This is a genomic window from Arthrobacter sp. 01T428 (genome assembly GCF_056398685.1).
Genome location: NZ_JBFTPW010000015.1, coordinates 1 through 54,817, shown reverse-complemented (window position 1 = coordinate 54,817; position 54,817 = coordinate 1). Strand labels below are relative to the sequence as shown.

The 54,817-nt window shown below is 64.1% G+C and carries 57 protein-coding genes and 1 pseudogene; 28 read left to right on the top strand and 30 right to left on the bottom strand.

Going from position 1 to position 54,817, the window contains the following annotated elements; genetic code table 11:
- Positions 1 to 263: 263 nt before the first annotated feature.
- The gene (gene gdhA, locus AC1DJB_RS16225; protein WP_441433114.1) at positions 264 to 1,601 is read left to right on the top strand and encodes an NADP-specific glutamate dehydrogenase; all 1,338 of its coding nucleotides are present in this window, start codon (positions 264 to 266) and stop codon (positions 1,599 to 1,601) included.
- Positions 1,602 to 1,642: 41 nt separating this feature from the next.
- Here the strand turns inward: gdhA and AC1DJB_RS16220 are convergent, their stop codons facing one another.
- Positions 1,643 to 2,947: an alpha-hydroxy acid oxidase gene (locus AC1DJB_RS16220; RefSeq protein ID WP_476910577.1), complete on the bottom strand. Its 1,305-nt coding sequence runs from the start codon at positions 2,945 to 2,947 to the stop codon at positions 1,643 to 1,645.
- 79 nt (positions 2,948 to 3,026) lie between these two features.
- Between AC1DJB_RS16220 and AC1DJB_RS16215 the strand changes: the two genes are divergently transcribed.
- The gene (locus AC1DJB_RS16215; RefSeq protein ID WP_307054566.1) at positions 3,027 to 3,731 is read left to right on the top strand and encodes a FadR/GntR family transcriptional regulator; all 705 of its coding nucleotides are present in this window, start codon (positions 3,027 to 3,029) and stop codon (positions 3,729 to 3,731) included.
- On the opposite strand, the gene AC1DJB_RS16210 is transcribed toward AC1DJB_RS16215, so the two are convergent.
- On the bottom strand, positions 3,721 to 4,734 hold the full coding sequence (locus tag AC1DJB_RS16210; protein WP_284990089.1) for a LacI family DNA-binding transcriptional regulator: 1,014 nt from the start codon (positions 4,732 to 4,734) through the stop codon (positions 3,721 to 3,723). The two genes, AC1DJB_RS16215 and AC1DJB_RS16210, sit on opposite strands and share 11 nt — an antisense overlap.
- 324 nt (positions 4,735 to 5,058) lie before the next feature.
- Between AC1DJB_RS16210 and AC1DJB_RS16205 the strand changes: the two genes are divergently transcribed.
- From AC1DJB_RS16205 to AC1DJB_RS16195, 3 genes are all read left to right on the top strand, one after another.
- Positions 5,059 to 6,201 (top strand): 3-deoxy-7-phosphoheptulonate synthase, encoded by a 1,143-nt coding sequence (locus AC1DJB_RS16205; protein WP_284990088.1) that lies wholly within the window; start codon positions 5,059 to 5,061, stop codon positions 6,199 to 6,201.
- Positions 6,202 to 6,359: 158 nt separating this feature from the next.
- The gene (locus tag AC1DJB_RS16200) at positions 6,360 to 6,572 is read left to right on the top strand and encodes a helix-turn-helix domain-containing protein (protein WP_059389516.1); all 213 of its coding nucleotides are present in this window, start codon (positions 6,360 to 6,362) and stop codon (positions 6,570 to 6,572) included.
- Between the two features lie 173 nt (positions 6,573 to 6,745).
- On the top strand, positions 6,746 to 6,844 hold the full coding sequence (locus tag AC1DJB_RS16195; RefSeq protein ID WP_003792170.1) for a 30S ribosomal protein bS22: 99 nt from the start codon (positions 6,746 to 6,748) through the stop codon (positions 6,842 to 6,844).
- A 237-nt stretch (positions 6,845 to 7,081) separates the two neighbouring features.
- On the opposite strand, the gene AC1DJB_RS16190 is transcribed toward AC1DJB_RS16195, so the two are convergent.
- On the bottom strand, positions 7,082 to 7,900 hold the full coding sequence (locus tag AC1DJB_RS16190; protein ID WP_284990086.1) for an HAD family hydrolase: 819 nt from the start codon (positions 7,898 to 7,900) through the stop codon (positions 7,082 to 7,084).
- A 77-nt stretch (positions 7,901 to 7,977) separates the two neighbouring features.
- Between AC1DJB_RS16190 and AC1DJB_RS16185 the strand changes: the two genes are divergently transcribed.
- On the top strand, positions 7,978 to 8,232 hold the full coding sequence (locus tag AC1DJB_RS16185) for a glutaredoxin family protein (protein WP_059389517.1): 255 nt from the start codon (positions 7,978 to 7,980) through the stop codon (positions 8,230 to 8,232).
- A gap of 51 nt (positions 8,233 to 8,283) precedes the next feature.
- Positions 8,284 to 8,991: a redox-sensing transcriptional repressor Rex gene (locus AC1DJB_RS16180; protein ID WP_059389518.1), complete on the top strand. Its 708-nt coding sequence runs from the start codon at positions 8,284 to 8,286 to the stop codon at positions 8,989 to 8,991.
- Between the two features lie 46 nt (positions 8,992 to 9,037).
- On the opposite strand, the gene AC1DJB_RS16175 is transcribed toward AC1DJB_RS16180, so the two are convergent.
- From AC1DJB_RS16175 to AC1DJB_RS16165, 3 genes are all read right to left on the bottom strand, one after another.
- A complete protein-coding gene (locus AC1DJB_RS16175; protein ID WP_332602656.1) occupies positions 9,038 to 9,847 on the bottom strand; it encodes a hypothetical protein in 810 nt (269 codons plus the stop codon).
- 243 nt (positions 9,848 to 10,090) lie between these two features.
- Positions 10,091 to 10,765 (bottom strand): hypothetical protein, encoded by a 675-nt coding sequence (locus tag AC1DJB_RS16170; protein WP_441433112.1) that lies wholly within the window; start codon positions 10,763 to 10,765, stop codon positions 10,091 to 10,093.
- 199 nt (positions 10,766 to 10,964) lie between these two features.
- Positions 10,965 to 11,513 carry a YceI family protein gene (locus AC1DJB_RS16165; RefSeq protein ID WP_284990081.1) on the bottom strand — a complete coding sequence of 183 codons (549 nt, stop codon included), beginning with the start codon at positions 11,511 to 11,513 and terminating at the stop codon, positions 10,965 to 10,967.
- Between the two features lie 203 nt (positions 11,514 to 11,716).
- On the opposite strand from AC1DJB_RS16165, the gene AC1DJB_RS16160 reads away from it, so the two are divergent.
- The 5 genes from AC1DJB_RS16160 to ccsB are packed head-to-tail and all read left to right on the top strand — an operon-like array spanning position 11,717 to position 16,605.
- Positions 11,717 to 12,379, top strand: a complete 663-nt coding sequence (locus AC1DJB_RS16160; protein ID WP_332602657.1) for a histidine phosphatase family protein — start codon at positions 11,717 to 11,719, stop codon at positions 12,377 to 12,379.
- A gap of 2 nt (positions 12,380 to 12,381) precedes the next feature.
- Positions 12,382 to 13,032 carry a TlpA family protein disulfide reductase gene (locus AC1DJB_RS16155; RefSeq protein ID WP_113990710.1) on the top strand — a complete coding sequence of 217 codons (651 nt, stop codon included), beginning with the start codon at positions 12,382 to 12,384 and terminating at the stop codon, positions 13,030 to 13,032.
- Positions 13,033 to 13,046: 14 nt separating this feature from the next.
- Positions 13,047 to 13,802, top strand: a complete 756-nt coding sequence (locus AC1DJB_RS16150; RefSeq protein WP_059389523.1) for a cytochrome c biogenesis CcdA family protein — start codon at positions 13,047 to 13,049, stop codon at positions 13,800 to 13,802.
- Positions 13,802 to 15,541 carry a cytochrome c biogenesis protein ResB gene (gene resB, locus AC1DJB_RS16145; RefSeq protein WP_441433111.1) on the top strand — a complete coding sequence of 580 codons (1,740 nt, stop codon included), beginning with the start codon at positions 13,802 to 13,804 and terminating at the stop codon, positions 15,539 to 15,541. Before AC1DJB_RS16150 ends, resB begins: the two co-directional genes overlap by 1 nt.
- Complete coding sequence (gene ccsB, locus AC1DJB_RS16140) at positions 15,541 to 16,605, top strand: c-type cytochrome biogenesis protein CcsB (protein WP_332602659.1); 1,065 nt, start codon at positions 15,541 to 15,543, stop codon at positions 16,603 to 16,605. The genes resB and ccsB overlap by 1 nt, the downstream gene beginning before the upstream one ends.
- A gap of 152 nt (positions 16,606 to 16,757) precedes the next feature.
- On the opposite strand, the gene AC1DJB_RS16135 is transcribed toward ccsB, so the two are convergent.
- Positions 16,758 to 17,135, bottom strand: a complete 378-nt coding sequence (locus tag AC1DJB_RS16135) for a PLD nuclease N-terminal domain-containing protein (RefSeq protein ID WP_059389527.1) — start codon at positions 17,133 to 17,135, stop codon at positions 16,758 to 16,760.
- 81 nt (positions 17,136 to 17,216) lie between these two features.
- On the opposite strand from AC1DJB_RS16135, the gene AC1DJB_RS16130 reads away from it, so the two are divergent.
- Positions 17,217 to 17,525, top strand: a complete 309-nt coding sequence (locus AC1DJB_RS16130; protein WP_059389528.1) for a DUF4229 domain-containing protein — start codon at positions 17,217 to 17,219, stop codon at positions 17,523 to 17,525.
- A gap of 196 nt (positions 17,526 to 17,721) precedes the next feature.
- On the opposite strand, the gene AC1DJB_RS16125 is transcribed toward AC1DJB_RS16130, so the two are convergent.
- The 5 genes from AC1DJB_RS16125 to AC1DJB_RS16105 all read right to left on the bottom strand — a co-directional run bounded on the left by AC1DJB_RS16125 (position 17,722) and on the right by AC1DJB_RS16105 (position 22,016).
- Complete coding sequence (locus tag AC1DJB_RS16125; protein ID WP_441433110.1) at positions 17,722 to 18,603, bottom strand: 1,4-dihydroxy-2-naphthoate polyprenyltransferase; 882 nt, start codon at positions 18,601 to 18,603, stop codon at positions 17,722 to 17,724.
- A gap of 61 nt (positions 18,604 to 18,664) precedes the next feature.
- Entirely contained in the window at positions 18,665 to 19,798 is a 1,134-nt protein-coding gene (locus tag AC1DJB_RS16120) for an AMP-binding protein (RefSeq protein WP_476910576.1), read from the bottom strand.
- 9 nt (positions 19,799 to 19,807) lie between these two features.
- Positions 19,808 to 20,761 carry a 1,4-dihydroxy-2-naphthoyl-CoA synthase gene (locus AC1DJB_RS16115; protein WP_059389529.1) on the bottom strand — a complete coding sequence of 318 codons (954 nt, stop codon included), beginning with the start codon at positions 20,759 to 20,761 and terminating at the stop codon, positions 19,808 to 19,810.
- Between the two features lie 21 nt (positions 20,762 to 20,782).
- Positions 20,783 to 21,220, bottom strand: coding sequence for a VOC family protein (locus AC1DJB_RS16110; protein ID WP_059389530.1), 438 nt, complete (start codon positions 21,218 to 21,220; stop codon positions 20,783 to 20,785).
- A 67-nt stretch (positions 21,221 to 21,287) separates the two neighbouring features.
- A complete protein-coding gene (locus tag AC1DJB_RS16105; RefSeq protein WP_441433108.1) occupies positions 21,288 to 22,016 on the bottom strand; it encodes a CPBP family intramembrane glutamic endopeptidase in 729 nt (242 codons plus the stop codon).
- Positions 22,017 to 22,217: 201 nt separating this feature from the next.
- Between AC1DJB_RS16105 and AC1DJB_RS16100 the strand changes: the two genes are divergently transcribed.
- Complete coding sequence (locus tag AC1DJB_RS16100; protein ID WP_284990072.1) at positions 22,218 to 23,696, top strand: amino acid permease; 1,479 nt, start codon at positions 22,218 to 22,220, stop codon at positions 23,694 to 23,696.
- Positions 23,697 to 23,758: 62 nt separating this feature from the next.
- Here AC1DJB_RS16100 and AC1DJB_RS16095 read toward each other — a convergent pair whose 3' ends face one another.
- Entirely contained in the window at positions 23,759 to 24,484 is a 726-nt protein-coding gene (locus AC1DJB_RS16095) for a dienelactone hydrolase family protein (RefSeq protein ID WP_441433107.1), read from the bottom strand.
- 73 nt (positions 24,485 to 24,557) lie between these two features.
- Between AC1DJB_RS16095 and AC1DJB_RS16090 the strand changes: the two genes are divergently transcribed.
- The 5 genes from AC1DJB_RS16090 to AC1DJB_RS16070 all read left to right on the top strand — a co-directional run bounded on the left by AC1DJB_RS16090 (position 24,558) and on the right by AC1DJB_RS16070 (position 28,695).
- Positions 24,558 to 25,016: an SRPBCC family protein gene (locus AC1DJB_RS16090; protein WP_059389532.1), complete on the top strand. Its 459-nt coding sequence runs from the start codon at positions 24,558 to 24,560 to the stop codon at positions 25,014 to 25,016.
- Positions 25,016 to 25,675 (top strand): pentapeptide repeat-containing protein, encoded by a 660-nt coding sequence (locus tag AC1DJB_RS16085; RefSeq protein WP_284990070.1) that lies wholly within the window; start codon positions 25,016 to 25,018, stop codon positions 25,673 to 25,675. Before AC1DJB_RS16090 ends, AC1DJB_RS16085 begins: the two co-directional genes overlap by 1 nt.
- A 130-nt stretch (positions 25,676 to 25,805) precedes the next feature.
- Positions 25,806 to 27,029 carry a thiolase family protein gene (locus tag AC1DJB_RS16080; protein WP_059389534.1) on the top strand — a complete coding sequence of 408 codons (1,224 nt, stop codon included), beginning with the start codon at positions 25,806 to 25,808 and terminating at the stop codon, positions 27,027 to 27,029.
- A complete protein-coding gene (locus AC1DJB_RS16075) occupies positions 27,029 to 27,829 on the top strand; it encodes an enoyl-CoA hydratase/isomerase family protein (RefSeq protein WP_306959175.1) in 801 nt (266 codons plus the stop codon). The genes AC1DJB_RS16080 and AC1DJB_RS16075 overlap by 1 nt, the downstream gene beginning before the upstream one ends.
- 2 nt (positions 27,830 to 27,831) lie before the next feature.
- Positions 27,832 to 28,695, top strand: coding sequence for a 3-hydroxyacyl-CoA dehydrogenase family protein (locus AC1DJB_RS16070; protein ID WP_441433106.1), 864 nt, complete (start codon positions 27,832 to 27,834; stop codon positions 28,693 to 28,695).
- A gap of 90 nt (positions 28,696 to 28,785) precedes the next feature.
- On the opposite strand, the gene AC1DJB_RS16065 is transcribed toward AC1DJB_RS16070, so the two are convergent.
- Positions 28,786 to 29,730 (bottom strand): endonuclease domain-containing protein, encoded by a 945-nt coding sequence (locus AC1DJB_RS16065; RefSeq protein WP_441433105.1) that lies wholly within the window; start codon positions 29,728 to 29,730, stop codon positions 28,786 to 28,788.
- A gap of 146 nt (positions 29,731 to 29,876) precedes the next feature.
- Between AC1DJB_RS16065 and AC1DJB_RS16060 the strand changes: the two genes are divergently transcribed.
- Complete coding sequence (locus tag AC1DJB_RS16060) at positions 29,877 to 30,470, top strand: GNAT family N-acetyltransferase (protein ID WP_441433104.1); 594 nt, start codon at positions 29,877 to 29,879, stop codon at positions 30,468 to 30,470.
- A gap of 49 nt (positions 30,471 to 30,519) precedes the next feature.
- On the opposite strand, the gene AC1DJB_RS16055 is transcribed toward AC1DJB_RS16060, so the two are convergent.
- From AC1DJB_RS16055 to AC1DJB_RS16025, 7 genes are all read right to left on the bottom strand, one after another.
- Entirely contained in the window at positions 30,520 to 31,365 is an 846-nt protein-coding gene (locus AC1DJB_RS16055; protein ID WP_441433103.1) for an SGNH/GDSL hydrolase family protein, read from the bottom strand.
- A gap of 192 nt (positions 31,366 to 31,557) precedes the next feature.
- Positions 31,558 to 32,691: a Gfo/Idh/MocA family protein gene (locus AC1DJB_RS16050; RefSeq protein WP_441433102.1), complete on the bottom strand. Its 1,134-nt coding sequence runs from the start codon at positions 32,689 to 32,691 to the stop codon at positions 31,558 to 31,560.
- Positions 32,688 to 33,455: a ThuA domain-containing protein gene (locus tag AC1DJB_RS16045; RefSeq protein ID WP_307054594.1), complete on the bottom strand. Its 768-nt coding sequence runs from the start codon at positions 33,453 to 33,455 to the stop codon at positions 32,688 to 32,690. Before AC1DJB_RS16045 ends, AC1DJB_RS16050 begins: the two co-directional genes overlap by 4 nt.
- Before the next feature lie 101 nt (positions 33,456 to 33,556).
- Entirely contained in the window at positions 33,557 to 34,309 is a 753-nt protein-coding gene (locus AC1DJB_RS16040; protein ID WP_441433143.1) for a carbohydrate ABC transporter permease, read from the bottom strand.
- Between the two features lie 175 nt (positions 34,310 to 34,484).
- Positions 34,485 to 35,519: a carbohydrate ABC transporter permease gene (locus AC1DJB_RS16035; protein ID WP_441433101.1), complete on the bottom strand. Its 1,035-nt coding sequence runs from the start codon at positions 35,517 to 35,519 to the stop codon at positions 34,485 to 34,487.
- A gap of 10 nt (positions 35,520 to 35,529) precedes the next feature.
- Positions 35,530 to 36,765 carry a sugar ABC transporter substrate-binding protein gene (locus AC1DJB_RS16030; protein WP_441433100.1) on the bottom strand — a complete coding sequence of 412 codons (1,236 nt, stop codon included), beginning with the start codon at positions 36,763 to 36,765 and terminating at the stop codon, positions 35,530 to 35,532.
- Between the two features lie 159 nt (positions 36,766 to 36,924).
- Entirely contained in the window at positions 36,925 to 37,938 is a 1,014-nt protein-coding gene (locus AC1DJB_RS16025) for a LacI family DNA-binding transcriptional regulator (protein ID WP_059389543.1), read from the bottom strand.
- A gap of 261 nt (positions 37,939 to 38,199) precedes the next feature.
- Here AC1DJB_RS16025 and AC1DJB_RS16020 point away from each other — a divergent pair, with 261 nt between their 5' ends.
- Positions 38,200 to 38,925: a tyrosine-protein phosphatase gene (locus tag AC1DJB_RS16020; protein WP_441433099.1), complete on the top strand. Its 726-nt coding sequence runs from the start codon at positions 38,200 to 38,202 to the stop codon at positions 38,923 to 38,925.
- A gap of 146 nt (positions 38,926 to 39,071) precedes the next feature.
- Positions 39,072 to 41,174, top strand: coding sequence for a phenylacetic acid degradation bifunctional protein PaaZ (gene paaZ / locus AC1DJB_RS16015; RefSeq protein WP_441433098.1), 2,103 nt, complete (start codon positions 39,072 to 39,074; stop codon positions 41,172 to 41,174).
- 180 nt (positions 41,175 to 41,354) lie between these two features.
- On the opposite strand, the gene AC1DJB_RS16010 is transcribed toward paaZ, so the two are convergent.
- Positions 41,355 to 41,675: a GYD domain-containing protein gene (locus AC1DJB_RS16010; RefSeq protein WP_284753769.1), complete on the bottom strand. Its 321-nt coding sequence runs from the start codon at positions 41,673 to 41,675 to the stop codon at positions 41,355 to 41,357.
- A gap of 210 nt (positions 41,676 to 41,885) precedes the next feature.
- Between AC1DJB_RS16010 and AC1DJB_RS16005 the strand changes: the two genes are divergently transcribed.
- On the top strand, positions 41,886 to 42,293 hold the full coding sequence (locus AC1DJB_RS16005; protein WP_059389546.1) for a VOC family protein: 408 nt from the start codon (positions 41,886 to 41,888) through the stop codon (positions 42,291 to 42,293).
- Positions 42,294 to 42,472: 179 nt separating this feature from the next.
- Here AC1DJB_RS16005 and AC1DJB_RS16000 read toward each other — a convergent pair whose 3' ends face one another.
- Genes AC1DJB_RS16000 through AC1DJB_RS15990 form a run of 3 tightly spaced genes read right to left on the bottom strand, consistent with a single transcriptional unit; the run spans position 42,473 to position 44,971 of the window.
- Complete coding sequence (locus tag AC1DJB_RS16000) at positions 42,473 to 43,075, bottom strand: TetR/AcrR family transcriptional regulator (RefSeq protein ID WP_078107744.1); 603 nt, start codon at positions 43,073 to 43,075, stop codon at positions 42,473 to 42,475.
- Between the two features lie 53 nt (positions 43,076 to 43,128).
- A complete protein-coding gene (gene paaK, locus AC1DJB_RS15995; protein ID WP_306959145.1) occupies positions 43,129 to 44,481 on the bottom strand; it encodes a phenylacetate--CoA ligase PaaK in 1,353 nt (450 codons plus the stop codon).
- A 7-nt stretch (positions 44,482 to 44,488) separates the two neighbouring features.
- Positions 44,489 to 44,971, bottom strand: a complete 483-nt coding sequence (locus tag AC1DJB_RS15990) for a hotdog fold thioesterase (RefSeq protein WP_059389548.1) — start codon at positions 44,969 to 44,971, stop codon at positions 44,489 to 44,491.
- Positions 44,972 to 45,101: 130 nt separating this feature from the next.
- Here AC1DJB_RS15990 and AC1DJB_RS15985 point away from each other — a divergent pair, with 130 nt between their 5' ends.
- Positions 45,102 to 45,656: a GNAT family N-acetyltransferase gene (locus AC1DJB_RS15985; RefSeq protein WP_059389549.1), complete on the top strand. Its 555-nt coding sequence runs from the start codon at positions 45,102 to 45,104 to the stop codon at positions 45,654 to 45,656.
- 28 nt (positions 45,657 to 45,684) lie between these two features.
- On the opposite strand, the gene AC1DJB_RS15980 is transcribed toward AC1DJB_RS15985, so the two are convergent.
- Positions 45,685 to 46,578 (bottom strand): DMT family transporter, encoded by an 894-nt coding sequence (locus AC1DJB_RS15980; RefSeq protein WP_441433097.1) that lies wholly within the window; start codon positions 46,576 to 46,578, stop codon positions 45,685 to 45,687.
- Positions 46,579 to 46,779: 201 nt separating this feature from the next.
- On the opposite strand from AC1DJB_RS15980, the gene AC1DJB_RS15975 reads away from it, so the two are divergent.
- The 3 genes from AC1DJB_RS15975 to AC1DJB_RS15965 all read left to right on the top strand — a co-directional run bounded on the left by AC1DJB_RS15975 (position 46,780) and on the right by AC1DJB_RS15965 (position 48,658).
- Positions 46,780 to 47,430, top strand: a complete 651-nt coding sequence (locus AC1DJB_RS15975; RefSeq protein ID WP_441433096.1) for a TetR/AcrR family transcriptional regulator — start codon at positions 46,780 to 46,782, stop codon at positions 47,428 to 47,430.
- A gap of 171 nt (positions 47,431 to 47,601) precedes the next feature.
- Positions 47,602 to 48,402 (top strand): response regulator transcription factor, encoded by an 801-nt coding sequence (locus AC1DJB_RS15970; protein WP_284990050.1) that lies wholly within the window; start codon positions 47,602 to 47,604, stop codon positions 48,400 to 48,402.
- A gap of 82 nt (positions 48,403 to 48,484) precedes the next feature.
- Positions 48,485 to 48,658, top strand: coding sequence for a hypothetical protein (locus tag AC1DJB_RS15965; RefSeq protein WP_172465637.1), 174 nt, complete (start codon positions 48,485 to 48,487; stop codon positions 48,656 to 48,658).
- A gap of 260 nt (positions 48,659 to 48,918) precedes the next feature.
- Here the strand turns inward: AC1DJB_RS15965 and AC1DJB_RS15960 are convergent, their stop codons facing one another.
- Both AC1DJB_RS15960 and AC1DJB_RS15955 read right to left on the bottom strand, forming a co-directional pair.
- Positions 48,919 to 50,550, bottom strand: coding sequence for a sensor histidine kinase (locus tag AC1DJB_RS15960; RefSeq protein WP_441433095.1), 1,632 nt, complete (start codon positions 50,548 to 50,550; stop codon positions 48,919 to 48,921).
- 55 nt (positions 50,551 to 50,605) lie between these two features.
- Complete coding sequence (locus tag AC1DJB_RS15955; RefSeq protein WP_441433094.1) at positions 50,606 to 52,816, bottom strand: S9 family peptidase; 2,211 nt, start codon at positions 52,814 to 52,816, stop codon at positions 50,606 to 50,608.
- Positions 52,817 to 53,155: 339 nt separating this feature from the next.
- Here AC1DJB_RS15955 and AC1DJB_RS15950 point away from each other — a divergent pair, with 339 nt between their 5' ends.
- Positions 53,156 to 53,374, top strand: coding sequence for a hypothetical protein (locus tag AC1DJB_RS15950; protein WP_332602679.1), 219 nt, complete (start codon positions 53,156 to 53,158; stop codon positions 53,372 to 53,374).
- Positions 53,375 to 53,410: 36 nt separating this feature from the next.
- Here the strand turns inward: AC1DJB_RS15950 and AC1DJB_RS15945 are convergent, their stop codons facing one another.
- Entirely contained in the window at positions 53,411 to 54,394 is a 984-nt protein-coding gene (locus tag AC1DJB_RS15945; RefSeq protein ID WP_441433093.1) for a signal peptidase I, read from the bottom strand.
- Positions 54,395 to 54,478: 84 nt separating this feature from the next.
- Positions 54,479 to 54,817: pseudogene (locus tag AC1DJB_RS15940) on the bottom strand (TasA family protein); the annotation flags it as partial.

Here is a 54,817-nt window from a genome sequence, read left to right as displayed (position 1 = left end):
TCATGGGCCGGGCCGGAGGCCCGCTGGCGCAGCCCTTCGGATCTAGTGTCGCCTTTCTGAAGTTGTGGGACGGCTGGCTTCGCGAGGATCTGTTCCTGGGTCATTGGTCCTTTTCGACAGCAAAAGATGCCGACTTCGGCGGGAAATTGGTCGACGTGCTGCTTGGTCGTAATCGGTTCGGATGGAGATTGGCGCGCGTCTGATGCGAGCATGGCGGGGTCGTTTCAGATCCGCCGTTCGGCGCAGAAGTTGTAGGGAGTCACATGGATTCGAGGCTGGAAGCAGTCCGGGACACCGTCTTGGCGCGGAACCCGGGCGAGCTGGAATTTCACCAAGCCGTCACCGAGGTCTTCGAAAGCCTTGGCCCGGTACATGACCGGCACCCGGAATTCCTCGAGGGCGCCGTCCTTGAGCGCCTGTGCGAACCGGAGCGCCAAATCATCTTCCGCGTCCCGTGGACCGACGACGCCGGACGTGTTCACGTCAACCGCGGTTTCCGCGTCGAGTTCAATTCAGCCTTGGGCCCCTACAAGGGTGGACTGCGCTTCCACCCCTCGGTCTACCTGGGCATCGTCAAGTTCCTCGGCTTCGAGCAGATCTTCAAGAATGCCCTGACAGGCATGCCGATCGGTGGCGGCAAGGGCGGCTCGGATTTCGATCCCCGTGGCCGCTCCGATGCCGAAATCATGCGCTTTTGCCAGTCATTCATGACCGAGTTGTACCGCCACATCGGTGAATACACGGACGTTCCTGCCGGCGACATCGGTGTGGGAGGCCGCGAGATCGGCTACCTGTTCGGCCAGTACAAACGCATCACCAACCGCTATGAGTCCGGTGTGCTGACTGGCAAGGGTATGTCGTGGGGCGGCTCCCTGGTCCGTCCGGAAGCCACTGGTTTCGGCACGGTTATCTTTGCCCAGGAGATGCTCAAGACCCGGGGCCAGTCCTTCGACGGCCAACGCGTCGTGGTCTCCGGTTCGGGAAACGTAGCCATCTACGCGATCGCGAAGGCCCAGGCCCTTGGCGCCACGGTGGTTGCCTGTTCCGATTCCGCGGGCTATGTGGTTGACGAGGCCGGCATCGATGTCGCGCTGCTTCGCCAGATCAAGGAAGTCGAGCGGGGCCGGCTCACTGAATACGCGGAGCGACGCCGGGGCGCCAGTTATGTGGCCGGTGGCTCGGTCTGGGATGTCAACGGTACCGTTGCCCTGCCGTGCGCGACTCAAAACGAGCTCGACGGCGACGCAGCGGCCAAGCTCGTCAGCAACGGCCTGCTGGCAGTCGCCGAAGGCGCCAACATGCCCTCCACCCGTGAAGCCGTTGCCGTTTTCCAGGACGCAGGCATCCTGTTTGCCCCGGGCAAGGCGGCCAACGCCGGTGGCGTAGCAACGTCGGCCTTGGAGATGCAGCAGAACGCCAGCCGCGATTCCTGGTCCTTCGAACACACGGAAGCCCGCCTGACGGAAATCATGGTGGGCATCCACGATCGCTGTGCCGCAACCGCGGAGGAATATGGCGCCCCGGGCAACTATGTCCTGGGTGCCAACATCGGCGGCTTCGTGAAGGTCGCCGACGCCATGCTGGCGCAAGGCCTGATCTAGCGCGCCGCGCCCACCGGACCCACCCTGCCAACCCGCCGGACCTAGTGCTGCAGCAGACGCACGTGGTCCGGGGTGAGTTCTGAAATCTTCGTCACTCCGAGCAGGGCCATGGTGCGGGCCATGTCCTTTTCCAGGATCCGGATGGTGCGGTCCACGCCTGCGCGCCCGCCTGCCATGAGCCCGTACAGGTAGGCGCGGCCGATCAACGTGAAGTCGGCACCGAGGGCCAGGGCCGCCACGATGTCGGCGCCGCTCATGATGCCCGTGTCCAGGATGACGGCCGCGTCGCTGTTGTCCGCCTTCAGCGCCGCGGAGACCTCCGGAACGAGGTGCAGCGGAATCGGTGCCCGGTCCAGTTGGCGCCCGCCGTGGTTGGAGATCACGACGCCGTCCGCGCCGTGGTCCACCACCTTGCGGGCATCGTCCACCGTCTGGATGCCCTTGACCACCAGCTTGCCCTTCCAGGTTTCGCGGAGCCAGTCGAGATCGTCGAAGGTCAGGGTGGGGTCGAACATGGAGTTGATGAGGTCGGCCACGGTTCCGGTGTAGCGGGAGAGCGAGGCGAAGGTTAGCGGCTCGTGCGTGAGGAAGTTGAACCACCATGCGGGCCTGTACGAAGCATCCAGGACGGTCTTTACGGTGAGCGCCGGCGGAATCGTCATGCCGTTGCGGACGTCCCGCAGCCGGGCACCGGCGACGGCGGTGTCCACCGTGACCATCAGGGTGTCGTTTCCGGCCTTGGCGGCGCGCTCGATCAATTCCAGGGAACGGTCGCGGTCCGTCCAGAGGTAGAGCTGGAACCAGTTGCGGCCGTTCGGAGCCGCAGCGGCCACGTCCTCGATGGACGCCGTGCCCATCGTGGACAGCGTGTATGGAATGCCCGCCGCTTCGGCTGCCTGCGAGCCCGCGTACTCACCCTCGGACTGCATCATGCGGGTAAATCCCGTGGGTGCGATGCCGAACGGAAGCCGGGATTCCTTGCCCAGGATCCCGGTCCTGAGGTCGATGTTGGAGACGTCGCGCAGGATCCCCGGCCGGAACTCGATGTCCCGGAAAGCCTGACGGGCCCGGCGAAGGGTGATCTCCGCCTCCGCTGCACCGTCCGTGTAGTCGAACGGCGCCTGGGGAGTGCGCCGCTTGGCCATGTCCCGCAGTTCCCAGATGGTGGATGCTCGGCGCAGCTTCGCCGCGTTGCTGAACTCGGGCTTCTTGAACTTCATGAGCGGCGCCAGGTCTGAGTACTTGGGAACCCGCCGCTTGAGTGCAGCAGGACGCCCGACGGCGGAGGATACGTTCGCGGGCACCTCAAGGGAAGGGGCGTTGCTTGGCTGGACGGTCTGCGTCATGATGCTGTCTCCCGTGGACTTGTGTGGTTAGACCACACTCTATGCCATGTGGTCCAACCACATCAACTACTATTTATCCATGCGAACGCACGAGCTCGTCCTGAGTTGGATCGAAAAGCAATTGTCCGACGGGCATTTGGTGCTTGGTGGACGGCTCCCCGCCGAGCGGGCGCTGGCCGAACAGTTGGAAGTTTCACGGACCTCGGTCCGCGAAGCAATCCGGATCCTGGAAGCCATGGGCTTGGTGCGGGCAGGCGTCGGCTCCGGCAAGGACGCCGGGACAGTGGTTATCGCGGAACCGGCCACGGCACTCGGGTCAGCGCTCCGCCTCCACGTGGCCACACAGCATTTGCCCGTCGCCGACATCGTGGAAACACGGGTCCTGCTCGAATCATGGGCGGTGTCCCGCGCCAGGGCCGACGCCCCCGAACTCAACGAAGCAGCGAGGCTCGTGGACGAGATGGACCTGAGTGCCGCCGTCGACGACTTCCTCGCACTGGACGTCGCCTTCCACCTGGCGCTGGCGGAAGCCGCAGGAAATGCCGTGGTGAGCACCATCATGGGCTCGCTCCGTGAAGCGATCGAGGGTTACGCCGCGGCGCTCACGGCGAACCTGCCGGATTGGGATCGCACCGCCGGTCGCCTGCGGTCCGAGCACCGCGCCATTTTGGCGGCAGTGAACGACGGCGACGGCGGCCGGGCGGCGACGCTCGTGGCCGCGCACATCGAGGGGTACTACCGGGAAGCCGGGCTGGGGAAGGCCCCTGAGGAAACTAGGCCTTGACGGGTCCGGTGCTTCCCCTGAGCTCAATCCGCGGCGGGAAGTAGTTCGTGGGGGAGGCGGCGTCGTTGGTCTGGATCTGCTCCCGCATGCGGCGCCACGCAAGGTCCCCGAGGTCGGAAATCGGTACAGCCGCAGTGGTTAGCGGAGGCATGGTGTACCGGGCGAACGGCATGTCATCGAAACCCGTGAGGGACAAGTCCTCCGGCACGCGGATCCCGCGCTCGCTGAGTCCGCTCAAGAGGCCCATCGCCGCGACGTCGTTGAAGACAAGGATGCCGGTGGCGCCGCAGGCGGCGACGGCATCGCTCGACTCGAATCCGGCGTCGAACGTGTTCCCTCCGGGAATGAACTGCAGTTCGACATCCGGGAATTCGGCCGTAAACTTCTCGAGCCCACGGAGGCGCTGCACGTTGGACGCACTGCGGTCCGGTCCGGTCAGGTAGGCCAGTTTGCGGTGGCCCAATTCCACCAAGTGGGCGGCAAGCTCCTGGATGCCTTGGCCGTAGTCCACTACGAGGCTGGGAGTCGGCACCGACTCGGTGGTGCGGTTGATGAGGACCAGGGGATAGAGCGTGGGGGCGAGCTCTTCCAGGTCGGCGTCGCTCATGCGGGGGGCGCAAAGAACGACGCCGTCGCATCGCCTCCGGGCTTCCCCGGCGAGGATCGCTTCTTCGCTGGAAACTTCGGACGAGTCGGCGATCAACACGCGGTAGCCGTCGCGGGCGGCGGCAATACTCAGCCCGCGAAGGATGGCCTGGAAGGTGGGGTTGGACAGGTCCGGCACCACGATTCCGATAGTGTCCGTTTTCCCCAGGGCCAGGCTTCGGCCTACCGGGTTCGGTTTGTACTTCAGCTCGGAAGCGGCTGCGCGCACGCGGGCGGCAATGTCCGCGTCCACGGTTGTGTTTCCGTTCATGACGCGGGAAACCGTGGCATGCGAAACGCCGGCCATGGATGCCACATCTGCGATGCCCACCCGCCGGGTGTTCCTTCTGCCTGGCATGCTTTCCTTCCTGGAGCTGATGCCGCCCGGTTCCAATGCTGCGGCGACGTGTGTTCTGAGGTGAAGTTTATAGTGAGTGAGGAAACGGTTTCCCTTGATGTCGTTGCATTTCGATTTGCGGGAATCCGGAGCCTGCCGCTATGGTTTCGCTATGACTAACCGTTGGTATGCGTATTTTTCGTTGGCTCTGGAGGGGCCCGCGTCTAACTGACACGCATCCAACTTTCCTTCAGAGCCAACAGGGCAGAGATCATTCTCTGCCCTTCGCCATTTCCAGGCGGGCTCTGAGTAGGGTCCGCTCCTCTCCGGAACAGGACCCCTTTCATGACCAGCATCGCCGCAGAGCCCACCACACTAAATGCCGACGTCGAAAATCCCGGCGCGCAGTCGACGTCGAACCTGCGCGTCAGCCGCTTCGAGCCGCTCCCCACGCCGCAGGAAATCAGCGCGGAACTGCCGCTGGACGCTAAGGCCTCCGCCGTCGTCGAGCGCGGACGCGACGGAGTCCGCGCCATCATGGACGGCGTGGACGATCGCCTCCTGGTGATCGTGGGACCGTGCTCCATCCACGATCCGAAGGCCGGCCTGGAATACGCGCGCAGGCTGGTCAGCCAGGCGGAGAAGCACAAGGAAGACCTGCTCATCGTCATGCGGGCCTACTTCGAGAAGCCGCGCACCACGGTCGGCTGGAAGGGCCTCATCAACGATCCCCACTTGGACGGCAGCCACGACATCGCGGCCGGACTCCGTGCCGCCCGTGGATTCCTCCAGCAAGTCACGGCCCTGGGCCTGCCGACGGCCACCGAGTTCCTGGAACCCATCAGCCCGCAATACATGGCCGACCTCGTGGCATGGGGCGCCATCGGTGCGCGGACCACCGAGAGCCAGATCCACCGCCAGCTCGCCTCCGGACTGTCCATGCCGATCGGTTTCAAGAACGGGACCGACGGCGACCTCCAAGTCGCGATCGATGCCTGCGGCGCCTCTGCGGCACCCCAGGCGTTCCTGGGGATCGACGGCGAGGGCCGCGCCGCCCTCGTGGCGACCTCGGGCAACCCGGACACCCATGTGATCCTGCGCGGCGGCCGCAAGGGACCGAACTACGCCGCGGACCAGGTTGCCGCTGCCTCGGAGAAGCTCTCGGCAAAGGGCTTGAACCCGCGGCTCATCGTTGACGCGAGCCATGCCAACAGCGGCAAGAGCCACCACCGCCAGGCCGAAGTCGCCTTGGAGATCGGCGCGCAGTTGGAAGATGACGTTGCTTCGCCGATCGCCGGCGTCATGCTGGAGAGCTTCCTTGTCGGTGGGGCGCAGAACCTGGATGTGGAGCGGCAGTCGGCCGGCGAACAAGAGCTGGTGTACGGCCAGAGCGTCACCGACGCCTGCATGGAATGGGACGTCACGGTGTCCGTCCTGAACCAGTTGGCGGCCTCGGCCCGAAAGCGTCGGATAGCTGCTTCCAACTAAGTGAAACCTAGTCTCCACTTGGACGAAAGACTTTCACTTTGGTACCAGCAGCCTCTAGAGTATCTAGCACATGGTTGTTTGATGGCTCAGCATCGGCACACCAGGTAATGAATGCTGGGGTTCGCCGCTAACCGCTGAGAGCAAAGGAATATGGAGAAATGTCCGCAGAGACTAACTTCTCGAACGCGCGTTTCATGACAGTGGCTGAAGTTGCCGAAGTCCTCCGGGTTTCCAAAATGACCGTGTACCGTCTGGTCCACTCGGGAGAATTGCCGGCCGTCCGATTTGGACGATCATTCCGGGTCCCCGAAGATGCCGTGAGCCAGTACCTCAAGGGCGCGGTCGTCGACGGACACTCAGAGACGGCCTGAGCCCGGCTTGGTCCCCTCAAGGGCCAGCGGTCATTGGGTGCCCCCGATAAGCGGTACCCTGTTAAGGAACGTTTTACGTCATTGTAAGAATCTGTCAGTTGTAAAGTCTGTTGCTCAGTTCAAGGACCTCACCCAGCAGACAGAATCTCAATCTAGTTTGGTAAGGAACTTACGTGGGTTCAGTTATTAAGAAGCGCCGCAAGCGTATGGCCAAGAAGAAGCACCGCAAACTGCTTCGCAAGACCCGCCACCAGCGTCGCAATAAGAAGTAGAGATACTTCCTACAGCGTGAATGCCCGTTGCCTCTCAAGGCGGCGGGCATTTTTGCGTCCGTCCCCGGTGACGCTCGCTCACCTATGAGCGCTTTTCCCCGGACCCTCGCTCACGTATGTCGGCCGTTTCGACAACGCTCGCTCCCGTATGTGGGCACATGCCGGAACTGCGGTCGTCACATCATGTGAGCGAGGGTTGCCGGGGAGGCGGGTATATGTGAGCGAGGGTTGCTGGGGTTAGGCCCTCGGGCTGCGGAACTTCGAGAAACCCCGCCACAAGCCGTAGACGGCGCCTCCGACGGTCGCGGCCTTGAGGCCGAGCGTGGCTGCCCGGCGGCCGGAACGGAAGTCGTAAACAGGCCAGTTGTTCTCCCGCGCGTGGCGGCGAAGCCCGGCGTCGGGATTGATGCACACGGGGTGGCCCACCAACGTGAGCAGCGGGATATCGTTATGCGAATCGCTGTACGCCCAGCAGCGCTTCAGGTCCAGGCCTTCTTCGTCCGCTACGCGCTGCACGGCCACGGCCTTGGCTGGCCCGTGGAGGATCTCGCCCACCAACCGGCCGGTGTAAGCGCCATCTTCAACCTCACCCACGGTACCCAGGGCGCCGGTCAGGCCGAGCCGCGTGGAAATGACGGTGGCAACTTCGATGGGCGTGGCGGTGACGAGCCAGACCTTCCGGCCAACACGCAGGTGCTGTTCCGCCAGGGCCTTGGTACCGGGCCAGATCCGCGACTCGATCATCTCGTCGTAGACCTCTTCGCCCAGCTCCTTGATATCGGACACCTTGATGCCGGCCGCGAGGATCAGCGCGGAATCCCGGACGGAATGGACGTCCTCCATCTTTTCGCCCCGGAGCACGAACTTGAACTGCTTCCAGGCAAAGCCCGCGGCTTGGGAGAGCGTGAAGGCCCTGCGTTCATACATCTTCCGGGCAACGTGGAAGAGGCTGGCACCCTTCATGAGGGTGTTGTCGACGTCGAAGAATGCGGCTTCGCCGTGTTGCTGCGTTGCAGCCGGCGCGGTGGCCACAACGGCGTTCTTCTCGACGGGCATGCCTCGAGTCTAGTCAATCGTCCGGCCCCCTGCCGTTCGCGACTGCCGTGACGACGCTGAAGCGATACCGTTGAACCATGCCAAATCCCGACGTCGTACTCCTCACCAAAGCTGACTGCCACCTTTGCGCCGCGGCGCGGGACGCCGTCGAACGCGTGACCTCAAGCCTTGGGCTCACGTGGACCGAACAGTCAATCGACACTGACCCGGCACTGCGCGAGCGCTACGCCGAGGAGATCCCGGTGGTATTCGTGGACGGAATCCAGCGGGATTTCTGGAAAATCGATGAGGCACGATTGGTGCGGGTCCTGAAGAAGGCCATCGCCGCCTGAACATGCGTGCAGAGCTTTGTTGGCAATAGAGTGGGAAAACAAAGCGACGCAATGGAGAAGAACGTGACTGCGCTGGAACCGTCCGCCGAGGCTGTACCCGGGGACAAGGAGTCTGCCGCGAAGCAGATACCGCCCGCGGCTGTGGCCCGGATGACGCTTTACCTGCGCGCTCTGAACTCCCTGCTCGGTGAAGGCGTGGAACGGGTTTCCTCCGAGGCGTTGGCTGAGGCGTCCGGAGTCAGTTCGTCCACCTTGCGCAAAGACCTCTCCTACGTCGGCTCCTACGGAACGCGTGGCGTCGGGTACGAGGTCCAATACCTGAGCCGGCACATCGCGGCGGCGCTCGGCCTGACCCACGACTGGAAAGTGGCCATTGTGGGCGCCGGCAACCTGGGCAAGGCCTTGGCACGATACGGCGGCTTCGAGTCGCGCGGTTTCGACGTGGTGGCGATCCTCGATGCCGATCCCATGATTATCGGGAACGAGGTCGGCTGGCTGCGGGTCAGCGACGCCGCCAATCTTGAAACGGTCCTTCAGCGGACCGGAACCAACATGGTTGTCCTGGCCCTCCCGGCCGCGGTGGCACAAGGCGTCTGCGACCGCGTGATTAGCGCGGGTATCCGCAGCATCCTCAGCTTTGCCCCGGTGCTGCTGCAAGTTCCTCCGTACGTGAATCTGCGCAAAGTGGACATGGCCACTGAGCTCCAGATCCTGGCGTATCACGCACAACGGGCACAGACCCCGGGCCAGGCCATTTAGGCCGGACCGGGTCTGCACCCGTTGTTTTGGTTTTAGCGTCTAGCGCCTAGCGGCCGTACGGCGCCTGGCCGTAAGGGTTCGCGAACGGCTGGGCTTTCCGGAAGTACGGCGCCGAGGCCGGCAAATAGAGCATCACGATCGCGGCGATGCCCAAGAGGATGGTGATGGTGCCCATGCCGATCTGGGTCAGGCCCAGCAGGGAAATTCCAGCGAAGACCGTGCCCAGGATGCGGGCCCAGTTCTTCCCCTTCCGGACATTGAACGCAACCAATGCGTAGAGCCCGGCAAAGATCACCGAGAAGATAACCAGGAACGTGATCGCAATGCCGATGAAGGTGCTTGTGTCTATGCCTGAAGCGTTGCTTCCTTGCGCCGACAGGGCCTGGTTGAACATGTTCTTGCCTGCCGGCGAGTTCAGCGTAGCGATAGTGAAGGGAATGCCGATCAAGGTCAGCACCCCTGCGGCAATCATCAGCCAGAAGGAGATGTTGACCAACTGCGGGACTCCGGACGTCGCAGCGGGCTGCTGGCTCGGCCAAGTGACGGGGCCGCCCTGCCCGTACTGCGGGACGGAAGGCTGCCCGTACTGCGGCTGCTGCCCGTACTGGGGAGCCTGTTGTCCATACTGGGGTGCGGACGGCTGCCCGTACTGGGGAGCCTGTTGCCCGTACTGGGGTGCGGACGGCTGCTGGGGCGCCTGCTGGCCGTACTGCGGAGCCGAAGGCTGCCCGAACTGAGGAGCTTGTTGGCCGTATTGCGGCGGCTGACCCTGCTGGGGTGTCTGCTGGCCGTATTTCGGCTCCTCAGGGGTGGGATTCTCGCCCGGAGTGGACGGCGGGTACGGAGGGGTGCTCATGGCATTCCTTTGCGTGTCGACTGCAGATACGGCTGCCGGGTGCAACGTGCCCCGCCCCCAGCTCGGCTTAATTCCACCGTACCCCGACGGCACAGCGCTGGTGATGATTCACGGGAAGAATTCTCGCTGAACAAGCTTCGGCGGAGCTCCCGTGAATCCTGCATGGACAAACGGAAGGCCGCGGGGTCCTTCCGGGACCGGCCGCGGCCTTCAGCTATGAAATTCCGGCTTGTAACGGGTTGGCTAGACGGCGCCCTTCACTGACTTGAACCACGCCTGCGAATTGGGCAGCCACATCAGGACCGTTGCAATGAGGCTGATGACGAAGCTGAACCAGTTGTTGCTCTGTCCATTTGCCATCGCTCCCCCCACGATCGAGAGGATCAGGGAAATTCCCGCAATGACGGTCAGTGCGAGGCGGGCCCACTCCTTGCCTTCCTTCATCTTCATCGCGAAGACGATTTGGGCGGCCGCCACAACCAGCGCTATCAGTACCAGAAGGAGGACGACGACGGCGATTGCCGGCGCGAGCGTGAAGAGCACAATGGAGCCGAAGAGGCCGAGCAGGCCACCCAAGAGGGCCAGGAGTCCGCCAATAAGCCAGATCCAGTAGGAGACCTTCAACTCTGTGGGCATTCCGGTCACTTTGAACATGCCTGAAAAACCGCCCTTGGGAAGGACATCGTTGAAGTTCTTCGGACCGTCGGTAGGCATCTCGAAGTGGAAACCTTCTCCCTGTCCGGGTTGGCCCTGCTGCTGGTATCCGGGGGTTGGCTGCTGGTAAGAGGGAGGCGCTTGGTAAGAAGGAGGTGCTTGGTATCCCTGCGGAGGCTGGTAACCCGCAGGAGGGACATTGCCGGGCTGCGGTGGCTGGGCTCCGGGCTGCTGAGGCTGAGGAGCTTCGTTTGGGTTACTCATGGCATCACTTTAGACCTGAGGTTTAAGGATTCATAGGAAATTCTTGGCTAATTCGCCGCTAAGTATCGGCTTTCACCCGAACAATAGGCGGGTGATACCGCGAGCAAAAAATGGCGCCTCCGGGGCTGCGCACGTGATCGTGTGCAGCCCCGAAGGCGCCATTCCGCCCTTTAACCCGGGGGATTGGGAACCTGGGGGATTAGGCGGCAGGTGCGATGAAGGCCAGTTCGAGGTTAATGACAACCTTGTCGCTGACCAGGACGCCACCGGCCTCGAGCACTGCGTTCCAGGTCAGGCCGAAGTCCTTGCGGCTGATGGTGGTCTCACCGGAAACGCCTGCGCGGGTGTTGCCGAACGGGTCAACGGCTACGCCGTTGAACTCGGTTTCGATGGTGACCTCTTTGGAGACGCCCTTGATGGTCAGATCGCCCACGAGGTCGAAGCTGTCTCCGTTGGCCTTGACGTGGCGGGAGACGAAAGTGATTTCCGGGAACTTCTCCACATCGAAGAAGTCCTCGCCCTTGACGTGGCCGTCGCGGTTGGCGTCGCCGGAGTCGAAGCTGGCGGTCTGGATGCTTGCGGCGACCTTGGAGTCGGCCAGGCTGCCGCCGAGTTCAAGGGTGGCTTCTGCCTCGGTGAACTGGCCGCGGACCTTGCTGATGCCTGCGTGGCGGACGGTGAAGCCGATCTCGCTGTGCGAGTTGTCGAGGGTCCAGACGCCGGTGGTGACGTTTGCGGGAAGAGTCATGGGGTTCTCCTTGGGAAGGTGTGATCGTAGCTTCATCGGTCGTTCGGCCGTACTTAGTTGAAGTGTCAACCGAACCTTGTGTCAAGTATAAACATGCAAATGCATCTTTTATTCCACCTTCAGGGAACATTCTGAAGAAACTTTCAGTTCTACGAAACGTAGAAGATTTCAGATCGCCCGCCTTCTTTGAGAAACTGGTAAACATGCCCCAAGCAACTGTCCATCTGCTCCGCCATGGCGAGGTCTACAATCCCGACGGCATTCTGTACGGCAGACTGCCCGAATTTCACCTCTCCGAACGCGGCCGCGAGATGGCCAAGATGCTCGCGGACCACTTCGCTGCCCGCGTCGCGCAGGGGGCGAACATCGTCTACCTTGTCGCCTCGCCGTTGACCCGCGCGCAGGAAACCGCCCTTCCCACTTCCCAGGCGTTGGACCTCCAGATCCACACGGAACCGCGGATCATCGAGGCGGAGAACCACTTCGAAGGGCTCAAGGCCCACCTCTCCGAATTCATCAAGCCCAAGCATTGGCGTGAGTACCGCAACCCCTTGCGTCCGTCCTGGGGCGAGTCGTACCAGGACCAGGTCGCCCGGATGCGTGCCGCCGTCGAGGACGCCCGGCTGAAGGCAATCGAACTCGGCGGCGATGGCGCCGAAGCCATCCTCGTCAGCCACCAGCTTCCCATCTACGCCACGCGCCTCAGCGCGGAGGGCCGGCCCCTGTGGCACGATCCGCGCAAACGCGAGTGCACGCTGACGTCGCTGACTTCCCTGGTGTTCGACGGCGGCAAGGTTGCGCGGGTGGAGTACAGCGAACCCGCCGCCGTGCTGCTGCCCGGTGCCGCGAAGACGCCCGGAGCATGACCATGGACCGCGATACCACCAGCCGCAAGACCAGCGGCCAGAAAATCAACGCAGCCTTGACCTCACGCCGCAGCTTCCTCGCTGTCGGTGGTGTGGCACTCTCTGCATTGACCATGGGCTTGTCCGCCTGTGCCCAGGAAGACGCCCTGGCCCAGCAAGCCAAAGCCGGCGACAACAAGAACTACGTCGCCGGGGACGGCTCGGTGACGGAATTCGCCAAAGCCGACCGTAAGGCCGCCGTCGGGATCAAGGGCACGTTGTTCGACGGAACTGCCGTGACTCCGCAGGACCTGGTCGGCAAGGTGACCGTCCTCAACTTCTGGTTCGCCGCGTGCGCGCCGTGCCGGGTTGAAGCGCCGATTCTTGAGGAACTGCACCAGGAGTTCAAGAGCAAAGGTGTCCAGTTCTACGGTGTGAACCTCCGGGACGAGAAGGCTACGGCCGACGCCTTCGACCAGACGTTCAAGCTCACGTACCCCAGCTTCAATGACAAAGACGGCGCAGTGCTCCTGTCTGTCTCCGGCATTGTGCCCCCGGGTGCGGTGCCCACCACGCTCGTCCTGGACAAAGAAGGCAAGGTTGCCGCCCGCGTCCTGGGCGAGATCGAGAAGAGCACCCTCAAGGCCCTCATCACCACCGCGGTTGCCGAGTAGGTGGCCCGGACAGCGTGAACAGCCCTTTCGCCGAGACCATCCTGAGTGGTTCCTTGCTGCTGGCCATCCCCGTGGCCCTGCTGGCCGGACTCGTGTCCTTCCTGTCGCCATGCGTCCTGCCGCTGGTGCCTGGCTACCTTGGCTACGTGACCGGGCTGAGCGGCGTCGACCTCCAGAAGCAAAAGCGCGGACGCATGCTCGCGGGAATCGGCCTGTTCGTCCTCGGATTCTCCGCGATTTTCGTCCTGCTCGGTGGCGCGTTCGGCCAATTGGGGACCCTCATCACCGGCCCGCAGAACGCGTGGATCACGCAATTGCTGGGCGTGCTGGTGATCATCATGGGCGTTGTGTTCCTTGGCGGCTTCGGGTGGTTGCAGCGTGACGCCAAAATCCATGCCAAGCCGCCAGCCGGTCTGTGGGGTGCTCCTTTGTTGGGCATAACGTTCGGACTCGGCTGGGCCCCCTGTATTGGCCCTACCTATTCCGCAGTTCAGCTGCTGAGCCTTTCCGGGGGATCGTCCGCGGCGAAGGGGGCGCTCCTGGCGTTTGTCTATAGTCTTGGCCTTGGCATTCCCTTCCTTTTGATAGCCCTCGCAGTCCGCCGGGGGATGGGTGTCATGTCCTTCTTCCGCAAGCATCGCCTCGCGATCCAGCGGATGGGCGGGGGCATCCTGATCCTCTTGGGAATCCTGATGGCCACGGGAGTGTGGGGCGCCTGGGTTACCGGGCTGCAGTACTGGTTCCAAACCGATGTGAAGTTGCCGATCTGATGAGCGAGCCCGTGCAAGGTAAAACGAAGTCCAACAAGTCCGCCAGCGAATCCGCGGAAGCTGACAACGCCTCTGGCAGCGCAGCTGGCAAGGCCGCCGGCAAGGCGATCGACAAGGCCAAGGCCGAGGCGGCACTGCCGGTCCTGGGGATCGTAGGCATGCTGCGATGGGCCTGGACCCAGCTGACCAGCATGCGTACGGCGCTGTTCCTGCTGCTGCTCCTGGCAGTCGCGGCAGTTCCCGGCTCGCTGTTCCCGCAGCGCCCGGCGAACCCTTCGATCGTGACGCAGTACATCAGCGACCACCCGGACTACGGCAAGCTCCTGGACTCCGTGCAGCTCTACGACGTGTACTCCTCTGCCTGGTTCTCGGCGATCTACATCTTGCTGTTCATCTCCCTGATCGGCTGTGTCACGCCACGGGCCATCGCCCACTACAAGGCAATGCGCTCCCAGCCGCCGCGGACCCCGAAGCGTCTCTCCCGCCTCCCGGAGTACGGGACGCTTGTGCTGCCCGCCGACGCCGGGATCCCGGCGTCGAAGGCTATCTCGGACGCCGCTGCGGTCCTGAAGAAGCGCGGCTACCGCGTGGAGGTGCGCGACGTCGACGCCGCCATGCCGTCCTTGGGTGCCGAGCGCGGCTTCCTCAAGGAAGTGGGAAACCTCGTGTTCCACGCTTCGCTGATCGGAGTGCTGGTTTCGGTGGCGGTCGGCGGCCTGTTCGGCTACAGCGGCCAGCGCATCCTGGTGGAAGGCGATACGTTCGTGAACACCTTGGTGGGCTACGACCAATTCAGCCCCGGCACCAACTTCCAGAGCAGCTGGCTGCAGCCGTACTCCATCCAGCTGAACAAGTTCGACGTCAAATTCGACCGTGAATCGTCGGCACACTTCGGCCAGCCCATCGACTTCACGGCGGACGTCACCACCAGGGACACCCCGGACGCGCCCGCCAAGAAGCAGGTCCTCAAGGTCAACGATCCCGTGTCCCTTGGCGACACCAGCATTTACTTGACGGGCAACGGCTACGCTCCCGTGGTCACGGTCCGGGACGGGGCCGGCAACGTCGCGATGCAGGGGCCTGTCGTGGCCAAGCTGCAGGGTGACAACTACTACTCCTCGGTGGTCATCAAGGTTCCCGATGCCAAGCCCGATCAGCTCGGCTTCGCGGGATTCTTCCTGCCGACGGCCATGGTGACGGACAAGGGTGTCGCCTACAGCGGCGATCCCGAACTCTTCAACCCGCAGTTGAACCTCAACTCGTACTACGGCGACCTCGGCCTGAACAAGGGCGCCCCGCAGAACGTCTTCGAGCTCGATGTAGCCAAGCTGACCCCGCTCAATGGCCGCGGCATGGCGGAGAAGGCCATCGCGCTCGCCCCGGGAGGCACCTACACGCTTCCTAACGGCAAGGGCAGCATCACTTTCGACGGCGTCAAGAAGTACGTCGGCGTCGACATCCACCACAATCCGGGCCAGGCCACCGCGCTCGTGTTCGCCTTGCTTGCGGTCGCCGGACTGATTCTCTCCCTCTACCTGAACCGCCGTCGCGTCTGGGTCCGCACCGGAACCCACGACGACGGGCGCACAATGGTGGAGTACGGTCTCCTTGCCCGCGGCGAGGACCACAGGCTGGCCGGCGAAGCTGCCGCGATCCGCGAACTGCTGCAACGAGAATGGCTGCTCCACACAGATCAGTCCACCGACACCGTTTCTTCCTCAACCTCGAAGGACCAGTAATGCTCCCCATCAACGAAACCATGGGCCAGTACAGCGAGCTTTTCATGCTGCTCGCGGCCGGCACCTACACGGTGGCGTTCATCGCTTTCGCGTGGGACCTCGCCAAGAGCAGCAAGATGCTGAAGGCAGTGGACCTGAAGGCAGCCTCTTCCGTGGCAGCCGAGGTCAAGGTTCCGGTCGCCGCCGGGCGTGCCGGTGGAAACGACGTCGGCGGACCGGCCGGCCGTACCGAGCGCCCGACGTCGGCCATCACCTCCGTCAACCAGACGGCCGGCGGTGACATGAAGTACGCCGCCGAGCGCCGCATTCCCGCCCGCGTGGCGGTGGCGGTCGCGATCATCGGCGTGGCAATCCATGGTGCCGGAGTCATCACCCGCGCGATCGGCGCAGGCCGCGTGCCGTGGGGCAACATGTACGAGTTCCTGACCACCGGCGCTTTCCTGGTGGTTGCGGTCTTCCTGCTCTCGCTCATCCGCCGTGACCTGCGCTTCCTGGGCACCTTTGTGCTGGGCCTCGCCGTGATCATGATGGTGGCCGCGTCCGTGACGTACTGGACCCCGGTGGGCCACTTGGTTCCGGCACTGCAAAGCTACTGGCTGGTCATCCACGTCTCCATCGCCGTGATGTCCGCGTCCCTGTTCACTTTGACGTTCGCCATGTCAGCCCTGCAGTTGCTGCAATCGCACCGGCAGAAGACCCTGGCGGCCGGCGGCGTGGACAAACTGGGCTTCATGCGGCTCGTACCGAACGCGTTGAGCCTGGAAAACCTGTCCTACCGCATCAACACCGTGGGATTCGTGGGCTGGACCTTCACCCTCATGTTCGGCGCCATCTGGGCAGAGAAAGCCTGGGGCCGCTTCTGGGGCTGGGACACCAAGGAAGTCTGGACCTTCGTGATTTGGGTGGTCTACGCCGGCTACCTGCACGCGCGCGCCACCCGCGGCTGGACGGGAACCCGCGCTGCCTGGTTGTCGATTGCAGGCTACCTGTGCGTGATCTTCAACTTCACCGTGGTCAACGTGTTCTTCAACGGCCTGCACTCCTACTCGGGGCTGTCGCAGTAGGACTGCCCAGGACGGGTGCCTTACCGTCCTGACCCTTTTTGAATTAACGACGACGGCGACACTCCGCACTTGCGGGCGTGTCGCCGTCGTTCGTGTTTCAAAAGAGGTCAGGAAGGGAGCCCTTTCGTGCCGCAGGTTCAATGGGCGAGGTGTCAGCTGTTGACGTCGCCGCTGTCGTCGGCCTTGGATTCGCCTTTGAGCTTGCGTTCCTTGGCTTCGAGTTCGGCTTTGAGCTTTTTCAGCCGTTCGGCTTCGGCCTGGTTGCGACGGCGGACCTCCAGGTTGCGGAGAAAGTCGGGGTCGTCGTCGGGAGCGGTGGGGTGGCTCGCAGGCTGCGGGGTGGGCCGGATGTTGTAGGGGCGGCCCAAAATGAACCAAAGAGCGGCTCCGAGGATCGGCAGGAAAATCACGACAAGGAGCCAAGCGGGTTTGGAAATTCCCCGGGTGGCGCGGCGGTCGGTGCGAATGACGTCCACCAGCCCATAGACGTACACGAGCAGGACGGCGACAACTGCAACAACGCGGAGCATACCGTCAAGTCTAGTCGCCGTCGGGTCCGGTGATAGGTGCGCGATCAGGGTGCAATCAGGCTGTGACGCTAAACTTGATCCGTGGCTTTCCTCAAATACTCCCTGATCCGCCTCGCGATCTTCGTACCGCTCTTCGTCCTCTTCGCCCTCCTGCAGACAGGGTTGTTCCTGGCAGCGATTTTCGCGGGCCTCATCGCGTTCGCCATCAGCTACTTGTTTTTCCAGAAGCAGCGCGACGCCGCGACTGCCGCCATGCGCGAACGTTTCTCCGGGCGGGCCAAGCCCATCCGCTCAGCGTTGGAGATTGAGGACGCCTCGATCGAGGACCGGCTGGTCGATGAAAACCCCGCGGTAAAGGTCGAGAACGACCGCCGCCCCAAAGAAGCCTAGAAGCTCAAGGCCCATATGTGAGCGAGGGTTGGCGAAAACCGGCCTAGATGTGAGCGAGGGTTGTGGGGAAGGACGCTCGCTCACATTTGTAGGGTTTCAGGCGGACGCTCGCTCACATATGTGGGGTTTCCTGCGGACGCTCGCTCACATCATGTGAGCGAGGGTTTTCGAAAACTGGCTTATATGTGAGCGGGCATTAGAAGCCGTGGCTCAGGATGAGGCCCAGCGAGAACAGCACGCTGTAGCCAAGGTTGATCATTCCGGTCTGCTTGAGGACGGGGATGAGGCTCTTGCGCTTCCGGCCGTTGACCATGAGCCATGCCGGCATGAGGCAAGCGGGGATCAGCAGCAGCACTATCAGCATCCACGGCTTGGCGGGCGCCAGCACTACTACCAGCAGGATCGCGACGGCCAGCATCAGGACGTAGCTCTCGCGGGCGTGGCGGTCGCCCAGACGCACGGCCAGTGTCCGTTTGCCCGCGGCCATGTCCGTCGGGATGTCGCGCACATTGTTGGCCATCAGCAAGGCGCAGGCGATCAATCCCGTGCCGATGGCGCCGATGACGGCCGGAAGGCTCACTTGCCCGGCCTGGGTGTAGGTGGTGCCGAGCGTTGCCACCAGGCCGAAGAAGACAAACACGAACAGGTCGCCCAGGCCCAGGTAGCCGTACGGGTTCTTGCCGCCGGTGTATCCCCAGGCGGCAAGGACGCAGCCGATACCCACCAGGATCAGCCACCAGCTCTGCGTGATGATCACCAGGACCAGGCCGAAAATCATGGCCAGGCCGAACGCGCCGAACGCAGCCCACTTGACGTGGTCCGGTCGTGCAGCGCCGGAACCGACCAGCCTGAGCGGACCCACGCGGTCCTCATCGGTGCCACGGATGCCGTCCGAGTAGTCGTTGGCATAGTTCACGCCGATCTGCAGCAGCAGGGCCACGAGGGCGGCAAAGATGGCATTCAAGAGCCGGAAAGATTGCAGCTCGTAGGCGGCCGCTGTGCCGATCAGCACCGGCGCGATCGCGGCCGGCAGGGTGCGCAGGCGGGCGCCTTGAATCCATTGTGCAGCTGTTGCCACGTTCAGTACCTCGTGTTGTTTCGCGTTGGGGGAAGGCAAATGACGGTCAGGGAGGACGTGTCTATTCTCCCTGATGCACCTCGGCGAGAAGCTCGATCATCGCCAGCCGGTCCGGCTTTCCGTTGGGGAGCATGATGAGGCCATCCGTGGTCAGCACTGTTTTGGGCGCGAGGGTCCCCAGCGATTCCTGGCAGCGGGCCTTGTAGGCCGCGACAGCTTCCGGGGAGCTGTCCTCGACGGCGACATAGGCCGCCACCGCCTGGCCCCACTCGCGGGAAGGCACCCCGGCCACGAAAGCCGCCGTGACGCCGTCGAACTTTTCAAGCTCCGCCTGGATGAACGCCGCGGAGGCTTTCACGCCGCCGGTGATGATGACGTCGTCGGCCCTTCCCAGCACCGTGAGCGTGCCGTCGTCGCCGAGCTCGCCGAGATCGTTGGTGCGGTACCAACGTGTGCCGTCCTCCTCGAAAAACGCCTCGGCGGTCGCCTCGGGCGCCTTTAGGTAACCGGACGCCACGGTGTCGCCGCCCAGGAGGACCCGGCCGTCGTCGTCGAGCATGACCCTGACCCCGTCGATGGGGCTTCCGTCGTACACGCAGCCGCCGCACGTCTCGGCGGAGCCATAGGTGGTCACCACCTTCAGTCCAGCCTCCCTGGCGGCGTCCAGCAGCGCGGCGGAGGCAGGCGCCCCGCCCAGGAGGATGGCGTTGAAACGGCGAAGTACTGCGAGGGTCCGCGGCGAGGGCGAATCGAGGAGCCGCTGCAGCTGGGTGGGCACCAAGGACGTGAAGCGGATCGTGTCCGTCAGCTCTTCGGCGGCGGCGGTGAAGGCCTCCGGAGTGAAGCCGTTCGAGAGGTCCATGACCCACGGGCGCGTGCCGGCGAAGAGCGAGCGGACCAAAACCTGGACGCCGGCAACGTATTGCAGCGGCAGGGCCAGGAGCCACTGTCCCTCGCCGCGGAGCGCGATGGCCGTGGCCATGGAAGAAGCTGCGAGCTGGTCGACCGTGAGCACCGTGGCCTTGGGCGTGCCTGTGGAACCGGAGGTGCGGACCACTACTGCGGCATCCTCGAAACCAGGCGTTTCAACGGCGACCGCTACCGGGGTGCCGTCCTCCGGGACGACGATTTCGACGGCGGGTCCCTCATCGTGGAGGGCGGCGGCCAAGGCTTTGAGAACGGGGTCGATGTTCACGGGCGAGTCCTAGAAGTAGTACGGAAAGTTGGACCAGTCCGGATCGCGCTTCTCGAGGAAGGCTTCCTTGCCCTCCACGGCTTCGTCCGTCATGTAGGCCAGGCGCGTGGCCTCCCCGGCGAAGACCTGTTGGCCGGCCAAGCCGTCGTCGGCGAGGTTGAAGGCGAACTTGAGCATGCGGATGGCTTGCGGGGACTGGCGCGCGATGTCCGCGGCGTACTCAAGTGCAACTTCCTCGAGGCGCTCGTGGTCCACAGCCTCGTTGACGGCACCCATGCGGACCATGTCCTCCGCGGAATACTCACGGGCCAGGAAGAAGATCTCGCGGGCGGCTTTCTGCCCGATCTGCCGGGCGAGCAGCGCCGAGCCGTAACCGGCGTCGAAACTTCCCACGGTGGCGTCGGTCTGCTTGAACTTGCCGTGCTCGCGGGACGCGATGGTGAGGTCCGAGACAACGTGCAGTGAGTGCCCGCCACCGGCAGCCCAGCCGTTCACGACGGCGATGACCACCTTGGGCATGGTCCGCATGAGCCGCTGGACTTCCAGGATGTGCAGGCGGCCGGCCCGCGCGGGGTCGATGCTCTCCTGCGTCTCACCGTCGGCGTACCGATAACCGTCGCGGCCGCGGATCCGCTGGTCCCCGCCGGAACAGAAGGAGTGGCCACCGTCCTTGGGGGAGGGGCCGTTCCCGGTGAGGAGTACCGTGGCGACATCCGGAGTCATCCGGGCGTGGTCCATGGCGCGGTAGAGCTCGTCAACGGTGCCGGGGCGGAAGGCATTGCGGACCTCCGGGCGGTTGAAAGCGATCCGGACCGTCGGAAGGTCCCTCGTCACCTTTCCGTCTGCGTCCCGCTCGACCTGCCGGTGGTACGTCATGTCCTGGAAATCGTCGAAACCGGACACGGTACGCCAGCGCGACGGGTCAAAGACGTCGGATACCTTGGCGGGGAAGTCGTTGCTCACCCTCAGAGTCTAGTAATCCAGTCAGCTGATGCAGAACTCGTTGCCTTCGGGATCCGCCATGGTGTGCCATTCGTGCGGCCCTTGCTTTGCCGTCCACAGGTATTTCGCGCCCCGCGCTTCCAATGCGGCGCGGACGTCGTCCTTGTCCTGTCCGTTGAGGCGAACGTCCCAGTGGACACGGTTCTTGACGGTCTTATCCTCCGGAACGGTCTGGAACAGGAAGCGGCGGCGGGTGTCCTTGTCCTGGTCTTCTTCCGGGCCGATGGCCGCGCCGTCCTTCCACACGAGCTTGCCGTTGTGGGTGGTGGTCTCTTCCTCCGTGGCGAAGCCTTGATCCACCATGGACCGGATGAACGCCTCGTCCTGGGGCTCCACGATCCACTCGAGCGTCTCGGCCCACCAATCGGCCAGGACGTGAGGATTCTTGCAGTCGATCACTACCTGAAAGTTCAGTGCCATGGACTGAACCTACGACGACGGCGCGTGGCCGGGGAAGTGTCAAGCGGACAGTTCCGGTCCGGGTTGGTTAGCCGCCGAGGAGTTGCGGCGGGATCGCGTAGATCAGCACCACGGCCAACAGGTTCTTGGCGGCGTGAACGAAGTAGGAGAACATCACGTTCTTTCCTGTCCAGACGTACACGGCCACCAGGACGACTCCCATTCCGAGGTACGGGGCCAGGGCCGGAAGCACCAGGCCCTCACGTCCCACCACGTGGATGGCTGCGAAACACATGACGGACAGGGCGCAACATAGCCAAATATTGACGCGACGGGACAGCTTGCCGATGAGCAGGTGCCGGAACAGGTATTCCTCCACGAAGGGTCCCAACACCACCAGCAAGGGCACCACGAACCAGGCCGGCAGTTGCAGGACCAGGGACTGGAGGCCCAGCTGGTTCTGCGACTCCTTGGCCGAGCCGGTAACTGTCACCAGGATGGCGGTGATCACCAGCATCGCCACGATGGACAGCGGAATCATGGCGAGCGTGAACCACGGACGGGTGGCCAGGATCAGGAGATCCCGGGCTATGACGCGCCACGCAGCCGCAACCGCGAACAGCCCCACCGAAGCGTAGAAAGCGAGGTTGATGGCGAAGACGGCGGTGGCGGGGTCGGGGAAGACGTGCTCTACGAAAGCCGTCACCGGGGCCGTGGCGAGGCTGAGGACAGCCGCCAATGACACATAGAGTCCGAAAGCCGCAGCGTCCAAGCCCGTGAAACGGTATAGCCTGCCGGCTGGCGGAATGGTGCCCATATGTCCAGCGTAACGCCCCTGTTTGTTGTCCGCGTCACGCTCCGCCGAAATCACCGGGTAAGATGGTTTTGCCGGATTTACCTTCGACGCTTCCGTGTTTTCGCCACTGATTCGACTTGCCAACAGGCTGAAAGCTCGAATTGCTTGTGCCGATGCGCGTGAAGCCAGGGCCGGTATCTCCTCAACCCACAAGGAACAGCTGTGCCTCAAAACACCACAACCGACCTTCAGCGTGAGCCGGGAACCCTGGCTGCGCCCAGTACCGCTACAACTTCCGAAAACCTCAGCGCCGAGGGCTACCAGAAGACCCTGAGCCGCCGCCACGTCACGATGATCGCGATGGGTGGCGCGATCGGCGTAGGCCTCTTCATGGGCGCGGGCGGACGCCTCGCCTCCACCGGTCCGGCCTTGATTTTCTCGTACGCCATTGCCGGCGTCATCGCCTACCTGCTGATGCGGGCCCTCGGCGAACTGATCATGTACCGCCAGACCTCCGGCTCCTTTGTCAGCTACGCCGGTGAAATGTTCGGCAAGAAGGGCGCCTTCCTCTCCGGTTGGATGTACTTCATCAACTGGGCCATGACCGGCATCGCCGAACTCATTGCCATCGGCCTGTACTTCCAGTTTTTCTTCCCGAACGTTCCCGTTGAACTGTCCGCCATCGCCGCGCTGGTGCTGCTGGTGGCCGTGAACCTGTTCAGCGTCAAGGCCTTCGGCGAGTTCGAATTCTGGGCTTCCTGCCTCAAGGTCGCCGCGATCCTGATCTTCCTCGCCGTGGGCACCTTCATGGTGGTAACGAACGCGCAGGTCGGCACCGGCCACGCGTCCGTCGGGAACCTCTTCGCTGCCGACGGCGGCATGTTCCCCAAGGGCGGCCTGGTGATGATCCTGGTCCTCAACGCCGTGATCTTCGCCTACAACGCCATCGAACTGGTCGGCATCACCGCCGGCGAGATGCAGAACCCGGAACGCGAAGTTCCCAAGGCGATCCGCGCCGTCGTGATCCGCATTGTGGTTTTCTACGTCGGTTCCGTCACCCTGCTGGCGATGCTCCTGCCCTCGGACCAGTACCACGCGGGTACCTCCCCGTTCGTCACGGTGTTCGGCCAGATGGGCCTGCCGTGGATGGGCGACGTCATGAACATGATCGTCATCACCGCCGCGCTGTCCTCGTGCAACTCGGGCCTGTACTCGATCGGCCGCATCTTCCGCACCATGGCCAACAATGGACACGCCCCCAAGTGGCTCACCAAGATGTCCACCCGCCACGTGCCGTACGCGGCCATCCTGGCAATCGGCGCCGTGTACCTCGTGGGCATCCTGCTCAACATCTGGTTGGGTGGTTCGCACGCCTTCGACCTCGCGCTGAACACCGCTTCGATCGGGGTCATCTTCACATGGGGCTCGATCTTCGCCAGCCAGATCGCGCTGCGCAAGAAGAAGGGCAACGTCTCCAGCCTCCCCATGCCGGGTTCGCCGTGGACCAGTTGGGTTGGCCTGATCGCACTCTTGGCCATCACCGTGCTGATCGGCATGGACACCATGACGGACAAGGCAACGGGCGAGGTGTTCCTCCTGGGCCTCTGGACCCTGGCCACCATCCCGTTCTTCGCCCTGGTGCTGTGGCTCGGCTGGCAGAAGGTCAAGAACAACGAACCGAAGAGCGAGCTTTTTAGCTAGCGCGTACTAGCCGACGACGGCGGGCGCCTCCTCTCAAGGGGGTGCCCGCCGTCGTTGTTGGTTCAGCCCTTCAGGTACTTCGCGAAGTGGTCCTCGATCCGCTGCCAGGCTTCCGGAGCGGCGGCCGGATCGGGTTTGATGCCCATCACCCGCATCAAGGGCCGCAGTGGCCGCGGCCCTACCGGGACGTCGTTCATGAAGGCGTGGCCCGCCGTCGGGAATTCCTTGACGTCGTGTTCGATCCCGAGGCTCGTCAGCGCGGCCTCCAACTTCGCGGCCGCTCCCGGCAACGTCCGGTCCTTGCCTCCGTAGTTGCCCACCACCGGGCATGCGCCTTCCAAAGCCTGCTCAAGGTTCCGTGGCAATTGGCCGTAGTTCACGGAGGCGGCTTCGAAGTCGTCATGGGCTGCGAGCAGGGCGAAGGCGCCTCCCATGCAGAAGCCGATGACTCCCACTTTCCCGGTGCAGCGGGCATCGTTGCGGAGCCAGGACCGTGCCGTGGACACGTCCGTGAAGGCTCGGCCCGTGCCCGACCCCAGGGAGCGCATGGTCGCCACGAGGCAGCGCCTCGCGCCGCCGTCGCTGTAGAGGTCGACGGCGAGGGTCAAGTAACCGGCCGCGGCGAGCCGGTCCGCGTGCCGCTTCATCACGTCGTCGAGCCCGAAGGCTTCATGGATAAGGACGACGCCGGGAAACGGCCCCTCGCCGTCGGGCTCGGCAAGGTACCCCCGCAGGGTCCGGGAGCCTCCTGCCGCCGCACTGTCCGCGCTCAAGTCGATGTGCACCATGGTGCAATCCTGCCAGACGGCGCAAGCGTCTTTGTCGGCTGTTTTTGTCAGCAGTCGCCGTTAGGCTCGATGCATGGACCACAGCACCACTCTCAGCCAGCACGTCAATGCCACCCGCGAGAAAGTCTGGGCTGTCATCACGGATATTCCCGGCTCGGCCAAGACCCTGTCCGGTGTCAAAGCCATTCAAATGCTTAGTGAGGGCCCCTACGGCGAGGGCACTCGGTGGAAGGAAACCCGCGCCATGATGGGCCGGGAGGAGACCGTGGAAATGCACGTTGCCCAGATCGATCCGCCGCGTGGCACCACGGTCAAAGCCCAGCAGGGCGGTGCGGACTACACCACCCGATTCACCCTGGAAGAGCGCGACGGCGGGACCGAACTGGTGTTGTTCTTCGGCGCCGAGGTCCTCCAGCCGACGTTCTTCAGCAAGGTCATGATGGCCGCGTTCGGAAAGCTCGGGATGAGCATTACGCGCAAGGCGCTCGCGAAGGATCTCGCGGAGATCGCGGCGAAAGCGGAGGCGCTCTGATGGCGGCGGCTGCCAAAGTGACGGCGCCCCGCATCTCCCCGATCAGGCTTGACGAGCTCCGCGACGATCCCGCGCCGGATTTCCAGCGCGGGGAACGGTACGACGGCGTCCGCCTCACCCGCGCGGTGGCCGACGGCGCGGAGCTGAGCGGGGCGGACTTCATCGAGTGCGAATTCAACGGAGTCTCCTTCAACGAGGCACAACTGCGCGGCGCGACGTTCCGGGACTGCATCCTGAATGAGCCCTACGCGCCGGTATTCACGGCCGCACGCACCTCGTGGCGCGAAGTGGAGATCAGCAACCCGCGGTGGGGTTCAGCGGAGATGTACGAGGGTGCCTGGCATTCGGTAAAGATCGACGGCGGCAAGCTGGACTTCCTGAACTTGCGTGGATCCAAACTCACGGACGTGGTGATCACGGGCTGCATCATCAACGAGCTCGACCTCGGGTCTTGCACTGCGACGCGCATGGTGCTGAAGGATTGCACCATCGGGACGCTGGATGTCTCAGGGGCCAAGCTCAAGGACGTAGACCTGCGGGGCTCGGACTTCCGGATGATCAATGGACTCGGCGGCCTGTCCGGGGTGGTCATTGACGATTACCAGCTCAGCCTGCTGGCACCCTTGTTGGCCGGACACCTGGGTATCCGGGTGGTCTGAGTGACAGTTGACTGCTAGGTGATGGTATGCCGGGCGACGGTTGACCGGCGCGCGGCGCCGTGTAATCTTTATAGAACGAACGGTCGGTAAATTATTCTCCGGCCCCGCTCCCTTCGCGAAGGATGTTCTCATGGTCGAGGCTTTTCTTGTTGGCGGTGCCCGCACCCCTGTAGGCCGTTACGGCGGCGCGCTTTCCGCGGTCCGGCCTGATGACCTGGCAGCCCTCGTGGTCCGCGAAGCCGTGGCCCGTGCCGGCGTCGACCCCGACGCCATCGATGAAGTCATCCTAGGCAACGCCAACGGCGCCGGCGAGGAAAACCGCAACGTCGCCCGCATGGCCACCCTTCTGGCGGGACTGCCCCTCCACATCCCCGGCATCACGGTCAACCGCCTGTGCGCCTCCGGAATGAGCGCCATCATCATGGCCAGCCACATGATTAAGGCCGGTGCTGCGGACATCGTGGTGGCGGGCGGCGTCGAATCGATGAGCCGGGCCCCATGGGTACAGGAGAAGCCCACCACAGCCTTCGCCAAACCGGGCCAGATCTTCGACACGTCCATCGGCTGGCGCTTTGCCAATCCCCTCTTCACCAAGGGAGAGCTGTCCCGCGGCGGCAAGATGACGTATTCCATGCCGGAAACTGCCGAGGAAGTCGCCCGCGTGGACGGCATCTCCCGGGAAGACGCCGATGCCTTCGCCGTCCGCTCCCACGAACGCGCGCTTGCTGCCATCGCCGGCGGCCGCTTCAAGGAAGAGATCGTTCCGGTTGCCGTGAAGACCCGCAAGGGCGAAACCGTGGTGGACACCGACGAAGGCCCACGCGAGGGAACCACCATGGAGGTCCTCGCCGGGCTCCGTCCAGTGGTTGCCGGCGGATCCGTTGTCACGGCGGGCAACTCCTCCTCGCTCAACGACGGCGCCTCCGCCATCATCGTTGCGTCCGAGGCCGCCATCGAAAAGTTCGGCCTCACCCCGCGGGCCCGCATCATCGACGGCGGCTCGGCCGGCTGCGAACCGGAAATCATGGGCATCGGCCCGGTTCCGGCTTCCCAGAAAATCCTGGCCCGTTCGGGACTCACGGTCGGCGACCTTGGCGCCGTCGAACTCAATGAAGCCTTCGCGACGCAATCGCTCGCGAGCATGCGGCGCTTGGGCCTGGATCCGGACATCGTGAACCTCGACGGCGGTGCGATCTCGTTGGGGCACCCGCTCGGTTCCAGCGGCTCGCGCATCGCGATCACCTTGCTGGGCCGCATGGAACGCGAGCTGGGCACCGCGGACCGTAAGATCGGCCTCGCGACGATGTGCATCGGCGTCGGGCAGGGCGCCGCCATTCTCCTGGAAGGCATGTAATGGCGTTGAACCCCGAGGAATTCGGAACGCTGCTCATCGAGGAACGCGAGGACCGCGTAACCGTGCTGCTGAACCGGCCCGAGGTCCGGAACGCGATCGACCAGCAGATGGTGGACGAACTCCATCAGGTGTGCGAGTACCTTGAGCGAGAGCCCAAAATCCTGATCATTGCCGGCGTCGAAGGCGTCTTTGCGTCGGGTGCTGATATCGGCCAGTTGAGGGAACGTCGCCGTGACGACGCCCTGCGCGGCATCAATTCCACCATTTTCGTGCGGATCGCGAAGCTGCCCATGCCCGTCATCGCGGCCCTGGACGGCTATTGTCTGGGTGGCGGAGCCGAACTCGCCTACGCCGCGGACTTCCGCATCGGCACGCCCAGCCTGCGCATCGGCAACCCGGAAACCGGACTGGGCATCATGGCGGCGGCCGGTGCAACCTGGCGCCTGAAGGAACTCGTGGGGGAGCCGATCGCCAAGGAAATCCTCTTGGCCGGGGCGGTCCTCCGTGCCGAGGAAGCCCTTCGCATCAATCTGATCACCCAGATCCATGAAGCTCCCGTGCTGATGGAAGCGGCCCACAACCTTGCCGACCGGATCGGCCGGCAGGACCCCCTGGCCGTGCGGATCACCAAGTCCGTGTTCCACGCTCCGGCCGAGGCACACCCCGTGATCGACACGTTGGCCCAAGGCATGCTTTTCGAATCGCAAGCCAAGTTCGACCGCATGCAGGCGTTCCTGGACAAGAAGAGCGCCAAGCAATCCAGCGACAACCCGTCCAGCGACAACCCAGACAGGACCTGAAAATGACAGCAACGCCCGCTATCCCGCATGTTGTCGGTGTCCTCGGCGGTGGCCGCATGGGCGCCGGCATCGCCCACGCCTTCCTGATCAAGGGCGCCACCGTGATCGTCGTCGAGCGGGACCACGAATCCGCCGCCGGTGCGCAAGCTCGCGTTGCCGAGGCCGTGGCCAAGTCCGCCGCCCGAGGCACCTTGACGGAATCAGCCGAAGAAGCCCTGTCCCGCTTCAGCACCTCAACCGACTACGACTCCTTCGTGCACTGCGGGCTCGTGGTCGAAGCCGTGCCCGAGGATTACGAACTCAAGGTTGCGGCCCTCAATGCTGTGGAGGAGCACCTCTCCGCTGACGCCTTCCTGGCCTCCAACACCTCGTCCCTTTCCGTGACCGGCCTCGCTTCGCAACTTCGGAGGCCTGGCAATTTCGTGGGCCTGCACTTCTTCAACCCGGTCCCGGCTTCCACGCTCATCGAAGTGGTCCTGGCCAAGGAGACCTCACCGGAGCTCGCCGCCACGGCGAAAAGCTGGACCGAGGCACTCGGCAAGACCGCCGTCGTCGTCAATGACGCGCCAGGCTTTGCCTCCTCGCGGCTGGGCGTGGCGATCGCACTCGAGGCGATGCGCATGGTGGAGGAAGGCGTGGCCTCCGCGGAGGACATCGATGCGGCCATGGTGCTCGGCTACAAGCACCCCACGGGACCGCTCAAGACCACGGACATCGTGGGCCTGGACGTGCGCCTGGGCATCGCCGAGTACCTGCATTCGACCCTGGGGGAGCGCTTCGCCCCTCCGCAGATCCTGCGCGACAAGGTTGCCCGCGGCGAGCTGGGCCGCAAGACCGGCAAGGGTTTCTTCGACTGGACTGACTAGCGCTTCCGGGCCACCCAACTGACTCGCATTTGATGTCGTTTTGACGCCCCATAACGGCAACAACTGCGAGCTACTTGGGGGGGCGAACCGTCACTTGGGTGTCCAGCCTCGGTCCAGGAGCACGGCACGGACTTTCGCGACGGCGGACCGTGCGTCGTTCTCCATGTGCCGTTTGGAGATCCTCACCAAGTGCCAGCCGGCACGGGCGAAATCCTCTTCGCGGGCGATGTCCCGGACTATCTGGGCCGGCTCGGAATGCGGCTCGCCGTCGTATTCGACCGCCACCCGGTGTTCCGGATAGGCCAGGTCCGGTTGACGTACGACGCCGGCGCCTAGCTCGGCGGCCACGTTCAGTTGCGGTTCGGGCAGTCCGGCGTTTTCGAGGGCCAGCCGGAGCCGGGTTTCGGGTGCCGAGTCCGAGCCGATCCGTGCCTGTTCGAGTGCCAAACGGGCCTTGCGGATTCCAGGCGTGCCTTTGTGCCGGTCCAGCATGTCCGCCAATTGTTCCAATGTTGCGTACGGCTTTGCCCTGCCCTCAAACTCGGGCCGAGGGATCCGGACCAGATGGTCGGCAACGACCGTCAGTTCATCCACACTCATCTTCCGGGACACATCAAGCCAGGTCCGGGTGCGCGTGGTGATCAACAGACCGTCAAGACTGGTGATTTCGTCGTCGAAGAACTGCCCCACATGCCCAACCACCCCGGTTCGTCGAGGAATGGCCATGGTGTCCGGACGCGAAATATGGATGCGCGGATCATCGCTGCCTGGCAGGAACCCCGGGAACGACCACAAACCGAAGGCTGTGGCGTGAGACGCGGCCGAGAACTCGGTCACCGCGGTGAAAGGCCGGATGAAACCGACGTCCGTCGCCTGCCCGGGAACCAATGCGTGGTCCGGAATCCTGATGCCCCGGCTTGGCGAGGGGAGCGATCGGTGCCGCAACCGCCGCCGGCTCACACCGGCGTCGAGCGCTTCTTGAAAGGTGAACGGGGCGCCGGCCAGCAGCGCCGGCAAGGGTTGCGGGGTCCTCATCGCCTTATCGTTGCAAATCCTGGAACGCCATATTTAGTTATCCACAGGCAATTGCCCCGGCAGCCCAACTGACTCGCAGTTGTTGTCGTTTACAGCCGCCAAAACGACAACAAATGCGAGCCAGTTGGGTCGGTTAGGCTGGCTGGGTGACTCACATTGCACCCGTGACCCTGGACGGTCGCTTCGTAACCCTGGAGCCCCTTGGCCCCGAGCACCACGACGGTCTTGTGGATGCCGCGAAAGACGGCGAGCTGTGGAAGCTCTGGTATACCTCGGTCCCGACGCCGGAGGGCATGGCCGCGGAGATCGACCGCCGGCTCGGGCTGCAGGAGCAAGGATCCATGCTTCCGTTCGCGACCCGGTTGAAGGCGACCGGCAAGCTCATCGGCATGACCACCTACATGAACATCGACGGTGCCACTCCGCGTGTCGAGATCGGTTCCACGTGGAACGCAGCCTCGGCACAGGGCAGCGGGAGCAACCCGGATTCCAAACTGTTGCTCTTGCGTCACGCTTTCGAAACCATTGGCTGCCCAGCCGTCGAATTCCGCACGCACTGGCTCAACCACCAGTCCCGCGAGGCCATCGCACGGTTGGGCGCGAAGCAGGACGGCGTCCTCCGGAACCATTCGCGGACTTTGGACGGAGTGCTCCGAGACACGGTGGTGTTCTCCATCCTCGAACACGAGTGGCCCGCGGTGCGCACCGGGCTCGAGTTCAGGCTCGCGAAGCGGTCCTGAGCGCGTGCACCGAACGACCGCGCTCCGGCGCGTTCGCGGCTGACGCCAGCTATTTCTTGAGCGCGCTGTTCACGGCCGTACGGTAGCCCTGGGAGTAGCCGGCGTCGGTGGGATGGAAGTTCTCCAACGCGAGCTCGGGCGGATCCAAAGGCGATGGCTGGGTGTAGTGGATCCACGGATTGTTGGAACCGATGCCGTGCCCGGTGAACCGTTCCGTCACGCTCACATAGCCCACCCCTGCGGCGGAGGCGGCGCCGGCGATGGTCGCATTCAATTGGTCAGCCAATCCGTTCAGGGTGGTGGCCAACTGTTTCTCGGCGGTAGGCATCGTGGGGCCGACGGTGAACAAGCGCGGGTAGCCGGTCAGCACAATGTCGGCGTGGGGTGCCTTTTGCCGGATGGACTGGACCATAGCCACGATGTTGCCGGGTAGCGCGGGCAGGGCGTTCGCCACGCCCTGCACGGCCGAAGCGCAGGCCAGGGCATCGGCACTGGTGCATGCCACCGCCACAACTCCCGTGCCGACGTCGTTGCCGCCCACAGTGACGGAGACTTCGGTAGTGGACCCCAAGGCGATCGCAGCGGGGTCGGAGGTGGACAGGTTGTCCAGGCCCGCCTTGACGGCTAGCGACGTTGCGCCGAAGCAGCCCAGGTTCAGCCCGCCCAAAAGGGCGGCGTAACTGTCCAGGCTCTGATGGCAACCCGGAAATGAGCCCGGAGCGGGACTGCTGCCGCCCGTGCCGGCGGCATAGGAATCGCCGAGTGCCACATAGACATCGGCCGGTTTCGCTGTAGTCGCCTGTGCGGGTCCCGCGCCGAATCCTGCCAGGAGTACGACGACGGCGACGGCGCCCGCCAGGCGGCCATACCGGCGTCGCGAATTAGCTGCTTGCATGATTGATATCCCCCTCGTGTCGATCTGCAGTGCCGCTTGGCGGCGCGGGCTACCCCAGCCCGGCAGTCTTGCGGCCAGACTACGCGAGCTGCGGGCCCACGACTACGGAAACCCAACTGGCTGACAGTTGTTGTCGTTATGAGGGCTCATAACGACAACAACTGCGAGTTAGTTGGGTCGGCTACGGCGGGGTCAGTTGGGTTGGTGGGCTGGAGGGGTGAGGGCGCTGCGGACTGAGGTCCAGGACTCGAGGACCTCCAGTACGTCCGGGTCGCGTTCCGTCAGGACGGCCTGGGAGTACGATTCCTCGAGCAGCGCGTCCACGGAAATGCGGGTGCCGGTGGATGCGCTGAGCATGGCCGCTTCCACCATGGCCAGGCTCATGATGTTCTGGTGGACCTGCCCCATGGGAGTGTTCCCTGTGCGCAGGGCAGTCACGAAGTCACGCAGCGAACCGGCGATCTCCTGCCCGGGATCGTCGCCGCCGGGGCCCGAATCAGCGCCCAACGAGGACACAGGTTCGCTGTCGCCGTCCCACAGGACCGTGCCGTGTTCGCCGCTGATCCGCCATGCCGCGTTCCAGGAGGTCTCCTGACCCGGGCTGCACCAGCTTCCAGTGAACACGAAGCGCTCCCCACCGGTCATTTCGAAGATGGCGGTGGCCCCTGCATCGCCGCGGTACCAGCTCCAGGACGGGTTGTATTCCTCGCAGAACACCGAGACAGGATCCGCGTCGAGCAGGAACCGGGCCATGTCGAACTGATGGATGGCCATGTCCAGCAGCAACGGGTGGTCCATGGCATCCCGGAATCCGCCGAAATGCGGCGCCTTGAAGAACTCGGCGGAGACAATCCCCACGCTGCCTAGAGAAGCAGAAAGCCGTTTGGCCTCGAAAAGATGCCTGTTGTACCGGCGCGACTGGCTGACCATGAACAACTGGCCGCTAAGCTCCGACGCCGCGGCTAGCGACAGCCCCTGGGCCACGGTGGAAGCCACGGGCTTTTCGCCGAGCACCGGGAGCCCTGCAGCCAGCGCCTCCGTGGTCACCGGATGGTGGGCGACCGGAACGGTGACGTTGATGACCGCGTGGGCGCCGACGTCGGACGCCAGCTGCGCGGTCCCGGAGCCCACCGGCAGATCGGGACGCCCGATCGCCGCCGCGCCGGCGCGGGCGGCATCCAAATCCAGGTCGACGATGCCCGCCAGCTCCACGAGCGGCGACTCCTGGACCGTCCGGAGCCACGCGCGGCCCATCCCCCCGGCGCCGACGACGACGACGCGAAGGGGAGTGCCGTCGTCGGGAAGGGTGGCGAAAGGGGTACTCATGCGTTGGCTCCCTGGTAGCTCTTGCCGTTGAAGAAATCGTTGGTCTCGTAGCGCAGCAGTTCGGGGTGGGCGCGCTCGGGCCGATCGGTGACTGCCCATTCGACGGCGTTGGAGATGACCCGGCGGACGTCCTTGTGGTGGTAGACCGGGTAGTCCTGGTCGCCGGGACTGAAGAAGAAGATCTTGCCGTGGCCGCGGCGGAACGTGCAGCCCGAGCGGAAGACCTCGCCGCCGCTGAAGGAACTGATGAACACGAGCTCCTCCGGAGTGGGGATGTCGAAGAACTCGCCGTACATTTCCTGCTGATCGATCACGATGGGGTGCGGCACGCCCTTCGCGATGGGGTGTGTGGGGTCCACAGTCCAGACCAGTTCGCGGTCCTGCTCACTGCGCCAGCGCAACGTGCATGAGGTGCCCATGAGCTTGGTGAAGATCTTGGACCAGTGCCCCGAATGCAGGACGATCAAGCCCATTCCGGACAGGACGTGGCGGTGCACGCGCTCGACGATCTCGTCGTCCACATCACCGTGGGACATGTGCCCCCACCAGGTGAGGACGTCCGTGGTGGCGAGGACTTCCTCGGTAAGGCCGTGCTCGGGCTCGTCGAGGGTGGCGGTGCGGACGCTGGCCTTGTCGCCGAGGTTCTCCTCGATGCCGGCCTTCACGGCTCCGTGCATGCCTTCCGGGTAGAGGCGCGCAACCAGTTCGTCGCGCTTTTCGTGCCGGTTTTCGCTCCAGACGGTGACGCGGATTGGTTCAGACATGGTTTCTCCTTGAAGGTTAGTGGTTTGGTGCCCGACGGCGGTGCGGAGCCGCGGGCGGCGAGCTCGGCACCCGCGGTGGGACCCGCCGTCGGGATCTGGTCCTACTTGACCGCGCCGCCGGCGGTGCCCGCCGCGATGTACTTCTGCGCCGCGACCAGCAGGATGATGGCCGGGATGGAGGCGAGGACGGCCGTGGCCATGACGGAGCTCCAGTCGTTCACGTAGGCGCCGATGTACTGGAATATTCCCAATGTCACGGGTCGCACGGCCTCCGTGGTGGTCAGGGTCAGGGCGAACAGGAAGTCGCTCCAGGTGAACAGGAAAGTGAAGAGCCCCGCGGTGATGAGCGAGTTCCTGCTCAGTGGCACCACGATGGACCAAAACGCCCTCACATGCCCGGCACCGTCTACTCGGGCCGCCTCGATGACCGACGCCGGCATGCCGTCCATGAAGGCCCTGATGATGAGGATCGCGAACGGGATGCCATGCGCGGAGTCGGCCAGGATCAGGCCCGGGATGGAATTGAGCAGGCCAAGATCGTTGTAGGCCGTGTACAGCGCGTTGGCCACCACGATCCCCGGGATCATCTGGCTGATCAGGATCGCGAAGAGCACCACGCCGGCGCCCTTGACCTTGAAATAAGCCAAGGCATAGGCCGCCGGCGCCGCGATAGCCAGGCTGAGCACCACGCTGCCCAGCGAGATCACCAGGCTGGTGGCCAGGTTCCCGCCCTGCTCGCTGATGGCCGTGGCGTAGCCGGTGAAGTCCGGCTTGAGCGGCAGCCACGAGGTTTCCAAGGTGGTGCCGTTGGGCTGCAGCGAAGCGTTCACCATCCAGTAGACCGGGAACAGCATGATGGCCAGGAAGACGATGGCCAGGACGGTGTAGCCCCACCTTTTGCGCTCGGGTCCCGTCCCGGAGCGAACCGGTCCGGCGCCTTTGGAGGCGATCCTATTTCGGGCGCTCGCTTTCCGGGCGCTCGCCGGCGCCGAACGGCGGGTGGTGATTTTCGTCGTCGTCATGGTTTCCTCACTCATCGACGGACCGTCGGCTGGCACGCAAGTACAGGACCGCGAAGACCAGCGAAATGACCACCAGGACGTTGCCCAGCGCGGCGCCCTCGCCGAATTTGAACTCGTGGAAGGACAGATCGTAGGACTGGGTGGCGATGGTCTGGGTCGAATTCGCCGGGCCGCCGTTGGTCAGGCCCAGGATGATGTCCAGCACCTTGAGGGTGTAGACGACGCCGAGCACCAGGACCACGCTCACCACTGGACGCAGCATCGGCCAGGTGATGTGCCGGAACGCCTTCCAACCGGTGGCGCCGTCCAAGGAACCGGCCTCGTAGAGCTCACCTGGTATTTCCTGGAGGCCGCCATAGAGAATGGTCAGATTGAACGGGATGCCGATCCAGATGTTCACCCCCACCACGGCGATCAGCGCCAGCGAGGTACTGGTGAGCCATGGAACGCCCGTATTCACGATGTGCATCTCTCCGAGGAAGCGGTTCAAGGCTCCGCTGTCCTTGTCCAGGATCCATCTCCACACGGCGCTGGACACGATGAGCGGCAGCAACCAGGGGAGCAAGAGCAGCGAACGCAGGATTCCGTTGAGCGGGAACTTGCGCTGGAAGAAGATCGCCAGCGCCAGCCCGATCACGAACTGGCCCAGTATGGATCCCAGCGTGAACAGTGCGGTGTTCACCAAAGATGTTGAAAACAACGACGACGACAGCACCTTCGCGTAGTTCGCCAACCCCACCCAGGGGGCCTCGCCCGTGAAGAACGTGGCCGTGGTGTAGTCCTGGAAGCTCATCACGATGTTCTTGACCACGGGGTAGCCGAAGAACAGCGCCATGTAGGTCACGGCAGGGACCAGGAACAGCCACTGGAAGAGGCGCTCGCGGCGTTTGCGGCTGCGCCGGCGCGGTGACTGGATTGCCTCCTCGGCCCGGGTGTTGTCCGAGCCGGACTTTGCGCGCGCTGTGGCCTGCAGGTTGGCGCGCCACTTGGCCTGCGACTTGGCCTGCGCTCTGGGTTGCGACGAATCAGTTGTGAGGGACATGTCCAGCCGCTTACTGGCCTTGGGCTTGCTTGAGGGCGTCGGCGGGGGAGGCCTTGCCCGTCAGCGCGGTCTGGATTGCGGTGTAGATCTTGGTYGCCTGTGCCGGCCATCCTTCTCCGAGTTCGCCGGTACGGGCCCGGGCTGTCTTGATGAGGTCGGTGAAGGTGGCGAGCTTGGGGTTGTCGGTGGCGAACTTTGCGGCCAGCGAGGTCTTGGACGGGATGGTGTTGCGGACCTTGGCCATGGCCAGCTGGTTTTCGTCGCTGTTCATGCAGGCCACCACTTCCGCGGCCTTGGCCTGATGGGCCTTATTGCCTGTCTGCGGAACGGTCCACACTTCGCCGCCAAGCGGGGCAACGGCTGTCTGGCTGGCGTCACGGACCGGAATCTTCACGACGCCGTATTTCAGCGCGGTGTTCTTGTCGAGCGCCGGGATCTGCCAAGGGCCGTTGACCATCATGGCTGCCTTGCCTGCCATGAACTGGTCCTTGACGTCTGCCTGGGTCCAGTTCAGCGCCGAGGAGGACACGGATCCGTCCTTGACGAGGTCGGTCCAGAGCTGGAGGGCCTGGGCTGTCGCTGGGGTGTCGATGTTCTTCTCGTCGCCTCCGTTGGACCACATGACAGGAAGGAACTGCCATGTGCCCTCGTAGGTCGGGTTGGCGTTGAAGGCCAGGCCATACTGCTCGCCTGAGGTGAGCTTGGTGGCCGCCGTCTTTAGCTCGTCCCACGTGGTGGGCGGGGTGACTCCGGCCTTGGCCAGAATGTCCTTGTTGTAGAAGAGCGCGATCGTGTTCACGGTGGGGGCTAGCCCGTACACCTTGTCTTTGTAGGTGCCTGCACTCAGGACCCCGGGCGCGAAATCGGCGGTGCTGATGTTGAAATCGGACAGTGGAGCCAGCGCTCCGGTAGCGGCAATCTGTTGCAGGTCCGGATTGTCGAGCATGAGTACATCCGGAAGCGTCTTCGAAGAGGACTGCTGGAGCACCTTGGAGATCAAGGACTTGCCCGGCACGGTCTCTCGTTTGATCGTGACGCCTGCCTTGGTGCCGCAGGCGGTCAGGGCGTCGCCGATGAAGGACTTGTCCGGCTCGTTGTTGTAGTAGTCCATCACGGAGATTTCCTTCACGGCATCCGTGGAGGAGGCGGAGGCAGTGGTGCCGCAGCCCGAGATGGCGAGCGGGAGGCCGACGAGAGCGGCCACGGCCAGGGCGAGCGGGCGGCGTGTCCTGATAGCTGACTTCATTGTCTGTTCCTTTGTTGGTGGAGGAAGGGAATGGTGCGTTTGTTGATGGGAAGTGAATTATCGAATCATCGATGCGTATCGACGATGCTGAAACGAACGGAGTAACGGAGTAGCGACCTGCGATGAAAAGCGTTGACGCGGTGGATCAGGGGTGGCGATTCACTGCGGACGGAGGGTGCTTGAACGGTGCGTGATGACCGTGGGTACCAACTCCAGGGATTCGTGTGGTCCGTGGGAGTCGGTTTCGAGGAGTTGGCACATGATTTTGACTGCCCGGCGGGATACTTCAGCCGGGCGCAGATCGATGGTGGAAAGCGGTATGGGTTGGAGCTCGGCGAGGGTGGGGGAGGCGCTTCCGATAACAGAAACGTCCAGCCCCAGGGTCAAACCGCGGCTGCTCAAGTCGCGGCGCAGAATGTCTTGGATGGTGCGGTCGGGAGCGATGAATGCGGGCTTGCCGGTGGTGCCGGCGAGGGCCTTGTCCACCGATTCGGAGATGGTGGCGCGGTCGGTCCCGCCGGGAAGGTGGAGCACGGTCACGCCCAGTGCTTTGGCCGCGACGTCCGTGCCGTGCAAGAACCGGTCGACGTAGTTCACGTGGCGGTCCATCACTGCGGGCTGCCAATCAATAACGGAAATCACGGAGTGGCCTGCGGCCGCAAGATCCCGGACGCAGTGTTCACCGGCCATTTCGAAGTCGGCGTCGATGCAGACCAGCCCGGACGGATCGCGGGGGATGCCGATCAGCACCACCGGGACGTTCAGGCTGCGGGCCACCGGGAGACGCTCGTCCTCGTCCTCAACCTGCATGAGGATCAGGCCGTCGCAAATCTGCTGCCCGACCACGCGGCTCAGTCCGGCGGCGCCTTCGTCGTCGGTGACCAGGAGAATGTCGTGGTCGAATTGCCGGGCCGTGCTGGCAATGACCGAGACGAACTCCATGATCGATCCCATTTCCAGCTCGGGAATGAACGGAATGACCAGGCCGATGACCCGGGTCTTGCGGCTTGCCAAGGCGCGGGCGCCGGCGTTGGGTTGGTAAGTGAGTTGCTCGATGGCGGCCTCGACCTTTTTCCGGGTCTTCTCGGAAATGGGCCGCTTGCCGCTGAGCACGTACGAGACGGTGCTTTGGGCTACGCCGGCAGCCTGGGCGACGTCCTTGCTGGTGGGCACGTTCCAGGCCTCCTTGCCGGGTTCGGTGGGTCTTGGTGATGCGTACTTCGGTGTGCGTCGATACGCATCGTCGATGCGTATCGAGAAAGAGTATGACATGGATCACGTAAGACCCGCAAGACCCAACCCCCGCTCACATATCCCGCCCTTCCTCCCGACCCCCGCTCACATATCCCGCCTTTCCTGCCGACCCTCGCTCACATATAGCGCCTTTCCTCCAAACCCTCGCTCACCTATCCGGCGTGTGGTTAGCTGTCCGGTATGGATGGGATCTCAACCGCAGCCAAGCAGCGGGGCGTCCATTGGGACGGTGCGGTGAACGCCTGGCACATCGCCGGAGGCTTGTACCGGATGGGCCGGCGGGAATGGCTCACCGATCTCGGGTGGCAGCAAATGTACGACGCCGGCATCCGCACCGTGATCGATCTGCGGACCCTTCGCGAGCAGCAGCCCAGGGAGGTTGATCCCGAGGTTTCGGCGGATGCGACTGCTCGCTTCGAGATCGTCCATTGCCCCACCGAAGATCCGGAGGACAAGGAGTTCACCGAGCGCTTTGGCCCGTACCTGAAAGACCCTGCCCACTACGCCGACTATGTGCGGCTCTTCCCGGACAAACTCGCCGCTGTTTTCAAAGCCATCGCCGCGGCACCCGGCGGTGTTGTAGTGCATTGCGCTGCCGGGCGTGACCGTAGCGGGATCATCGCCGTGATGCTGCAGAACCTGTCCGGAGCCGGCGACGAGGAAATCGTGCGGGGTTACCAGCAGGGAATGCGCGGAATCAACGAGCGCCACCGCCACCATCGCGCCCCGCACGCCCATGATCCCTTTCTCGAGGAAGACGCACTCGAGGCCTTGCTGGCATCGCGCAGCGTGAGCCTGTTGGAATTCGCGCATTCCTTGGACACAGCTACCTTCCTGAGAGCGAACGGCGTCTCTAAGGCAGAAATTTCCGCCATCCGAGCGAAACTCAACGCTCCGGCGCGGTAGTACGCGGTAGAAGCAGCGTCCCGGCGGGCATCTAGTGTGCAGATCGGGCCTCTCATGTATTCTGGGTTGTATTACCGAACGGCCGGTCAGTAATTTGCGGCCGTTCAGTCCATTTCGTGCCCGTGCCTTGGAAGGACCCGTCGACGATGACCAGTACCGCAGTCGCTCCGGAAGCCACAACCGTTGAAACCGTGCCCAGTTTCGTCCAGGGCGAGTGGTGGACCCCCAGCGCAGAAGCCTCAGCTGGCGTCCCCGTCCGCGACGCCAGCACAGGCGAGATCCTCGCAACGGTCAACACCGACGGACTGGACCTTGCCGGCGTCGTGAACTACGGGCGCACGGTGGGCCAGCGCGAGCTCGGCAAGCTCACCTTCCACCAGCGCGCCCTCAAGCTCAAGGAACTCGCCCAGTACCTGAACGGCCGCCGCGAAGAGTTCTACACCTCGTCCTTCAAGACCGGCGCCACCAAGATCGACTCGATGGTGGACATCGACGGCGGCATCGGCGTGCTCTTCACCTTTGGTTCCAAGGGCCGCCGCGAACTGCCGAACTCGCAGGTTGTAGTGGACGGCCCCATGGAAGTCCTGTCCAGGGACGGTTCCTTCGCCGGCGAGCACATCTACACCCGCATCCCGGGCGTCGCGGCGCAGATCAACGCCTTCAACTTCCCCGTGTGGGGCATGCTCGAGAAGTTCGCGCCTGCATTCATCGCTGGCGTCCCCACCATCGTCAAGCCAGCCACCCCCACCGGTTACGTTGCCGCCGTCGTGGTCAAGGCGATCGTCGAGTCGGGCATTCTGCCGGAAGGCTCGCTGCAGCTCATCTCGGGATCCGCCCGCAACCTGCTGGACCACCTCGACTACCGCGACATTCTCGCCTTCACCGGTTCCGCCTCCACCGCCAACTCGCTCAAGTCCCACGCCAACGTGGTCCAGGGCGGCGTCCGCTTCACCTCCGAAACCGACTCCCTCAACGCGGCCATCCTCGGACCCGACGCCGTGCCCGGCACCCCCGAGTTCGACGCCTTCATCAAGTCGGTCGTCACCGAAATGACGGTCAAGGCCGGTCAGAAGTGCACCTCGATCCGCCGCACCATCGTGCCCCAGGCGCTGGTGTCCGACGTCGTCTCCGCCATCGGCGCGCGCGTGGACGAGCGCGTCGTCGTCGGCGACCCCAGGGCAGAGGGCGTCACGATGGGCGCCCTCGCGTCGCTCGAGCAGCTCGCCGACGTCCGCGCGGCAGTGCAGTCAATGCTCGACGCCGGTGGCGAGCTCGCGTACGGGACGCTGGATTCGCCGTCGGTCACCTCGCTGGACGGCACCATCGGCGTCGTGGAGGGCGGCGCGTTCATGTCGCCCGTTGTCCTGAGCTGGGCCGACGTGGACTCGGAAGCCGTCCACTCGCTCGAGGCTTTCGGTCCGGTGTCGTCCGTGATCGGCTATTCGGACCTCGACGACGCCGTCCGCCTCGCCGCCCGCGGTGGCGGCTCGCTGGTGGCCTCCGTGTGCACCAACGATCCTGCTGTTGCCCGGGAATTGGTGACGGGAATCGCGGCACACCACGGCCGTGTCCTGATGCTCAACCGCGAGGACGCCCGCTCGTCAACCGGGCATGGTTCGCCTGTGCCGCACCTGGTCCACGGTGGGCCGGGCCGCGCCGGTGGTGGCGAGGAACTCGGTGGTATCCGTTCCGTCATGCACCACATGCAGCGCACCGCGATCCAGGGCTCGCCGAACATGCTCACTGCCGTGACCGGCGTCTGGCACACGGGCGCGGACCGCAACTTCACAGTGGAGACCGAAGGTACGCACCCGTTCCGGAAGTCGCTGGCAACCCTGCGGATCGGCGACGCCGTGCGGTCCGAACTGCGGCAGGTCACCCTGGACGACATCACGGCCTTCGCCAACTCCACCGGCGACACCTTCTACGCCCACACCAACCAGAAAGCAGCCGAAGCCAATCCGTTCTTCCCGGGAATCGTGGCGCACGGGTACCTGCTGCTCAGCTGGGCCGCCGGCCTGTTCGTGGAGCCGGCACCGGGCCCCGTCCTGGCCAACTACGGGCTGGAGAACCTGCGCTTCATCACTCCCGTTGCCGCCGGGGATTCGATCCGGGTCACGCTTACGGCCAAGAAGATCACTCCGCGCGAGACCGACGACTACGGCGAAGTAGCCTGGGACGCCGTCCTGACCAACCAGAACGACGAAATCGTAGCCACCTACGACGTCCTGACCCTCGTGGAGAAGTAGCCTCCCCTACCGACGCTCGCTCACGTATGTGGGTGTTTGGCCGGACGCCCGCTCACTCGTGTGGGTGTTTGGCCGGACGCTCGCTCACGTATGTGGGGGTTTGGCTGGACGCCCGCTCACTTGTGTACTGCATACGGAACGCTCCCCATCACTGGGGAGCGTTCCGGACCGATGTTCGTTTTATTGCCCGGGGGCGCGGTATGTCGGGGTCTTCTTGGCAGCTTCGTCGAGATCCTCCACCGTCATGAGCGGCTTCAAATGCAGGCGCACAGCGCCTGTCGCATTGATCATGAGTGAGAGGGCGGCGGCGCTAGCCGCGTCCGGGATCTCGAAGACTCCGACGACGTCGGTCTCCCCGAAAGCGTAGTAGAAACTCTCGAGCGATCCGTCTACGGATTTGAGTGCATCGACCACAGCATCGCGGCGCTTGGTGCCACCCTCGCGCAACAGCCCCTTGATTCCGTCGCCTACGTAGTTTGCTTCGAATAGATATTTGGTCATTGTCTTCCCGTCCCGTGATGTCCAGGACTCGGGCCTCCTAAGGTGCTCCCATCACCCGTTGAGGGAAGGTCCCGGAGTTGTTCCCCTGCGAGGGGGCTGTGCACATAGTAGGCCGAGGCTGTCGCCCTGACAACGGTCTAGGCGGACGCGCGGCCACAAGGTCTTTCCGATCCCGCTCGGCGTAAGATTTTTTGCGTAGGAGGTGGCGAAATGAACCTAGCACTCAGAACAGCCACAACCGTCTTGCCCGTCGACGACGTGGACCGAGCCCGCAGCTTCTACGCGGAGAAACTCGGCCTCCCTCATCGCGGCATGACCTGGGATGGAAATGATTTGTTCGGCATCGACGGCGGTCCCATGCTGCAGTTGATGCCCATCAAGGACGGCATGCACTCGTCGCACACTGCCCTTTCCTTTGAAGTCAGCGACATCGAGCGGACAGTCGACGAAATGGAGGCGAACGGCGTCGAATTCCGGGATTACGATCTCCCGGATCTCAAGACAGAACACCACATTTGTACCACCGACGCCGACCGTTGCGCCTGGTTCATGGACACGGAAAACAACGTCCTTTGCGTCCATGAAAGCCTGGGTATCCAGGCCGAATACCAGCTCTGAAAAGCATCACAGCACCACGCAGAACGCCCGCTCACTTTTTAGTGAGCGGGCGTTCTGCCAATTGGGGATATATGTGAGCGAGCGTCGGTCGAAAGTGCCGTATATGTGAGCGGGCGTCGGTTGAAAGTGCCGTATATGTGAGCGAGCGTCTGAGGGGGCAGGGGGAAGCCAGGGGCGACCTACGCCGAGGCGTGGAGGCCGTCGAACGCCATGGTGATGACGTCGTCGGCCAGGCGCTGCGGGGAGAGCGAGCCGCCCGGTTTGTACCACTCCACGATCGAGTTGATGGTCCCGAACAGGAGCCGGGTCACGGTGCGGGGGTCGATGTCCTGGCGCAGCGTGCCTTCTTCGCGGGCGGCCGAGATCAACGCGGCCACCTTGTGGTCGAAGGCACGACGCCGTTCCAGGGCATCGCGCTCAATGTCGGTGTTGCCGCGGAGACGCAGGAGCAGCGTGACGAACGGCAGCCGGTCCACCAGCACGGCGATGGTCTGCCGCAGGACGAACTCAAGGCGTGCATCGGCCGCCCCGGTAACAGCCTCGGGCTGTTCCAGGATGGCCTCGAGCCCACCCAGCGCGTGCTCGAGGGCGAGCTTCAGGAGGTCGCCCTTGGACGGCACGTGGTGGTAGATGGCCGATTTTGAGATGCCCAGGTTTTCGGCCAGAATGCCCATGGATGTGGCGTCGTAACCGTGCCGGTTGAAGACGTCGACGGCGATGAGCAGCACTGATTGCTGGTCGTATCCGGGGCGTCCCCGCTTGGTTACTGTTTCACTAGGCATGCTGGCCATTTTCTCATGAACGGTCGGTTGATTCGCGCATGCGCCCGGCCACGTTACCTCTTGGGTCGCATGTCGTAGACGCGGCGCAGCTTGCCGTTGGAGCGCTCAAGCGAACCCGGCTCCACGACGTCCACCACGCACGAAGAACCCACGTGGATCTTGATCTGTTCGCGCAGGGCGTGTGCCGCCGTCGTGCCCGCCTCGACCGAAACGTTCTCGCGGCGCTCAATCTTGACCGTCAGCGAATCCATGCGCTTGCCTTCGGGGCGGGTGAGCTCGAGTTGGAAGTGCGGGCTGAGCTCGGGGATGCGGAGCGCGATTTCCTCGATTTGTGAAGGGAAGAGGTTCACGCCGCGCAGGATGATCATGTCGTCGCTGCGTCCGGTGATGCGGCCCATGCGGCGGTGCGCGGGGCGGGCGGTGCCGGGCAGCAGACGGGTGAGGTCCTTGGTGCGGTACCGGATGATCGGCAGCGCTTCCTTGGTGAGCGAAGTGAAGACGAGTTCGCCCGGCTCGCCGTCGGCCAGCACGGCACTTTCCCCGCGGGAGGGATCGAACGGATCGATGATTTCGGGGCGGAAGTGGTCTTCCCAGATGTGGCAACCGTCCTGGGTCTCCACGGCCTCACCGGCGACGCCCGGGCCCATGACTTCCGAGAGCCCGTAGATGTCGCAGGCCTTGATGTTCATAGTGGTTTCGAGCTCGTGCCGCATTTCCTCGGTCCACGGTTCGGCTCCGAGCACGGCGTACTTGAGCGAGGTCGACGCCGGATCCACACCCATGTGCGCCATCGCGTCGGCGATTGTGAGCAGGTAGGTCGGGGTCGCCAGGATCGCGTCCGGCTTGAAGTCCTGGATCAGCTGGATCTGGCGTTCGGTCTGGCCGCCGGACATCGGGATGACGGTGCAGCCGAGCGCTTCGGCACCGGCGTGGGCGCCCAAACCGCCGGTGAACAGGCCGTAGCCGTAGGCGTTGTGGACCTTCATGCCCGGCCGGACGCCGGAAGCGCGGAGCGAGCGGGCCACCAGCGTGGCCCAGTTGGCGAGGTCGTTCTTGGTGTACCCGACGACGGTTGGCCGGCCAGTGGTTCCGGAGCTCGCGTGGATGCGGGCTACTTCGTCTTGCGGCACGGCGAACATGCCGAAGGGGTATTCCTGGCGGAGGTCTTCCTTGGTGGTGTACGGGAACTTGCCGAGATCGGACAGTTCGCGGAGATCGGAAGGGTGGACGCCGGCGTCGTCGAACTTGCGCTTGTACAGCGGCACGCGATCGTAGGCGTAGGCCACGGTGTGCTGGAGGCGGCTCAGCTGCAAGGCCTCGAGCTCGTCGCGGGAGATGGTTTCTTCGCGATCTAGCTGTGCAGTGTTAAGCGGTGCGTCGGGAGCGGCGACGGTGTTCTGTGTCATGGTCTTCCTACTTCTTGGAGATGGTGCGGCTGCGGCCACGGAACTCGGCGATGAGCTCGCCGTAGCTGCCCGGTTCTTCGGGCGACCCGACGGCGGAAGGTTCGCTTGCGTCGGCCGCGAAGATTTGGATGTCGTACAGGCCGCTGCGGCCGTTGTTGGCGCGACGGTTCGCGACGGCGGTGATCACCTGGCCTTGATAGGCCGGCTTGAGGAAGTTGATGTCGACGCCGGCGGCGACAGTTATGGTGTCGGCTTCCGACGGCGAGGGGTTGGCCGGGTTGCATGCCAGTGCAAAAGCTGAATCGGCGAAGGCGAAGATCATTCCGCCGTGGGCCATTCCGAAGCCGTTGAGCATTTCCTGCCGGAGCTTCATGCGGACGGTGGCGTGGCCGTCGTCGACCTTGAGTACCTCCAGGCCCATCCACTCGGAGGCGTAGTCGTTCTTGAGAATCTGGTGCTGCGCTGCGCCAGAAAGGGTGGTCTCAACCATGCGTCATTGCCTCCAGCTTTATTTACCGAATGTTCATTAGGTAATCCCAGTTTGCTTGAACTGTCAAGAGGAGATCGCTCGGCGGGACGGATCCAGACCCCCAAAAACCCCAACGTAGTAGCCTCGAGTCATGCCGCTCATCGAACTGCCCATCCGGACTCCGAGGCTCGTGCTTCGCAGGTTCGAGGCCACTGACCTGGAGCGATTTCACGCCTACCAGTCTCTGCCCGAGACGGCGCGCTTCCTGCTCCGGCAGGAATTGACCCTCACGCAGTCCATGGAAGCGTTGGGCCGCTACGCCAACTTCTCTTTCGAACAAGAGGGCGACTGGGTGTGCCTCGCCATAGAGCGCGCGGACACGCCGGGCTTGCTTGGCGAAGTGGTGCTCAAGTGGCTGCCGGGCACGGGGCAGGCCGAAATCGGCTGGATCTTGGCGCCGGAAAGCCGAGGCCAGGGCTACGCCGCAGAAGCGGCCGAAGCCGTGCTCCGCCTGGGTTTTGAAACCCTCATGTTCCACCGGATCGAGGCCAAGCTGGATGCCCTGAACACCTCGTCGTCGGGATTGTGCGAACGGCTTGGGATGCGCCGCGAAGCCGAGCTCGTGGACAACTGGCATTACAAGGGCCAATGGTCCACCGAAGTCATCTACGCGATGCTTGACTCGGAGTGGCGCGCGCGGAAATAGCATCCACTGCGAGCTGCTTGGGGGACGGTCATGGTGCGGGCTCCAGTTCTTTCTCGGGTGCGATGGATGCGGTTGCCCGGGAGAGCAAGATGACGCCGGCCAATGCGGCCGCGCCGCCGAGGAGCGAGGCGACACCCGGGACTTCGCCGAGCAAAATCCACCCGAGCAGCAGGGACAGCACCGGCACGACGTACAGGAGAGAACCGCCCTCTGCCACGCTGGTCCGCGAGAGCGAAACGTTCCAGAAACCGTAGCCCACCACGGTGCAAATCACCACGAGCACGGCCAATGCCAGCCAAGCGTTCCACGTGAACTCGGACGGCGTCGCTGCGAACCGGGCGGTCGGCACGGTCGCCACTCCGCCGATGAGGGATCCCCAGAAGACCACTTCGAGCGGAGGGACGCGTGCCAGCAGGGGCTGCTGGACGATGAGGAATGCCGACAGGAGAAGTGCGGCTGCCACGATGTACAAGGCATCGCCGTTGAAGCCGACGGCCGCGGAATCGCCCAGCGTAATGGCTACGACGCCTCCTACGGCAAGCAGCATCCCGCAGTAGCCCAGGCCTGACGTTCTCTCCCGCAACATCAGATGACCGAGGACGAACGCGAAGACGGGCGAGATATTCAGCAGGAGACTCGCTGTTCCGGCCGGAACGGTCGTCTGCCCGAGGTTCAGGAGCAGGCCGAAGCCCGCATACCCCAGTAATCCCGCGACAAGCATCCTCGGAATGTCACCACCCCGCAGCGTAAGCCGCTGCCGCCGGATCAGCAGCACCAAGCCAAGCACGACGGCGGCACCCAAGTAGCGCAGCGGCGTCAGGTCCTGGGGGTCCATCACTTTCAGGGCCTCTCGGGTAGCCACGTATGTGGGCGCGGAAGACAGCACCATCAGCACATCTGGTCTTCGGTACCATCCGGTCACAATTGGGGCCTTCCCGGTGAAATGGCCCTTTGCTACAGGGCGGTTATTCAGGGAACTATTGCTCTCCCGGACGATTTATTCGTACAGTACATGAATTAGATCGTTCGCGGAAGAAATAAAGAGCAACTATTCTTTGAAGAGACCTTTGAGAAGCGCATCAGTCGGACATCGGCCTGAGCAGGGGAAACGGGGACGAGCGACATGACGGCGACCACCAAGGACCACGAAGAGCGGCCCCGCGCCAAGACTGCCGGCGAACGGCAGCGGCACCCTACTGAAGTGCGGCGCCAGCTGGTGGTTGACGCCGCGCGGGACCTGATCGCGGACAAAGGACTGTTCAATGTCCTGATCCGCGACATTTCAAAAGCCTGCGGAGTGTCACCCGGGACCATCACCTACCATTTCAAGAGTCTCGACGAAGTCCTGATGGAAGTAGTCAAGGCGGAGACCGCAGACTTCTACGTTCCCCTGCAGGAGAGCGCCAGAGGGTCCGGCGACCCTACTAGGGAACTGCTGTTTTTCCTCGAGGGGATGTTCGGCTCGGATGCGAGTTCCCGCCGGCACTGGCTGATCTGGTTCGATTTCTGGTCCGCTGCGGCCAGGGACGAAGCCTACGGACGCTGGATGGGCGAACACTACGACGGCTGGCGCAGCGCCTTGCGCGAGATCACCGAGCGCGGCGTCAGCGAGGGATCCTTCGTCTGTGACGATCCCCAAGGTTTCGCCATCGAGACTGCAGCCATGGTGGATGGCCTCGCCGTCCAGTGCTATGCGCGGGGTTCGTCCCTTCCGGTGGAAACATCGCGGAACCTGCTTATCGCGTTCGTGAGGCGAGAGCTCCAGATCAGGTGAGCAGTGCGACCAGGAAGAGTGCCGGAAATAGCCCCGCCGCGACGCCGGCACGGCCGCGGGCGCGCGCGTAAAGCGGACTTACGCCGACATGCGCGAGAATAGCAGGTACCGCTGGTGTTAAGGTGGGCTGAGCATAAGAGAGATGGGGATCTTGAAGTGGGCGCATCGGGCGTGGCTGTAGTAATCGAGGATGACGATGACATCCGTGAGGTAGTCCATGCCGTCCTCGAGGCATCGGGCCTGGAGGTTTACGCGGCCGGAAACGGCGTCGACGGCGTGGATGCGGTCCGCCTTCACAACCCCGACGTGATCACCTTGGACCTTGGCCTGCCCGACATTGACGGGATCGAGGTCACCCGCCGCGTCCGCGAGTTCAGTGACGCCTACATCATCATGCTCACCGCCCGGGCACGTGAAGTGGACACCCTGCAAGGGCTGGCCATCGGCGCCGACGACTTCGTCACCAAGCCCTTCCGGCCGCGCGAACTCCTGGCCCGGGTTGAGACGCTCCTTCGGCGGCCGCGTGGCAGCAAGCTTTTGAGCAGCTCCGGAGGGAGCCCGACGGCGGAGCTGCCGCCGGCCCCGGCGTCGAACTCGCCAACCGGACCCACACCTGCGCTGCCGGCGGCTGAGCCATCGGGACTGGAACACAATGGCCTTTTCCTGGACGTAGCCACGCGGACCACCCGGGTGGGAACCGAAGAGGTGCAATTGACCCGCACCGAGTTCGACCTTCTTCAGGCCCTCATGGAGGCCGGGCGCGTTGTGCGAAGCACCACGGGGCTTGCCCGCTGGCTCCATGCCAGGGAGTACGAAACCGGAGGCTTTGTCAGCGAATCCGAAGAGCGCGCGATCCAGGTGCACATCGCCAATCTGCGGCGGAAGCTCGGCGACTCGGCGCAGTCGCCGCGGTGGGTGGAAACCGTGCGTGGCGTTGGTTACCGCCTAGCCGCAAAGACATCGGAAAACTGACCCAATCTTAAGCGAACCTTTAACAACGCTCTTTACGCTGGGAAAGTCAACTTCGGATTTTCACGGCTCAAAGGAGCATCGCATGAAAAAATTCGCCGCAACACTGCTCATGACGGGCCTGCTGGCTATTGGCGGATTTGTCACCCCTGCCAATGCCGCACCGAAGACCACGCACGACACCACCGGCACAACAGTAACGACGGTTACCACCGGCACTGTTGTGAACTACGCTCAGATCGGTTGGTGGCCCAACTGACTCGCACTAGCTGCCGTTTTGGCGCCTCATAACGGCATCTACTGCTAGCTACTTGGGTAGACGGGCAAGAAGAAGCTCCACGCACCGCCCCGGGCCACCGCCCAGGGGCGGTGTTTTATTTGTCCGACGCCGGGAGCTGCCGTTCCTGACCCTGTTTGACGCGGTTGAGCCCTGGAATGACGCGACTTGCCGTGTCGTAAGCGCTTTCCCAATTCAAAGAAGGTCAGGACGGTACAAGCCCCGCCCAGAGACGCCGCCCCTTAGCTCTCCGTATCCAGCGGGAGCCGGACTGAAACCGTGGTTCCTACGCCCAGGGCGGACTCGACGTCGAGCCGGCCGGAATGGCGTTCCACAATGTCGTGGGCAATCGCCAGGCCAAGCCCGCTCCCGGGGATGGCCGCAGTGGAGGCGTTTGAAGCGCGGAAGAACCGTGTGAACACCTGCTCGATCTCGGTTTCGGGGATCCCGACGCCGGTGTCCTCCACGCGCACCACCACGCTGGGTACCGTCCCCGGGTCCGAGGTGACCCCGCTGCTGACCGCGACGTGGCCGCCGTTGGGCGTGAACTTGATCGCGTTGCTGATGATGTTGGCGAAGACTTGCTCGAGCTTGGCCTCGTCGGCCTGGACGGTCATGGTTCCGGGCGCATGCATCACAGTGAGGGACAGCGAACGGGAGTCGGCGAGCGGCTGCAACGTCGAGACAACAAGCCTGAGCAGGGTGCCCACATTCACGCGGCTCAGTTCGAGGTCGCCGGAAGTGTCCTGGTGCGAGACTGTGAGCATGTCTTCGATCAGCCGTCGGAGCCGCTCGGCATTTCGCGAAATGACATCGACCATCCGCTCGACGCCCGCGGGAAGAGGTCCACCGGCGCCAGCGCGGATCATGTCCAGGTATGCCGTGATGGACGTCAGGGGGGTTCGGAGTTCGTGGTTCACGGTGGTGAGGAAGTCGGTCTTGGCCTGGTCGAGTTCCTGGAGCTTGTACATGACCTGCTGTTGCGCGCCGATCAGGTGGCTCTGCATCAGGCCATACGCCAAGTTCCCCGAGACGTGCTGAATCAGGCCTATTTCGGCCCGGGTCCATTCCTGCGCCGTGTCCGGGCGGGCGATCCAGATGACCCCGAGAACGAGGTCTCCCTCGCCTACCGGCACCACAACAGAGGCCGACGGCGCCCCCGCACCACCGGTATCACCCGCACCACCGGATTCACCCGAGGGAGCCCGTTTGGGCAGCGGCTGCACTTCCGCTTCTGCCCACAACCGTTCCGCCAGTTCGAACGTGGCGATTTCGTCAGTGAGTTCTCCCGGCAGGACTCCCGGCACCAGTCCGGGAGCGTTCCATTCGGCGCTCACCTGCGGCACCCGGGTATCCGGGAACGTCGTGAACCAGACGTGTTCCGCGCCCAAGGCCTCGCCGATTCCGTCGACCAGGTGCCGGGCAATCAGGCCTGGATCAATGGTTGACCGGATCGCCGCGGATACCTTCCGCAGGCTCTCCCTCAGCGACTCGGCTTCCGAACGGCGGCGCGTCCGTTCGGCGGCGCGGGCTATCAGTACCAAGGCCCTGTGTGCACGAATGACGGGAGGCTGGCTCCTGTAGGCAAAATCGGCAATCGTCCAGGCTTCCAGGGCAGCGACATCCAGCTCATCCTCCGGGTCCAACAAGAGCAAAACCGGAACGCTGTTTCGGGGAAGGAACTCCCGGAGGTCGTTGTCCACCACCAGCACGTCCCACGGTTCGCTTTCCAGCGCGGCCGCAAGTGAACCGGCGTCGGGCACTGAACGAACCATGAACCCTGCCGCGGCGAGCGCTGCAACCGTCTCGGCGAGACGGGCCGGGTCAGGGTCGGCCACCAAGGCCCGGTTTGGCAACGATGCATTGTCAGTCAAGCTACGCTCCTACTGTCCGGTCCGTCCCCCAACGGGAAGCCTACTATCGAGAACGTTACTTGAGTCCGGCTCCAGGTAGCAGTTCGACGGCGCCAAGGGAGTCCGCGACGAAGGCATAGTCCCACGCGCGCTCGCGCCACTGCACGTACCGTCCCGATGCTCCGCCGTGTCCACCGTCCATCTCGATCTTCATGACGATGGGCGCCGTGCCCGTGGTCTCGGAACGCAGCACCTGGACCCATTTGGCCGGTTCAACGTAGAGCACGCGGGTGTCGTTGAAGGACGTGACCGCCGCGATCTGCGGGTACGAAACGGCCCGGATGTTCTCGTACGGGGTGTAGGACTTCATGTACTCGTACACCTCGGGATCCGTGATGGGGTTGCCCCATTCTTCCCACTCGAGCGCGGAGAGCGGCAGCTCGGGGTCCAGGATGGTGTTGAGCGCGTCCACGAACGGCACGGCCGCCACGATCGCCGCGTACTTTTCCGGCGCGAGGTTGGCCACGGCGCCCATCAGCAGGCCGCCCGCGGAGCCGCCCATGGCCGCGATCCGCTCCGGCGCCACCCAACCGGAGGACGCGAGCCAGTCCGTTGCCGCGATGAAGTCGGTGAAGGTGTTTTTCTTGTTGAGCTTCTTGCCGTCGTCGTACCAGCGCCTGCCGAGCTCGCCGCCGCCGCGGATGTGGGCGATCACCATGACGATTCCGCGATCGAGGAGGGACAGCCTGGCCACGCCGAAGCCGGGATCCATGCTGACCTCGTACGAGCCATAGCCGTACACCAGGCCGGCGGCGCTTGAGTCCCGCGCAAGGGAGGCGTGCCGCAACACGGACAGCGGGACGCGCGTGCCGTCCGCCGCCGTCGCCCATTCCCGGGTGGCCACGTAGTCGGACGCGGTGTACCCGCCCAGCACCGGGCTTTCCTTCCGCAGCAGCAGTTCGCCGTGCGGCAGCGCGGCGGTGGGCAGCACGAAGTCGTACACGCGCGACGGCGTGAAGTAGGACGTGTACCCGATGCGGATCACCGGCGCTTCATAGTCGGTTCCACCCACGCCGGCCGTGTACAGCTCCTCGTCGAAGGCGGGCTCCACGGCGGCGCCTTGCGCGGCGGTTCCCAGCCCGGCGAGCGGAAGCACCTGCACGCGTTCGATCGTGTCCTGCCGTACCGACACCACCAGATGCGTCGAGGTGACGCCCGCTCCGTTGACGCGAACGGCGTCGGAATGCCCGACGACGGTGCGCCAGTTCTGCTCGGACAGCGGCTTGGCGAACTCGGCCGGGTCCGCGATGGACACCATCGAGTTGATGGCGCCCTTGTTGTGGGTCAGGAGGATGGTCTCAGCTTTTTGTCCATCAACACCATCGAGGAGGAACGGCTCGGCCTCGTAGAGGATGTGTTCGTCGCGGGAAATCACGGTGGACAGGCCGGCGTCGAAATCGTCGAAGCGCAGCAGGCGCGTCTCGCTGAATTCCGAGCAGCCGATGCTCAGCACGAGGTACCTCCGGTCGGAGGAGAGCTCGAATCCGAGCCACATTGCGACGTCGTCCTCCTGGTAGATGACCTCGTCTTCACTGACGGGCGTGCCCAGGACGTGCGACTTTACTTGGTACGGGCGCCAGGAATCGTCAACCACGGTGTAGAAGATCCGGGTGCCGTCGGGGGAGAAGGCCACGCCGTAGAAGATGTTCTCGATGACGTCGGGCAGAAGTTCACCCGTGCGCAGGTCCTTGATGCGGAGCGTGAAGCGTTCCTCGCCGGAGTTGTCCACGGCGTAGGCATAGAGGTGGCCATCCAACGTCACGGCAGTACCGCCAATGGAGAAGAACGGCTTGCCTTCCGCCTCGGCGTTCCCGTCCAGCAGGACTTCTTCGCCTTGGAGTTCGACGCCGGGTTCCACCGCTGGCGGGGTCCAGTCCGCCACCGGGTTGCCCGAGTTCGCGGCCTGGACGCGGCACTGGATGCCATACTCCTTGCCCTCGACAGAGCGGGTGTAGTACCACCAGCCATCCCTGCGGCTGGGGACCGAGAGGTCCGTCTCCTGGGTGCGTCCCTTGATTTCCTGGAAGATCGCCTCCCGCAGCGGTTCCTGGTGTGCGGTGACGGCTTCCTGGTAGGCATTTTCAGCCTTCAAGTGCTCAATGACCTCGGAGGATTCCTTGTCCCGGAGCCATTCGTAGTTGTCCACGAAAACATCGCCGTGGTGCTCGCGGGTGTGCGGCACCTTCTTGGCGACGGGGGGAACTGGAGGCGTGGCAGGCTGGCTCATGGGGCAACTCTATAGAGGCCACCGACACGCGACCACCGATTTCGCTCAGAGCGGCCGTTCCGTCAGCACACCACCGTTCCTTGGAAATATTGACCCGTCCACACGTTGCCGGGAGATACCTGATACAGCCCCCGGATCTGGTAGGTCCACGTGCCCTTGGCTGCTGGGGACTTGGTGTAAGTTCCACTAGGCGCTGAGAAAGTGGATCCGCCGGGGTTTACAACCGAAAACTCGTATGACGTCGCGCGCGGGACTGTTCCATAGTTGTCGACAATGACGATCAGGCTACGGGCTACACAAGTGGCGGTAACACTGGCACCGGTTGGGGCAGGCATTGACATGGTACCTACGCTGGTTGACGCCGAGTCCATTCCAGAGAACGCGGCCTGCGCGATGCCGGGAGCGAAGACCAACACCGCAGCCGCTGCCAGGACCGCGGCGACGCGCCCCAACGCAGGCGTCTGCGCTGCGTCGGCGGTGCTCCGGCTTCTACGCAAGGTCAGCGGCTTTCTGTCAGGCCCGGTGGTCCATTCCATTCTCACCGCTTTCATGCGGTAAGGGCAGGGCATCCGGTTCGGTTCTGTGAAGAGGATTTTACGCGGCGCGCCGGGTGGTGTGACCGCCCAGGGCTTTTTCCAGCTGGGGTTGGTGCTGGCGGACGAGTTCCCCGGCGTGGGCTGCCGCGGTGTGATCGGTTGTGACCAAGGCGTGTTCGAGGCGGACGCAGTGCTGTTCCATCCGGAGCGCACCCACCATCGAGGAGCTGGTTTTCAGGCTGAGCACCGCATCCATCGCGAGGTCGCTGTCGCCGGTACTCAGTGCGTGGCTGATCTTGTCCACACGCTGGGGAAGCATCTTGGCGTAGGCGGCCGCGAACTTCTCGGCGGCCTCCTTGCTTTTCATTTCCCGTGCCAGGCGCTTGAGCGGGCGACGGTCAAAGGCCGGCAGGGCGGCGCTGGTGTCCACCTCGCCGTCGCCTTCGGGCTTTTTCCGCCAGATGGAGACGAGAACCATGACCACCAGGGCGGCCGGAGCGCCATACATCAGGACCTTCAGGACCACGGGATCACGAAGAGCGCGGATCGCGTTGCCCAGGTACGGGACGGTGAACACCTGGCGGTCTACCTGGCCTCCGGCCAACGTTGCTGTCCAGGGGTCGGCGCCGTTGTTCGCGTCGCCCTTGGTGCGGACGGTGGCAGTGCCTTGGTTGTTCACCGTCAGGTCGATGATCCGGTGGGTCTCCACCCGCTGGTCCTCCACCGGAATGTGGTAGGTGATGATGTCCCCGACCTTCAGGTTCTGGACCGCCACGGGAACGGTGACAACCACGTCTCCCGGGTTGATCAGCGGCGACATCGAGCCGGTGAGCATGGTGCTGGTCTGGTAGCCGAGGACGCGGGGCCCGACCGCGAGGAAAAGGAACGCAGCCACTGCCGCGACCATGATCGTGGTGGTGATGACGCTGACCAGCGCCCGGGCAATCTTCGACGCAACACCCGGGTTCTTGCCCGAGCCGGGCGTCGCCGTCGTGGTGGCCGTTCGGGAGACCCGCCGGGGGCGGACCAGTGATGCGGTCATGGCTGGGTCTCCGTTCTTGTGGAAGGCCCTCCGCCGTCGTTTGCATGGGGGGCTCGACGGCGGAGGGCTGGCTGGGTGGGGGTGTTACTGGTTGGTGGCGGTGCGCTGGGTGCCGGTGAAGCTGAAGGCGATGGTGCTGCTCTGGTTCTGCAGGGTGTTGTCTGCGGTGGAGGGCAGGGTGAGGGTGACGCGGAGGTTGTCGGTGTGTCCGGCGGTGACCGAGGTGAGGTTGGCCAGGGTGAGGTTGGCGCCGATGACGGGGCGGGAGGCGAGCACGCTGGTGGTGGTGCCGGAGCAGGTGTAGGTGTAGGCGGGGGCGGTGCCGGCTTCGGTCCAGGCGGTGGAGCAGTTATCGACGGTGACCTGCAGGCCCATGGTGGTGTTGGTGTCCAGCAGGGAGGTCGGGGAGGCCGCGGTGGTGAG

Coding starts and splice junctions, on each gene's coding strand:
- AC1DJB_RS16180 (WP_059389518.1), top strand. CDS start 8,284: ATGGAGAAGAACGTGACTGCGCTGGAACCGTCCGCCGAGGCTGTACCC.
- AC1DJB_RS16040 (WP_441433143.1), bottom strand. CDS start 34,309: ATGCTGTTCCCGGTCTACTGGATGGTGAACGCTTCGCTGCAGCCCAAC.
- AC1DJB_RS16135 (WP_059389527.1), bottom strand. CDS start 17,135: ATGCTCCGCGTTGTTGCAGTTGTCGCCGTCCTGCTCGTGTACGTCTAT.
- AC1DJB_RS16065 (WP_441433105.1), bottom strand. CDS start 29,730: ATGAGGACCCCGCAACCCTTGCCGGCGCTGCTGGCCGGCGCCCCGTTC.
- AC1DJB_RS15990 (WP_059389548.1), bottom strand. CDS start 44,971: ATGGTTGAGACCACCCTTTCTGGCGCAGCGCAGCACCAGATTCTCAAG.
- AC1DJB_RS16085 (WP_284990070.1), top strand. CDS start 25,016: ATGGCGGCGGCTGCCAAAGTGACGGCGCCCCGCATCTCCCCGATCAGG.
- AC1DJB_RS16045 (WP_307054594.1), bottom strand. CDS start 33,455: ATGTCTGAACCAATCCGCGTCACCGTCTGGAGCGAAAACCGGCACGAA.
- gdhA (WP_441433114.1), top strand. CDS start 264: ATGGATTCGAGGCTGGAAGCAGTCCGGGACACCGTCTTGGCGCGGAAC.
- AC1DJB_RS15955 (WP_441433094.1), bottom strand. CDS start 52,816: ATGAGCCAGCCTGCCACGCCTCCAGTTCCCCCCGTCGCCAAGAAGGTG.
- AC1DJB_RS16175 (WP_332602656.1), bottom strand. CDS start 9,847: ATGAGCACCCCTCCGTACCCGCCGTCCACTCCGGGCGAGAATCCCACC.
- AC1DJB_RS16165 (WP_284990081.1), bottom strand. CDS start 11,513: ATGACTCTTCCCGCAAACGTCACCACCGGCGTCTGGACCCTCGACAAC.
- AC1DJB_RS16210 (WP_284990089.1), bottom strand. CDS start 4,734: ATGCCAGGCAGAAGGAACACCCGGCGGGTGGGCATCGCAGATGTGGCA.
- AC1DJB_RS16160 (WP_332602657.1), top strand. CDS start 11,717: ATGCCCCAAGCAACTGTCCATCTGCTCCGCCATGGCGAGGTCTACAAT.
- AC1DJB_RS16110 (WP_059389530.1), bottom strand. CDS start 21,220: ATGGCACTGAACTTTCAGGTAGTGATCGACTGCAAGAATCCTCACGTC.
- AC1DJB_RS16200 (WP_059389516.1), top strand. CDS start 6,360: ATGTCCGCAGAGACTAACTTCTCGAACGCGCGTTTCATGACAGTGGCT.
- resB (WP_441433111.1), top strand. CDS start 13,802: ATGAGCGAGCCCGTGCAAGGTAAAACGAAGTCCAACAAGTCCGCCAGC.
- AC1DJB_RS16035 (WP_441433101.1), bottom strand. CDS start 35,519: ATGTCCCTCACAACTGATTCGTCGCAACCCAGAGCGCAGGCCAAGTCG.
- AC1DJB_RS15975 (WP_441433096.1), top strand. CDS start 46,780: ATGACGGCGACCACCAAGGACCACGAAGAGCGGCCCCGCGCCAAGACT.
- AC1DJB_RS16155 (WP_113990710.1), top strand. CDS start 12,382: ATGGACCGCGATACCACCAGCCGCAAGACCAGCGGCCAGAAAATCAAC.
- AC1DJB_RS16170 (WP_441433112.1), bottom strand. CDS start 10,765: ATGAGTAACCCAAACGAAGCTCCTCAGCCTCAGCAGCCCGGAGCCCAG.
- AC1DJB_RS16055 (WP_441433103.1), bottom strand. CDS start 31,365: ATGCAAGCAGCTAATTCGCGACGCCGGTATGGCCGCCTGGCGGGCGCC.
- ccsB (WP_332602659.1), top strand. CDS start 15,541: ATGCTCCCCATCAACGAAACCATGGGCCAGTACAGCGAGCTTTTCATG.
- AC1DJB_RS16010 (WP_284753769.1), bottom strand. CDS start 41,675: ATGACCAAATATCTATTCGAAGCAAACTACGTAGGCGACGGAATCAAG.
- AC1DJB_RS16005 (WP_059389546.1), top strand. CDS start 41,886: ATGAACCTAGCACTCAGAACAGCCACAACCGTCTTGCCCGTCGACGAC.
- AC1DJB_RS16185 (WP_059389517.1), top strand. CDS start 7,978: ATGCCAAATCCCGACGTCGTACTCCTCACCAAAGCTGACTGCCACCTT.
- AC1DJB_RS16090 (WP_059389532.1), top strand. CDS start 24,558: ATGGACCACAGCACCACTCTCAGCCAGCACGTCAATGCCACCCGCGAG.
- AC1DJB_RS16105 (WP_441433108.1), bottom strand. CDS start 22,016: ATGGGCACCATTCCGCCAGCCGGCAGGCTATACCGTTTCACGGGCTTG.
- AC1DJB_RS16000 (WP_078107744.1), bottom strand. CDS start 43,075: ATGCCTAGTGAAACAGTAACCAAGCGGGGACGCCCCGGATACGACCAG.
- AC1DJB_RS15965 (WP_172465637.1), top strand. CDS start 48,485: ATGAAAAAATTCGCCGCAACACTGCTCATGACGGGCCTGCTGGCTATT.
- paaZ (WP_441433098.1), top strand. CDS start 39,072: ATGACCAGTACCGCAGTCGCTCCGGAAGCCACAACCGTTGAAACCGTG.
- AC1DJB_RS16020 (WP_441433099.1), top strand. CDS start 38,200: ATGGATGGGATCTCAACCGCAGCCAAGCAGCGGGGCGTCCATTGGGAC.
- AC1DJB_RS16095 (WP_441433107.1), bottom strand. CDS start 24,484: ATGGTGCACATCGACTTGAGCGCGGACAGTGCGGCGGCAGGAGGCTCC.
- paaK (WP_306959145.1), bottom strand. CDS start 44,481: ATGACACAGAACACCGTCGCCGCTCCCGACGCACCGCTTAACACTGCA.
- AC1DJB_RS15985 (WP_059389549.1), top strand. CDS start 45,102: ATGCCGCTCATCGAACTGCCCATCCGGACTCCGAGGCTCGTGCTTCGC.
- AC1DJB_RS15945 (WP_441433093.1), bottom strand. CDS start 54,394: ATGACCGCATCACTGGTCCGCCCCCGGCGGGTCTCCCGAACGGCCACC.
- AC1DJB_RS16075 (WP_306959175.1), top strand. CDS start 27,029: ATGGCGTTGAACCCCGAGGAATTCGGAACGCTGCTCATCGAGGAACGC.
- AC1DJB_RS16215 (WP_307054566.1), top strand. CDS start 3,027: ATGCGAACGCACGAGCTCGTCCTGAGTTGGATCGAAAAGCAATTGTCC.
- AC1DJB_RS16190 (WP_284990086.1), bottom strand. CDS start 7,900: ATGCCCGTCGAGAAGAACGCCGTTGTGGCCACCGCGCCGGCTGCAACG.
- AC1DJB_RS16050 (WP_441433102.1), bottom strand. CDS start 32,691: ATGAGTACCCCTTTCGCCACCCTTCCCGACGACGGCACTCCCCTTCGC.
- AC1DJB_RS16220 (WP_476910577.1), bottom strand. CDS start 2,947: ATGACGCAGACCGTCCAGCCAAGCAACGCCCCTTCCCTTGAGGTGCCC.
- AC1DJB_RS15950 (WP_332602679.1), top strand. CDS start 53,156: ATGGTACCTACGCTGGTTGACGCCGAGTCCATTCCAGAGAACGCGGCC.
- AC1DJB_RS16080 (WP_059389534.1), top strand. CDS start 25,806: ATGGTCGAGGCTTTTCTTGTTGGCGGTGCCCGCACCCCTGTAGGCCGT.
- AC1DJB_RS16205 (WP_284990088.1), top strand. CDS start 5,059: ATGACCAGCATCGCCGCAGAGCCCACCACACTAAATGCCGACGTCGAA.
- AC1DJB_RS16070 (WP_441433106.1), top strand. CDS start 27,832: ATGACAGCAACGCCCGCTATCCCGCATGTTGTCGGTGTCCTCGGCGGT.